We start from the raw sequence: 57671 nt of genomic DNA, 5'->3' as shown, positions 1-57671 counted from the left end.
CCGGCAACTTTGCTATCATCATAGACACAGAGATGTTTCCACCCGGCCACAAAAGCGACAGTAAGGAAACTGATGATCACCCTTTTCCCCTTTACCCCGTTGCGCGCATTACGGCGCATTGCCCTGACAGGAGCTGTTATGAGCCTATTGTTGTGCAGCAATACCTTCGCCAGTTCGTTGCCGTTGCTCGCCCCCTCCGCGTTGAAAGGGCACTGGCAGTTGACCGACATCGAAGGCAAGATCGCCGCCTGTGACGTTGAACTGAGCGATGAGCGGATCGAAAGCACCAACGCCTACCGTTTCACCGCCTCATCGCAGTGCCTGCAACCGCTGGCGCTCACCGAGTTACCGGTAGCCTGGCGCCCGACGCCGGACGGTATGACGTTGACCAACGCCGACGGCAGCAGAGTGGCGTTTCTCGCGTTGACCGCCCCCAAACGCTACGAAGTCACGAGCCACGACGGTAAACCCCGCTTTGTGCTGACACCGCGCTGATTAGGCTACCAGCAGCCCGAGCAGCGCACCGCCCGCCAGTACCCACAGCGGGTGAATGCGTTTGTTCATGCTCAGTAGCGTGGCCAGCGCGATGATCGCCGCCAACGGCCAGCTCGGCGCAGAAGCTTCGGCGATCAACACCCCGCTGGCCGCCACCAACCCGACAGTGACCGGCACCAGACCGGTCTGCACGATACGCCGCCAGGGTTTGTCCTTGAAGCGCCGCCAGGCCCCCATCACCAGTAAAGTCACGATCGATGACGGGCCGAACTTGGCGACGGAGGAAACCAGCAACCCCGCCCAGCCGGCCACGTGCCAGCCAATCAGCGGTACGATCATCATATTCGGCCCCGGCGCGGCTTGCGCCATGGCGAACAGCGCGCTGAACTCCTGTGCGCTCATCCATTGATGAACCTCCACCACCTGGCGCTGCATTTCCGGCAGGATAGTCATGCCGCCGCCGAATGCCAGCAGCGAAAGCTCGGTGAAAATAATCGCCAGCGAGATCAATACGCCCATCATGAGGGCTTCCTCCACCACAGCAACAGAATGCTCAGCGGCGCCAGCACCAGCATGGTCGGCAACAGCGGCAAACGCAGCCAGGCGATGGCGATCAGGCACAACGCGACAATCCCCAGCGCCAGCCATTTACCGCGCAGCGGCAACAGCATTTTTATCCCGGTGGACAGCAGCAAGCCGGCCGCCGCAGCCGCCAGCCCGGCAAACACGTGCTGCACATGCGCATCATTCTGGAAGCGGGCGTAAACCATCCCCAACCCGACCACAATCGCGGTCGGCGCGCTGATCAACCCCAGCAACGCACAGCAAGCGCCGCGCAGGCCGCGAAACTCCATCCCCACCGCAACCGAAAGGTTGATCACGTTGCCCCCCGGCAGAAACTGGCACAGCCCGAGCAGCTCGGTAAACTGTTCGCCACTCAGCCAGCGCCGATCCTCCACCAGCATATTGCGCGCCAGCGGCAGCACGCCGCCAAACCCTATCAGCCCCAGCATCAGAAAGCCCCAAAACAGCTCCCCATTGCCCGGTGCCGCCGCAAGCCGGGTGTTTTTTACCGCATCCGATTCAGACATTACTCGTTCCACATCGCTTATTTTTGATGCCTGGTATGATGCGCGCCGCCATGTCATGATGTCTAATGCATTTCAGAACCAACAAGGATACCTTTTAGGTATGTCTATGATCGAACTTCGCCGCTTGCGGGCGTTCGTTGCGGTAGTTGAAGAAGGCAATATTACCCGCGCCGCCGAACGGCTGTTTATTCAACAGCCGCCGTTGACCCGCCTGCTGCAGGGGCTGGAGGATGAGCTGGGGGTAACACTGTTGCAGCGTCTGCCGCGTGGCGTGCGCCCCACCGAAGCGGGCAACGTGCTGTTTAATGAGGCGCGTGCGCTGTTGGCCCGCGCCGAGCTGTTGACCGAAGCGGTGCATCGCGCAGCACGCGGTGAACAAGGGCATATCGCCATCGGCTTTACCAGTTCCGCCGCGCTGCACCCATTCGTACCTAACCTGTTGCGCCGCTATCGCGAGATCCTGCCGGGTATCACCACCCAACTGGAAGAAGCCGGCAGCGGCGAACTGCTGGATGCGCTGGTGGATGAACGGCTCGACGTGGCTTTTGTGCGCTCGCCGGCCAGCGGCATTCCAGGCCTGACCATTGAGCCGGTGCTGCGCGAAACTATGCTGGTCGCCCTGCCGGTCGGCCACCCGTGGGCAGTCGACAGCGCGCAGCCATTGCCGCTGGCGTCGTTGGCGAACGAAGCTTTTATTCTCTACCGCCGCCCTGCGGGCCAGGGCTTGTACGATGCCATTTTAGCCGCCTGCCACCGCGCCGGGTTCAGCCCACGCGTCATTCAAGAGGCCCCGCGCCTGCCCGCGACGCTCAGCCTGGTGGGGGCCGGTCTGGGGTTGTCGATCGTACCGGCCTCGATGCGGCGGTTGGGCGGCGACGGCATCGTCTACCGGGCAATCAGCGACGAAGCCCAGCTCAGTGCGCCGCTGTACCTGGCGCTGCGCAGCAACCGCTCGTCCGCCCTCATCCAGCGCTTTCGTGCGCTGGTGACGGAGGCAGTCAGCGCACAGCATTCCGGCTAATCCTGCTGGTCGGTGATACGCGTCAGGTGGATCACCAGGTACAGCAGTTCATCGTTCGACATCTCCATCTCCAGCAGATTCTTCACATAGTCGCGGATCAGCAACGCGCCGCGATAAGCATTCGGGTACTCCCTGGTCACCTGGGCAAAGATGAAGTCGTCTTTCGACGCCATCTGTTGCCCTTCGACCATCCGCTGAATAAAAAACTGCATATGCACCAGAAAACGCGCGTAATTGAGCGAATCCGTATCGATATTGATGCGAAAGTGGTACTTGATGATATTGAAAATGTCTTTCAGCATCTTCACCGACAGCAGGGTATGTTCCATGTTCTGCACGTCGGTCTGGCCGTTAACCAGATGGAACGCGATATTCCCCGCCTCTTCTTCCGGCAGAGTGATGTTAAGCCGCTGATTGATTTGCCCCAGCGCCTGCATCGCCACCGCGAACTCCTGCGGATAAAAGCGCTTCACCTCAAACAACAGCCGGTTTTGGATCGCGATGCCCTTGTGATAACGCTCAATGGCAAAGCTGATGTGGTCCGCCAGGGTGAAGAAAATCTGCTCGTTAATGCGGCCATTGAGCTGTCGGTTGGCCTCAGCGAGGATCATCTGCACAATCTCCAGGTGCTCCTCCGGCGTGTTTTCCATCAGCCGCAGGTAATCACGGCCCTTTTGGCTGTTCTGCACCACATACACTTTCTCAATAGTGGCCGGGTCGAGAACGTCACCCACTTTGCTGTTAAAGCCAATACCCTTGCCCATAACGATAGCTTCGTTGTTATCGCTGTCTGTTGATAGCACCAGGCTATTATTGAGTACCTTAATGACTTTCATCGTCGCGGCCATCACCCTTTATTTTTATTAGCGTTGCCGGCCATGAGTGGCAATCAGCCGTTGATACCAGTCAAAACTGCGCTTTTTGATGCGGCGCAGATCTTTCAGATCCTGCTCACCCCGGTTTACATAGATAAACCCGTAACGCTTGGCGTAGCCCTGATGGGTGCTGACCACGTCTATCGCCGCCCACGGGCAATACCCCATTAGTTCAACGCCGTCGTTGATCGCCAGTTGCATCTGTTCAACGTGCTGACGCATAAACTCAATGCGGTAGTCATCATTAATTGTACCATCGGCCTGTAACTCATCTGGGGCGCCTATGCCGTTTTCAGTGATTAATATCGGCAAAGCGTAGCGTTCGTAAGTTTTGCGCAGTGTCAGGCGCAACCCGACCGGGTCGATCACCCAACCGTAACGGGTTTTGCCAACGAACGGGTTCTCCGCCGCTCGGTACACTCCCGGTTCCCCCAGCATGATTTGTTGATCGCCGGCGCGGGCACTGATGTCCGAAGCATCGCCCCGACTGGCGGCGATGGTAGCGGTGGAATAGTAGTTTATCGCCACGTAATCCGGTTTGCCCTGCAACAACAACGCCGCATCGCCCGGTTCCATTTGCGGCGCCAGGTCGCGATCCCGCAAATATCGCCAGGCCAGTGCGTTATAGCGCCCATGCACCGCCACGTCGAGGAAACTCCAGCAGCGCAGCGTTTCCCAGTTGTGCGCGGCGATGGCGTCCAGCGGATGGCAGGTTTCCTGATACATCGAGGTGGTGTTAATCGCCGGGCCGATTTTGCCGGATGGGCAGCGTTGGTGGCACAACGCCATCACCCTGGCTTGCGCCACCAGCATGTGGTGGCTTTGCTGATACAGCACCTGTTTGGACGGCAACTCGCCACCCTTCGGCATGCCAATCGCGCCCGGATGCAGGATCAGGGTGTTCTGTTCATTGATGGTCAGCCAATATTTTACCCGATCGCCAAAGGCGTCAAACAGCACCGCGGCATACTCGACAAACGCATCGATAGTGGCGCGATTGGACCAGCCGCCCTGCTGTTCAAGCACGTAAGGCAAATCGAAGTGATAAAGCGTCACCACAGGTTCAATGCCGTGGCCCAGCAGCTCATCGATCAGTTGCCGGTAGAATGCCAGCCCGGCGGCGTTAACCTCACCGGTGCCGTTGGGCAGCACCCGCGTCCAGGCGACGGAAAAACGGTAGGCCTTCAGCCCCAGCTCGGCGAACAGTTTCACGTCTTCGCGGAAACGGTGATAGTGATCGCTGGCAACTTTGAAATCGGCGGTTCCTTCAGGATGATCGAGCATATCTACAATCGACGGGCTTTTACCGTCTTCATCCCAGGCTCCCTCCACCTGATAGGCGGAGGTAGAGGCTCCCCACAGGAAATCTGCGGGGAAATCGTCCAGGCGTTGATAAATCATACCGGCTCCTTGGGGGTATTGAGAGCGATGATTGTCTCGCCAAAGCCCACGCTACCCGGCTGGCGGCAGCTCAGCTGCGGGAAGGCTTCGCTGTTGATCACCAATACCGGCGTAGTAAGGTCGTAACCCAACGCGGTTATCGCCGCAATATCAAAACGCACCAGTTCATCCCCCACTTTGACCCGATCGCCAATCTGCAATTCGGAAGCAAAATGTCGGCCCGCCAGATTGACGGTATCGATGCCTATGTGCACCAACAGTTCGACGCCGTTGTCACCCTTGATGCCCACCGCATGCATCGACGGCAAAAAGGTCATCACCTCACCGTCCAGCGGCGCACGCAACACCCCTTCCTGCGGCTTTATCGCTACGCCCTGTCCCAACAACCCCTGCGAGAACACGTCGTCGTTAACCTGCTCCAGCGCCACCAGTTGGCCGGACAGCGGGCTGAAAATCTGCTGCTCATCGCCGCTGATGGAAGCCACCGCCGGTGTGGCCTCCTGCTCTTGCTCCTCAACCGGATCGTCAAAGCCGAGGATCCAGGTCAGCGCGAAGGTCACCACGATGGCAATGGCACAGGTGATCAGCGCATGGACGATATTCATCGGGTTTTCACCGATAAATGCCGGCAACGCCGCCAATCCCGGAGAGACAAAGGCATAGCGCACCAGCCCGCTCAGCCCGGCATAGATACCGGCGCAGCCGCCGCCGATCATCGCCGCAATCAGCGGTTTGCGCAGTTTCAGGGTAACGCCATACAGCGAAGGCTCGGTGATCCCCAGCAGCGCAGTGAACCCGGCGGAAGACGCCAGCTGGCGCAGATTTTTGTTTTTGGTGCGGAAAGCCACGCACAGCGTCGCCGCACCCTGCGCGATATTGGACGCCAGCATGCCCGGTCCGTTAATCATTTCGAAACCGTTTTTGCTCAACTGACCGGTGGCGATAGGTGTCATCGCCCAGGCAGTGCCGGTGATCACCAGGAAGGGCTGAAGTCCGCCCATCAGCATCGGGATCAGCCAACTGGCCTTGCCGTCGACGATGGCCGCGCCTGCTGCGACCAGATCGTTAAGGAAAATACCGAACGGCCCGACCACCACCAACGCCAGCGGCGCCGTAACCAACAGGATAATCATCGGTTTGGTGAAAAACTTGATCATCGTCGGCGACACTTTCTCCGCAAATCGCTCAATATAGGACATCAGCCACACGGTGAATATAATCGGCAGCACCGAACCGGCGTAGTCCGCCAGCCGTACCGGAATACCGACAAAATCAATCGCGGTGCCCGCCGCCAGCATCTGCGCCAAATTGGGGTGCAGCAAGGCGCCGGCGATGGTCATCGCCAGTATCGGGTTGCATTCGAACTTGATCGAAGCGCCGTAGGCCAGTAATACCGGCAGGAAGAAAAAGGCCGCATCGGCGATAGTATCCAGCAGATGGTACGTCGGGCTGGCGGCGTCTATCACGCCGGTCAGTTTGAGGATCGCCAGCAACGCCTTGATCATCCCCGCCCCGGTGATCGCCGGGATCACCGGCGTGAACGTGGTGGAGATGACACTGATGATCTGCGAAAACACCCCGCCCCTGGCCTGCTGTTTCTTCTCGCCCTGTCGGCCACTGAGATCGCCAATCTCCTTTTGCAACGTGCGGAAAGTTTGCTGCACGTTATTGCCGACCACGATCTGAAACTGGCCGCCGCGCTCCACCACGCTTATCACCCCCGGCAAGGCCTCAATGGCTTTCGCCTGCACCTTGCTGTCATCGTTAAACTCCATGCGCAGACGCGTGGCGCAGTGCGTCAGTTTGCTGACGTTAGCTTTACCGCCGACTCGCGCCAATATTTCCAGGCCCAACTGTTTGTAATCCATCTATTTTCCCCGGTAAAAAAAACAAAAAAAAGACCAAAATGAAAATGCGCCTCATCATGATGAGAGGTGCATTCCTATTTTGGTCTTGCCTGCCTGAGCAGTAACACGCCTTAATAAAAATGTCTGGCGACCACGGAGGTCGCGACGGAAGTATCGCCATAGTTGCGTTTTTTCAGCAACTGCCTTCGTCAAACTTTGCGAGCAATATCACTCTTCGCCGAAAATGCACTGCAATGTCGCCCATTGCCCCCTGGCATGCTCTTTTTTAGCGCATGACCGGCACCAGTGAACAGCGAGGGAGAAACGCCCCCTCGCCGATCGTTACTGTTTGCGTTGTTCCGCGACCTGTTTCGCCGTGACCTTACCTTGTTTTTCGCCAAACTGGCCGACCACATAGTTGGCCACCGCCGCCACTTCTTCGTCCGAATATTGGGCACCGAAGTCCGGCATCACCTCATGCTGCTCCCCGATGCTGATGCGGGTGCCTTTGAGGATCGCCTGCACCACGCTGCGGCCCTGCGGATCGTTTACCGCCGTGCTGCCGACCAACGAAGCGTATTTACTCTGGCGGCCCACGCCGTTCCACTGATGGCAGCCGCTGCAATCACCGGCAAACAATCTGCGGCCCAACGAATCCTCTTGCCCGCCCGGCAGCACCGCGCTGGAGGACAACGCGCCCTTCGGTTGCAGGTTCACCGCATTGGCGCTGTCGCCGGCGATAGGTTCTATGTTGCGCAGGTATTTCACCAACGCCTGATTATCCTCCGGCGTCAGATACTGCAGGCTGTTTTCCACCGCTTCCGCCATCGGGCCGGCGGCACTGCTGCGCCCCTCCGCATGGCCGGTCGCCAGATATTGCGACAGTTGCTGCTCGCTCCATCCGCCGATGCCGGTCTGCGCATCCGGGGTGATGTTGGCGGCAAACCAGCCCTGGACCACCTCACCGCTGAGGTTCTTGCTCTGATTAATGCCAAAGGCCAGGTTGCGCGGCGTGTGGCATTCGCTACAGTGCCCCAGCGCGGTCGCCAGGTAGGCACCGCGGTTCCACTGTTCATCCTGGTTGAGATTCGGTTCGAAGCGTTTTTCATGAAAGAACGCCAGATTCCAGAACTTCATGCCCCAGCGTTGATTGAACGGGAATGGCAGATCGTTTTGCGGGTTGGCCTGTTTCACCGGCGGCAGGCTGAACAGATAAGCCTTGATCGCCAGCACGTCGTCGCGGCTCAACGCAGTGTAAGACGTGTAAGGCATCGCCGGATACAGGTTACCCTGCGGACCGACGCCCTCACGCACCGCACGCACAAACTGCTCGTCGCTCCAGTCACCAATACCAGTTTCTTTGTCCGCGGTAATATTGGTGCCGTAAATAGTGCCGAACGGCAGTTTAAACGCGAAACCGCCGGCGAAAGGTTTGCCGCCCGGCGCGGTGTGGCAAGCCACGCAGTCGGCGGCGCGCGCCAGATATTCACCGCGCGCCAGTTTATCGGTAATGCCGGCGGGCGCGCCGGCGATGGGCGCAGCAGGCTCCGGCCCAACCGGCCGCAGCAGGGTATACAGCGCATAGCCGCCGGCTATCACCACTACCGCGACAATCAGCCATAATAGCCATCTCAGGGCGTTGCTCATGAGTTTCTCCCTTAATCCAGCGCCTTGGCGGCCTGGTGGATGGCGGCGCGAATGCGCACGTAAGTAGCGCAGCGGCAAACGTTGCCGCCCATCGCCGCGTCAATATCCGCATCGCTCGGATTTTTGCTCTGGGCCAGCAGCGCGCTGGCACTCATGATCTGGCCGGACTGGCAGTAGCCGCACTGCACCACGTCCAGATTGACCCAAGCCTCCTGAACCGCTTTACCCGCCGGCGTTTCGCCGATGGCCTCGATGGTGGTGATTTTCTTGCCGACCGCCGCCGAAACCGGCGTCATGCAGGATCGTACCGGCACGCCGTCCAGATGAACGGTACAGGCGCCGCACATGGCAATGCCGCAGCCAAATTTGGTACCGGTCAGCCCGGCTTCATCGCGCAGAAACCACAGCAGCGGCATATGGGTATCGCCCTCAAACGTCAGCGGTTGGTCGTTAACGGTTAAAGTAATCATGATGTTTTCCTTGGAAGGACGCTGGCGTCGCTGTTGGGACGGTGTAAGGGCAGGCTAAGCGAGGTACGGGGCCGCCCGAGCAGCGCCAACGCATTGCCGACCGCCGGGCCGATGGTCGGCACGCCCAGTTCGCCCACGCCGGTGGGCTTCTCGGTTGAAGGCACGATAATCACCTCAATTTCCGGCATTTCGTCAATGCGCAGCGGACGGAAATTGTTGAAGTTGGATTGTTCGACCAGGCCGTCTTTTAAAGTGATGTTGCCGTACAACGCTATGCTCAGGCCGTAACCGATACCGCCCTCAATCTGCGCGCGGATCACGTCAGGATTCACCGCCACACCGCAATCCACCGCGCACCACACCTTGTGTACACGTGGAATGCCGCCTTCGCCGATAGACACTTCGGCAATCTGCGCCACCCGGGTGTCAAACGCCTTGGCGACGCCAACGCCGCGCGCCCGGCCATCCACCACCTTCGCTCCCTGCCAGTTGGCGGCTTTCGCCACCGCTCGCAACACCCCGGCTTCGCGCGGTGCATCCCCCATCAGCGCCAGCCGCCCTTCCACCGGATCCTGCCCGGTTTCCTGCAGCAACTGATCGATAAAGCTTTCCACCGCATGGCCGGTGTGGGTGCTGGCGACCGATCTTAGCGAGGAGGTCGGCACCTTGCCCGGCACGATATGGGCATCGCAACGGAAACTTTCGAAGGTATAAGGCAGCTCGCTGGCGCCTTCGATCATCATCTGATCGACGCCGTTGACCACCAGCGCCGTCATGGCGCTGTTAAGCGTCCAGGAGTGGCCGACGACGGTGTCGGTCCAGCCCACCACCTTGCCGCCCCGGATCGCCCCGCGCAGCCGGTGCAAGATCATCGGGCGATACCAACCGTTGCGGATGTCGTCCTCACGCGTCCACACCACCTTCACGCCATGACCGGGCCCGATAGCCTTGGCGGCAGCGGCCATATCCGCCGCCAGATCCGGCCCCAGTGCTGGGTTGCCCAGATCGATGCGTCGGCCGAAACTGCCCCCCGCCAGAATGGTTTCGATTTGCACTTTTTCCGGCGGTAGCTGGAACAGATCGCACAGCTGTTTATGATCAAGAGTTTGGATCTGGCAGCCGTAGCGTGCCTTGACGCTTTCGCCGTCCCAGAACAGATAGCCGTCGAGCGGCTCCATCGGCGCATGGGCCACGTAGGGGAAGGTATATTCCGCTTCGATCACCTTGTCGGCCTTGTCGAAAACCTCGTCTGGCTTGCCGCGGCTGGTCGCCACCGCGCCGGTTTTTTGCGCCACCTGGCGGAATTCGGCAAAAATTTGCTCGGTATTGCGCCTTTCAGCCTGGGAATCGTCCCACTCTACCTGCAATTTTTCGCGGCCCTGGATTGCCGCCCAGGTATTTTTGGCGTAGACCGCTACGCCGGTGTCGGTCTGCTTCACATCCACCACGCCGGGCACCTGCAGCGCCCGGCTGGCGTCAAACGACGCCACTTTGCCGCCAAAGCGCGGCGATTTTTTCAGGGTGACGGTCAACATGTCCGGCTCATGAATGTCCTGCGTGAACTGCGCGCTGCCGTTGGTCTTCGCCAGCGAATCCACGCGGTGCAGGCCGCTCACTTTGCCGATCAAGGTAAAATTGGCCGGGTCCTTCAACGTCAATCCTGCGGGATCCGGCGGAGGCAGTTTAGCGGCCAATGCGGCGAACTCGCCGAAGCCCGCTTCGCGGCCGCTGGCGGCGTGACTGATTTTGCCTGCCTGTACGGTGATCTCCTGCGCTGAAGTTTTCCAGCTCTGAGCGGCGGCCTGAACCAGCAGCGCCCGCGCCATGGCACCCATGCGCCGCATTTGATCATAGGCGTTGGCCACCGAACTGGAACCGCCGGTCCCCTGGAAACCGAATGACAGGTTTTTGTAGACGCTGGTGTCCACCGGGGCGGCAACTACGCGCACCTGCGCCCAGTCTGCGTCCAGTTCCTCTGCGACCAGCGTCGCCATACCGGTATAGACACCCTGGCCCACTTCGGTGTGTTTGCTGATGACGGTGACGATGCCGTCTTCGCCGATCTGTACGAAGGCGTTGGCTTCAAAAGCGTTGCTTTCTGGCGCCGTGACGGGAGTGGTGCGTGCCAGTGCGCCGGTAGACGGCAGATAGGCGCCAATCACCAGCGCGCCTGCGCCGACGATAAACCGCCGCCGCGTAAGCGGAACTTGCGATATTGTCATTGCTCATAGCTCCAAAATGTCGCTCAGGATGATTCCTTGCGATGAGATCGTTTTTTTTATGTGAAATGTCGGCTGCGTCCCTGACGGGATGTAGAACAACAGAACAATAATTAGCGTAGCCTATTATTCAGCCAGCCTGATGTGAGGCGAGCATTTTCTGTTGTGGGATCGTGCTCTGTATCCCGCTGAGGCAAGAAAGCGCACCTGTGCTATAAAAAAGATCTTACCGGTACATCTATGGGCATTAAGACTATGTCGCAAAACAAGAGATTTCGTTTATATCGTCCATTACATGGGCTAAACCATACTTTTGGCGATCGGTGGTTTGCTTTGAAGGCCGAGGCTTTCGCCCGTTTCTTCGGCACCCCGACCTTTTTGATGGGGCAAACGCTGCTGGTTGGCGTCTGGATCTACCTCAACCAGGCGGGCTTCGCCAAGTTTGACCCTTACCCTTTCATCCTGCTGAACCTGGCGTTCAGCCTGCAGGCCGCTTATGCCGCGCCCTTGATCCTGCTGGCTCAAACCCGCCAGACCGAACGTGACCAGGCGCATGCGCTGGCCGACGCGCAGCACCGGGAAGATTTGGATGAGGCGATGGCGCAGCGGCAAACCCTCGTCGAACAGCAATCCGAACAGCTGCTGGTGCTGTTGAAACAAAACACCGAATTAACCACCCTGACCAAACAGATGGCCGAACGCATTGAAAATCTGGCCATCCAGTTAACCCAGCGCGAACGCCTGTAACTACCCGATCGGCGACCATCGGCTAATTCGCCAAGCGATCGAGCAGGGGCCCAAGCGCAACGCGTGAACGCTGGTGGAAGCCGCTGACGCCCTCGGCGCTCAGCAAGGCGTCCAGCACCGCGTATTCAGTGGCGTCCGCCGCCGCGGCGAACAGCGGTTCCAGCCGTTCATCCGGCAACGCGGTGCCCTGCAGACGGGTGGAGAACGCCAGAGCGATATCGCCGGAACCGTGCCCCCAGTGGCTGCCCACGCGCCCCAGCCCAGCCCCGGCGCGTTTGGCGATGCGGCTGAGTTGCCGGCTGTCCAGCACCCGGTCGCAGGCGATAATGATGATGACCGAACCGGCCTCTACCTGCGGCGGCGGGTCCGCCAATTGCGCAGCCAATGCCGGCCCGACGCGCACGCCGCTCAGCGTGAGGGACTCCAGCGTGCCAAAGTTGGCCAGCACCAACACGCCCAAGGTGGCCCCCAGACCGGGGCAATAGCGCGAAGCGGTGCCGATGCCACCTTTCAGGCCGAAACTGCTCATGCCGCGCCCGGCGCCGACGCTGCCGCGCGCGAAGCCGATCCCGTGATTGTCCAGCGCGCTGAACACGTGCTCTTCGAGCACCGGCATCGCCTGAATATCGTTGAGATAACCGTCGTTACATTCCAGTACTACGGGATTGATGGTGGCGCTGTCGCGACCGATCTGCGGGTAACGCCGGCAGCTGCGCCGCACCATGGCGTTGAATAAGGTGCCGACGGCGAAGGTGTTGCTCAGCAGGATCGGCGTTTGCAGCACCCCCAGCTCGTTGAGCTGCACCAGGCCGAGCGGTTTGGCGAAGCCGTTCAACACCGCGCTACCGCAGGGCAACGGCTGATTGAACAGGTCGCCCGGCGGCATAATGGCGGTCACGCCGGTCTGGCACTCGCCGTTGTCCAGCGTGTGATGCCCCACGCTGACGCCGCTCACGTCGCAAAGACTGTCCGTCGGCCCGGGCAAATAACGCGCCCCCGGCAGACGACGGTGGCGCCGCCAGTAGTTCAGCAGATTATCCAGGCTCTGTCGTTCAAAGACTTGGCTGTCTGTCATAGTGACCTCGTCAGGCGCAGTCCGTTTGTAAAACAGCATATCGCGCAATGCGACATCCCGTAAATTGAAAGCCGAAGCCGGCGAGAAAATATTCTTTTTCGGCTTCTGCCGGGCATGCAAAGGGTTTCAGCGCGCCCGGCCCCGCTCGGCAGCCCAATATGGCAAGCAGGCGGATATGTTAAGGCCCTAAGCCACTCTTGCAGACAGATGCCAGATCAACACAGGGCAGGTTCATGCCCCGCCATGGCACATCGGCGCACCAATTTGCATCATCGTTCCTCCGCCACCCCGCTCACCGCCCCCTTCGCGGACTGGTACGGAAATTGCTTCTCCCTGTTATGGCGACAAAGGAGAAGAACATGAAAGCAATCATCATAGGCGGCGGTATCGGTGGGTTGTGCGCCGCCATCGCATTGAAGCGCTGCGGGATCGAGGCCGAGGTTTTTGAAGCGGTTAAAGAGATCAAGCCGGTTGGCGCGGCGATTTCCATCTGGCCGAACGGCGTTAAGTGCCTCAACTATTTGGGGATGAAAGAATCCCTGCGCCGGCTCGGCGGCCCGATGCACTACATGGCCTATCAGGAATATCTGCACGGCCAGACCCTGACGCGTTTCAGCCTGGACCCGTTGATCGCCAGTGTCGGCGAACGTCCTTATCCGGTGGCCCGCGCCGAACTTCAGGCCATGCTGCTGGAGACCTACGGCCGTGACAATGTTAGCTTTGGCAAGCGCGTCAACGGCCTTGAAGAGACCCAAGACGGCGTCACCGCCTGGTTCGAGGACGGCAGCCAGGCCAGCGGCGATTTCCTGATCGCCGCCGACGGCACCCATTCGGCTATCCGCCCTTACGTGCTCGGGCATGGGGTGGATCGCCGCTATGCCGGTTACGTCAACTGGAACGGGTTGGTGGCGATTGATGAATCCATCGCGCCGGCCGATCAGTGGACCACCTTTGTCGGCGAAGGCAAGCGGGTTTCGCTGATGCCGGTCTCCGGCAACCGTTTCTACTTTTTCTTCGACGTTCCGTTGCCGACCGGGCTGGCGGAAGACCGCAGCACGGTGCGCGCCGATCTGCAGCGCTACTTCGCCGGCTGGGCCGAACCGGTGCAGAAACTGATTGCCGCGCTCGATCCTGACACCGTCAACCGCATTGAAATTCACGATATCGAGCCTTTCGAACAGTTGGTACGCGGCCGCGTAGCCTTGCTGGGCGACGCCGGACACAGCACCACGCCGGATATCGGCCAGGGCGGCTGTGCGGCGATGGAAGACGCGGTGGTGCTGGCGATTGCGCTGCAGACCAATTCGTTGGGGATTGAAGACGCGCTGCTTCGTTATCAGGAGAAACGCAGCTACCGGGTGAAGGATCTGGTGCTGAAAGCGCGCAAGCGTTGTGACGTGACGCACGGCAAAGAGATGGAGATCACCCGCAGTTGGTACGAAGAGCTGAAAACTGAAACCGGCGAGCGCATTCTCTCCGGCATGAAGGAAACCATCCTGGGCGGGCCGCTGGCCTGATCCGCCGCCCCCTCTCCGGCCAGGAGAAGGGGCAATCCTCAAAGTCCCAGCGTGCGGATGCGCCCCGCCGTCAGTTCAATGACCCTGTCCGCCGAGGCGATAGTTTCCGGGCGATGCGCGATCAGTAAAATCGGCAGGCCAAGCCGGCGCAAGGTGCGGCTGACCAACATTTCGTTGGCGACGTCCAAATGGCTGGTCGCCTCATCCAGAATCAACAGCTTCGGCTCTTTATACAGCGCCCGCGCCAGCAGCAATCGCTGTTTCTGTCCGGAAGACAAGGTCCCGCCCATTTCACTGATTAACGTCTGGTAACCCATCGGCAATTGTTCAATGTCCCTATCCAACTGCGCCAGCCTGGCGCACTCGCCAAGCTTGTCGCTGTCCATTTTCGGCGAGAAAAACGTAATGTTGTCGGCAATGGAACCGCGAAACAGCTGGTCTTCCTGCAGCACCGCACCGATATGCTGGCGAGTCCGTTGATAATCGGCGCGCCGGTGTTCAACCCCCAACGTGCGTATCACCCCGGCAGACGGCGGATATAATCCCAGTACCAGCTTGGCCAAGGTGGTTTTGCCGCTGCCGGACGCCCCCACCAACGCCACCACCTCGCCGGGCATAATATCCAGCGAGACTTGCGACAGGATCTCCCGTTCGGTCCCGGCGTATTTAAAGCTGACCTGTTCCAGGCTCAGAACCGGCAAATCGGGAGGCCAATCGCCTGCCGGGTACGCAGAGCCCTTGTTGCCGGCCTGTAACGCCGTCGCGCCTTCACGTGGGGTCAGCACGATATCGGCCAGCCGTTCGTTGTAAACGTCCAGCATTCGGTAGGCGACCACTTTGTCTATCAACCCGTTAATGCTGGCCGAAAATCGCCCCTGAAAAGACATATAGGCCACCAGCATCCCCACCGAGAACTCGCCGGCCAGCACCGAACCGGCACCCAGCCACAGCACCGCCGCCGCAACCACGCTGCCGATAACGGTCTGCATGATGCCGTACACCATCATCAGTTTGCTTTCGCGCAGTTGGGCATTGCGCCGGGCGACGTTCAGGTTGCGCCAGGCAGATTCCCGCGGCATCAGCGCGCCATTCACCCGCAGGCTTAACACGCCGCGCAGGCTTTCCAGAAAATGGCTGGACTCCTCGGTGCCGGCATTCCAGCTGTCCTGCGCCGCTTTCCGCAGCGTGCTGAACCAACACAGGCGCAGCAGGCCGTAAACGGCGGCGGCGGCCAAGGCCACCAGGGTTAATTTTGCGCTGTAGAAAAACATCATGGTCAGCGTACCCACCACCAACAGCACGTCCAAAAAGGCTTCGAGCAGCGTAGTGGTCAGGGTGTCCTGTATGGTGTCGACGGCATCGAACTTGGCGCTGATATCCCCCATGTTGCGTGCCTCGAACCAGCCGATCGGCAGGCGCAGCAGATGGTGAAACACGTTGGCGGTCCACTGCATGTTGAAGTTGACCGCCATGGTCAGCGTCGCCCACTGCCGCGCCAACTCCAGCAGCATCTGCGTACTGCCCATCAGCAACATGGCGATGACGACAAGCGTCAGCAGGTTGGCGTCCAACGCCACCAACACCTCATCAATCACCAGTTGGTTTATCAGCGGGCCGAGCAGCGCCAACACCTCCAGCGCCACGGCGAAGCAAAAGATCCTGGCCAGCGCAGGCTTCAGGCCGTGCGTTTTGCCAATCAAGGTTGTCAGGCGGATCTTTTCCCGGCGATCCTGGGTTTCAAACCGGTGGTTAGGCGTCAGTTCCATCGCGATGCCGGTAAAATGACGGTTCGCCTCTTGCAGCGTCATTTTCAGCAGGCCGCGAGCCGGATCGTGCAGTTCCAGCGTTTGCCCCCGCACCCGCCGCAGAACGGTAAAATGATTCATGTCCCAATACAAAATGCAGGGCACGGCCAGCAGGTGCAGTTCATCCAGCTCCAGCCGAATGACGCGGCCGCTTAAATTCAAGCCTTCGGCGCACGCCATCAGCTGCGAAAACGTCATGCCAAGCTGCGAGACATGACATTCCGCGCGCAGCGTTCGCATATCGACCCGGTGACCATGCCAACCGGCGATCATCGCCAGACAGGCCACCCCGCACTCCGCCAATTCGGTTTGGCGGATCAGCGGCAGACGCTTTCGCCAGCCCCAGTTAATCATCTCTGTTACGTCCATGCTTACATCCTCCCTTGCAGGCTCCATAACGGCTCCAGCAACCATTCGTACAGACGGCGGCTGTCCAGCTCAATGTCCGCGGACACCGCCATGCCGACGCGCAGCGGTTCCTGCCGGCCATAAGCCGTAATGGTGGTTTTATCCAGCGCCACGATCACACGGTAATGCCCTTCGTTTTCCTTCCAGACCAGCGGATTTTGCAACATCGCGTCGCCGGCGCTGAGGCTGGCATGCGTGATGGCGCGGGTAGAACCGTATTGCACGCCAAACTTTTCATAGGGGAACGAGGCAAAACGCAGGCCGACGCGTTGGCTGGGTTTGATAAAGCCCACCGCCTTGCTCGGGGCAAAAAGCTCTACCTGCAACTGCGCCCCGTCCGCCACCATCATCAACAAAGGATCGTTGGGTTTCACCGTCTGCCCGGCACGCGCCAGCACCACGGCGATGTGGCCATCGACCGGCGCCGTCAGCGTAGTCTCGCGCTGGGCGTTGAGCTCTATTTTTTGCTGATCGATGCTCTGCAACTGACGTTCCAGCTCCGCATCCCGCCCTTGCTGCTGTTGCTGCAAGGTTTGCAGCTCCGAGCCCGCAGCCGCCCATTCACGCTTTAACCTCAACTGAGCCTGCCGTTGGCTTTCGACTTTTTCACGCGCCGTCGACAGTTCCATTTGCTTTTGCTGGAATTCAATTTCGGACACATAGCCTTTGGCTATCAGCTTGCGGTAACGCGCCATCACCGAATGTGACAACGTTTCCTGCTGTTGAGCCAGCACCAAGGCGGAGCCTGCACTGGTCAGTTCGTCATCCAACTGTGCGATGCGTTGCCGCACGCCGGTTTGCCGCAGGGTGCTGGTCACCTGTTCTTGTTCGCGCTGGTGCTCCAGCATGCGGTATTGCTGATCCAGTGACGCAGCCACCGACGCCAGTGCGCCAACGCCCTTTCCGTTGAAATGCTCGCCGCTGAGCCGATAAAGCGGCTGGCCGGCCTTAACCTTCTCTCCTTCAGCCACCAGGCGTTCAGTGACCTGCCCGGCGTTGCGGGCAACCACTTTGATCAACCCGCTGGAGGGCATTACCACGCCTTCCAGCCGCGCTTTACGGGTATATTCGCCCAGCATCAGAAATAGCAGGATAGCCAGCACCAGCGCACCGCTGGCCCAGGCATAGGTGGTTAAACCGAGGCTGGGCGGAATAATGACTTCGCCCTCTGCCTTTGTCGCCTGCGCGGCGAAATAACCCTCTCGATACAGCTGGGGCGGACGTCCTGTCATGGGGATTACACCTTAAGGCCCGTTTATAAACCGGCGGTTATTTTCCTTTCCCCGCACTTTTCCCCATGCGGATACACCAATGTAGCGCAATATAAAGGCATTTTATTGTAGCAATCATGCCCACCGGCACGCAGAAAATAATAATACATTTCGCCAACCCATCAGGGATATCGATATTAAACCAGCCGCCAGACTGGCTCAGCCCCACAGTTCTGAATAAATCATGAGACAATGAAAAGACGAGAAATATGCCAACAAAAATCACCACGCCTTTGCTTTTCAACGATTAACCCCACCAAAAACAATATAACTCAACCACGCAGACTATATTGCATTAAAAATTACCGTTTAGGATAAAATTACCAACGGCAGGTTCCACCATTATAACTACCAGACCTTTTTTCCGATGCGTTCTGCGTCCCTTTTCCGCCGCCATTGCCGATACAGGAAGACAAGCCGCCGATTGAGCCTGAGACTAGCCCGCCCGCAATCGCACGGGCACTGCCGGCAATAGCCCCGCCAACACCGCCGCCAAATGCAGTAAGGCCTAGAGCCCATGCGCATTCAGAGCTTATTCCGGGGGATGAATTGGGCACGAAACCGTTAGCCTGTCCACCCTAGTTAGTCGATGTTCCGTTGCCGTAGCAGCCCTTTTTACTGTGGGTATCCGCGCTGCTTTCACCACCGCCGCCAATCATATCTATTTCTGATTTTGTTAATATTTCCATAAATCCCGCCAACGCCATTTATGATGTTTTTTACAAGCCACATATCTAATCCGCCTGCTAATTATATAAACACAAAAAACAACCAAGTCAACAATAAACAAAGGCATAAAAAAATAACGCCACATCAATTAAAGGTATAACTTAATTAAATCATCAAAATATTGTTTATACTTTCACTTAACATCAACAACTAAAAAACCACCCCAATTAATTAAATGAACAACCAAGATAAAAACTGAAGTCATCACGGAAAGCGATTCGACTTATGTAACTGAACGCCAAACAATCTCAATATTCAGGATTAATAACCCGATAAAGAAAAGACGGCGAAACAGCGGCGGGCGGCAATGGCGGCGCGCAAGCTGGCGCCGTTGCCGTTGCAACGGCGGGTAGCGCTCCTGCAGCGGCCATAACGCCGCTAATGGCTGCCCGGATTGGCGCGCAGCCTGGCTACCTGAGCTTCTACCTCTCGCCATGCCGGTTTTTGCCCGGCATAGCGTTGACGCAGGTAATTCACCAGATCCGCCACCTGCCGATCGGAGAAGCTGTCCTTGAAGCCCGGCATAAAGCCCAGATCGGCGGTGGCCGGTTTGGCAATACCTTGCAGGATCACTTTTATCAGGTTGTCCGGCCGATCGCTGAAAATATTGGTGTTATTGGCCAAATCGAGACTGACGCCAAACAGCTGCGGGCCACCGCTGGCGGCACTATGGCAAGCCTGGCAAGCGCCCTGGAACAGACGTTCGCCGGCCTGTCTCGCCTGCGCAGATTGCAGACTTCCGGCTAGCTGTACCTGCGGCTCCACGTTTAACGTTGTCGGGGTGCTCAGGGAGATAAGATAGCCGGCCATCGCCCGCACGTCCGACTCCGGCAGCGTAGCCAGTTCGCTGACCACCGGCCCCATCGGCCCGGCCGCCACGCCGTGTTCGGCGGAATGACCGCTGCTCAGATACCGGAATAGCTGTTCTTCGCTCCAGGGTTTTTCCGCATTGGCCAGTTGGTTCAACGCCGGCGCTTCCCAGCCGTCCACCATCGCCCCTGCCAGGAAACCGGCGCCGCCCTTTTCCGCCCCCATCAGGTTACGCGGCGAATGGCAGGCGGCGCAGTGGCCCAACCCGTTGACCAGATAAGATCCGCGATTCCACTGCGCCGTTTGCGTAGGGTCTGGCTGGTACTCGCCCTGGCGTAGAAACAGCGCATTCCAGCCGGCCATCAGCGGGCGCAGATTAAACGGGAAACGCATTTGGTTAGCCGGGTTGCTTTGCGTAACCGCCGGTTGCGACATCATGTAGGCATACAGCGCTTGCATGTCGCCGTCGGTCATTTTGCTGAACGACGTATAAGGAAACGCCGGATACAGATGGCGACCGTCGCGGCTGATGCCCTGGCGCATCGCGCGGTCGAACGCGGTAAACGACCAGTTGCCGATGCCAGTTGCCACATCCGGGGTGATATTGGTGCTGTACAGGGTACCGAACGGAGTTTCCATCGCCAGGCCTCCGGCGTTGGTAGCGCCTTCTGAGGAGGTATGGCAGACCGCGCAATCCCCGACGGCGGCCAACTGACGCCCACGTTCCAGGGTCGCGGCCGACCAGGTGCCTGCGCCCGGCGTGGCAACAGGTGCAATCGCCGTACGCCACGGCAATGCCGTAGCCGCGACGCCCAACAGGGCGCCGACAATACCGGCCGCGCCGCCGAACCACCATTTGCTGCGCCGGGGTTTGGCCGTCGGCGCAGGCTCCTGCCGGGCACTATCCGGACCGTTCAACGCCTCGCGCAGCCGATCGGAGGTGATCGGCAATTCGCGAAAGCGAATGCCGGTGGCGTCAAACACCGCGTTGGCGATGGCCGCCGCGCTGGGTACCGAAGCGGACTCACCGGCGCCCAGCGGCGGATCGTACGGTCTCGGCATCATCACCACGTCGACCTCCGGCACCTCCGGGAAGGTCAATATCGGGTAAGCGCCCCATTCCTTGCTGGAAATCGTCGATTCTTCGAAGGTGACGCGCTCTTTCAATACCCGGCTGGTCGACTGGATGACGTTGCCGTGGATCTGGTGACGCACCCCGTCCGGATTGACCATCATGCCGGCGTCGTGCCCCACCACAATGCGCGTGACCGCCACTTCGCCGCTGGCCTTGTCGATCGCCACGTCGGCGACCCAGGCCGCCCAGGCGGCGCCAAAGCCGGGAAACTTGCTGTGTATATAGCGCGCATAAGCGAAACCGCGCCCGCGCAGCACGCCGTCTTCCGCCGGTGTCTGCATCGGTTCGGTATGCGGCGTCCAGCCGGCGCGTTCAGCGGTGCTGCGCATCAGGTCGGTGGCACGCTCATCGTTGATGTAGCGCAACCGGTACTCCAGCGGATCGACGCCGGCGGCGTTAGCCAGTTCGTCGATATAAGACTCGTGCGCGAAGGTATTCGGCAACGCCGACACGCCGCGCATCCAGGAGGCGCGTACGATTGGCGCCATATCCTCAATGCTGACGCGCAGCGCCGGGTATTCATAAGGCGGCACCGAGGTGCGGTCGCCCATTTCATAAGCCACAGGCACGGGTTCAACCCTGCCGGTCAGCAGCAGCGCCAGCGTCGGCGCGCCATTTGAGGGGTAATAGGTGCGAAAGTCATAGGCGACGGGATGGCCTGCGACGTCCAGCCCGCCATCGACCTCCATCAACTGTGCAGTGCCCTTCGGTTCCCACAGGTGTTCCTGCTCGCGCGTCAATTGTACCCGCACCGGGCGGCCCACCGCCCGCGACAATAACGCCGCATCGGCGCACACGTCGTCGGCGCAGTTGCGGCCATAACAACCGGCGGCCTCCATGCGGATAATGTCAATCTGCGCTTCCGGGTATTCCAGCAGCCAGGCGAGGTCGGCGCGCAGCAGGTGCGGATTTTGAGTGCCGGACCAGACCCGCAGTTGCTGCGGCTGATAATCCGCCAGTGCGCAAGAGGGGCCGATAGAGGCATGCAACTGGTACGGCCACAGATAGGTGCGGGTGAAACGCCGATCGGCGGACGCCAGCGCCGCATCGACGTTGCCGGTGTCATGCACTACCCGCGTCGAATGCGGATTATCGCGCAGTGCCTGCGCCACGTCGGTCATCTGCGGCAGGTTGCGCCGCCAATCCTTCCAGCTCACCTGCAGCGCCTGCGCCGCCTTGATCGCCTGCTCCTCGCGCTCGGCGACGATGCCGATAAAGTCCCCGATCACCACCAGCTTGACGATGCCGGGAATAGCGGCGATCGACTGCTCATCCACCGCCAACAGGCTGGTGCCGACGAACTCACCGCTGTCATAACCGGCGTACGGCGGTCGGACCACCCGGCCATGCAGCATATTCGGCAGGCGCATGTCGTGCACATAGGTGGTTTCGCCGGTCGCCTTGGCCGGAATATCGACCCGCGCAGTGCTGGTGCCTACCAGCCGGTATTCGGCCTGCGGTTTGAGCGGCGCATCGCCGGAAATCGGTAACTCGACATGCACGCCCGCCACCAGCTCGCCATAGGTCAACGTCTGCCCTTGCGGATCGACAATAGCGCCGTCACGCAACGTCAGTTGATCTACCGTGCGGTTAAAACGCTGCGCCGCCTGTTGCAGCAGCCAGCGCCGTGCCTCGGCGGCCGCATTGCGCAGCGGCACGGCGGAAATTTGCAGCGTGGCGCTGGCGATGGTCGCCCCCTGGTTTGGCGTACTTTCGGTATCGCCCAGCACCATGCAGACCTGTTCCATCCGCAGATACAGTTCTTCGGCGACGATCTGCCCCAGCGCGGTGCGCACTCCGGTGCCGAGATCGACATGGCCGTTAAAGGCGTAGACCTCACCGCTGTCGCAAATGGCGATAAACAGCCCCTGCTCCTTGGGCTTCAGGGTAGGCGTTTGGCCTTTCGGCACCAGGCCCGGCGGCGGCTGGATCTGATCGATAACCAGTAGCGTGCCGTTACGTTGCAGTAATTCGGCTTGGCTCGGCAATGAGAAACGGGCGTCAGACATGCGGGTTTTCCTCACTGCGGCAGAGAATAATGGCGCGCTGAACCGCACGCAGGATTTCGATGTGGGTGCCGCAACGGCACAGATTGCCGGACAGCGCCTGGCGGATTTCGCCGTCGCTCGGCGAAGGGTTGCGATCCAGCAGGGCTTTGGTGGTCATGATCATGCCGTTGAGGCAATAACCGCACTGCGCGGCCTGCTCTTCAATAAAGGCGCGCTGCACCGGGTGCAGGTGATCACGATCCCCCAGCCCTTCCAGCGTGGTGATCGCCCTATCGGCCACGCCCAGCGCAGGGATCACGCAGGAACGTGCGGCAATGCCGTCAACCAGCACGGTGCAAGCGCCGCATTCGCCGAGGCCACAGCCGTATTTCGGGCCGTTTAGCGCCAGATCGTTACGCAACACCAACAGCAGCGGCGTATCCGTCATGACCTGGGTATGAATACTTTTTCCGTTCACCGACAGCAGCAGCGGGTGCTCCGTCAGCATTTTTACCGCCCCCTCCCTGGACGTCGGCACTTCAGATATCGCCATTCTCGCGTCTCCGCCTGCGTTCCGGTTATACCCGTCATCTTTCAAGCCGCAACGTTGTTACCTGCACTTGCGCACCCCAGTCACTTACCGGAGTAAGCTCCTGGGGATGAGCAAGCTGGGCGCCTGGCTGCAACTTGAAAGCTATAGGGTATGTATTGTGGGCCGTGACCTCGCCGCAGGCCACTCACCGGACAACCGCAGTTACGGGGAGCGAATTAGCCTGGCGGCTGGTCTTCCAGCATTTTATTGAGCAGGAACATCAAGGCTACACGTTCGGCCGGATTGAGCGTGCCGAAGGTTAATTCCGTGATCTTCGCCGCATGCGGCACCGTTGCCGCCAACAGCGCAGCGCCGGTGTCGGTCAACCCGACCACCACTTTGCGTCGGTCTATCGGATCCGGCATGACGGTGATCAACTCACGCGCCTTGAGGCGCTCGACGATGCCGCGAATGGTGGCCTGATCGACCGCCGTCACCTGCACCAGCTCGGTCAATGAGCTAGGCCCCATGTCGCGCACCGCGCACAGGGTAATAAACTGTACGGCGGTCAGTTGCGAATCGCCGACGTTCTGCTGGAATATCGCCACGTGACGTTGATAAACCTTGCGCAGCAGGTGCCCGACTTGTTCAGTAAAATGATAGTTTTCGGCTTTGCCGTCATCGGCGGCCGAGTCTTCGGGGGGCATCATTGCGTTACTCTCACCATCTATGGAAACTACCGAGAATAGTACAAACCCCCGCGGTTAACAGCAACGGTTAACCCTGGCGCACCCGCGATGCCTCCGGCGCGACCACTTCCCCTTCAGCCACGACCGTCTGGCCATCCAGGCTGATGTCGCAGCGACGCAGCGCAATATCCATGTGGCACGGCGTTTTTCGCGTGCCGCCGACTTCGGTATTCGGCCCGGTGGAGAACAGGAAGTTGCCGTAAAATGCGCGCGCATCCATACACATGCCGTCGTTTTTGTCGTGCAGGCCCATTGCCGTCCACTGGGCGCGCGGCTGCAGGCCCCAACCGATATGCGAGATGCCGTACACATCCGGATCCTTGAAATACTTCATGTATTCGCGCAGGTATTCCGCCTCGAAACCGCCGTGAATACGCGTCACGAAGCCTTTTTCAATCTCCAGCGTAATGCGTTCACGGGCATAGCTTTTAAACGGCAGCAGGATATCGCCGATGTCCAGCACCAGCACTCCCTCCGCCTGCTCTTCATTCGGCCAGGTAAACAGAAAACCGCTCGGCCAGTGATCCCAACGCCCCGGCTCGTCGGCATAACCGTATTCGGTCACCGTCGGGTATTGCCCCAAGGGTGCGCGAAAATCGCTGCCGGCAGCGGATGTCACCCGCATCAGCGTCGCTTTCTCCAGCACCGCCGCCGCCGCCAACACCCGCGCCTTGTCCTCTGAGGTAGGCAACATCCGTGCCAATACCTCCGGCGGCTCCACCGCCAAAAGAATGCGCGTGCCGGTTTTCAATATTTGCTCCTGCTCCGGCGAGTGCAGCAACATCATGGTGTCGACGATCAAATCGGCGGCCTCCAGCGCACGCTGCGCGGCAGGGTTGCCGGTCAGCGCCGTATCGCCGCAGTAGGCGGTCATGTCATTGCCCATAGCCCGCGGATGGTTGAACGAGGGGAGCTCCACCGCATACACCTTGGCCCCCAACCGCAGCGCGGCATCGGTGGCGGCGCGTACCGTACGCGCATCGGAATAGTGGCTTTTCAGGATGGCTACGCTCTGCGAAACATCCACTTTCGACAACGTAAGCACCTGCTCGAACAGTTGCACCAGCTGACTCTCATTGACCGCCATGGCGTATCTCCTGTTTCGCTAATGAATGACCGACGCACTCGGCGCCAGCGAGGTTATTTTGCAGAAATTAAAGTGAACACACTCTTTTAATTATCTAAGCCCAAAATTCAATGGGAAGCAAGTCGCTAACACCACCCATAAGTAAATCCTATTTCATGCCCATAACAGGCTGTGATTAACATGAGTTTACCAGCAAGTTGCTGCCCATTAGCGTGAGCGAGATCTAAATTAACACTTATGCAACTTTGCTATATTTAGCGTATACACTATAAATTACTCGTCCGGCATTGCTGCGGACAACGCCTAAAAAGACCAACAGTCAGGGGAAAAATGATGAGCAAACAACAGCGCATTGCCGTGGTCGGCGCAGGCCTGGGTGGCGCCGCCGCCGCCGGTCTGCTGCAAAAAACCGGCTTTACCGTCGATTTGTATGAGCAAAGCCCGGTGTTTTCACGCCTCGGTGCCGGTATCCATATGGGACCGAACGTACTGAAGATTTTCCGCCGCCTCGGCATCGAACAGCCGCTGGAGCAAATGGCTTCGCACCCGGATTTCTGGTTCAGCCGCGATGCCGAAAGCGGTGATTATCTGTCGCGCATTGAATTGGGGTCATTTGCCCGCAAAGAGTACGGCGCGGCATACGTTACCGTGCATCGTGGCGATTTGCAGGCGTTGCAGATGGCCGCTCTGCAACCGGGCAGCGTGCACTTTGGCAAATGCCTGAGCAAGATTGAGGATCGCGGCGACGACGTGGTGTTGAATTTCGCCGACGGCACCAGCGCCACCGCCGATATCGTGATTGGCGCCGACGGCATCAATTCACGCATTCGCGAACACTTGTTGGGCGTCGAAGCGCCAACCTACAGCGGCTGGGTGGCCCACCGTGCGCTGATCCGCGGTGAGAAACTGGCCAAATACAATTTGAGCTTCGAAGACTGCGTGAAGTGGTGGTCGGCGGATCGCCATCTGATGGTCTATTACACCACGCAAAAACGCGACGAATACTATTACGTCAGCGGCGTACCCCACCCGGCGTGGGATTTCCAGGGCAGCTTCATCGACAGCAGCCGCGAAGAAATGTACGAAACCTTCGCCGGTTATCACCCGATCGTGCAAGCGCTGATCGAGTCCAGCGAGCAGGTCACCAAATGGCCGCTGCTGAACCGCAAACCGCTGCCGCTGTGGAGCGAAGGCCGCATGGTGTTGCTCGGCGACGCCTGCCACCCCATGAAACCGCATATGGCGCAGGGTGCGGCGATGGCGATCGAAGATGCCGCCATGCTGGCGCGCTGCCTGCAGGAAACCGGCCTGACCGACTACCGCACCGCCTTCCAACTGTATGAAGCCAACCGCAAAGAGCGCGCCTCCCGCGTGCAGGCAGTGTCCAACGCCAATACTTTCCTGCGCACTCAGGAAGATCCTGCCTGGGTGTACGGCTATGACCTGTACGCGCAGGCGCTGAAATCGGAGAACGCCGCATGAGTCGCTTCCTGTATGGCGCCAACGTGCAGGCCAACGGCATTCGCCAGCACTATCTGCGCTACGGTGGCCAGGGCCCCGCGCTGATCCTGATCCCCGGCATCACCAGCCCGGCGATTACCTGGGGGTTCGTCGCCGAACGGCTGGGTGAAAGATACGACACCTACGTGCTGGACGTGCGCGGGCGCGGTCTGTCTTCCAGCGGCCCGGCGTTGGCCTATGACGCCGAAACCTGCGCGCAGGACGTCAACGTTTTCGCCACCGCGCTGAAGCTGGACAGCTATTCGCTGATCGGCCACTCCATGGGCGCGCGTTTTGCCCTGCGCGCTGCGGTGCTGCAACCGGCCGGCGTGCGCCGGTTAGTGCTGGTCGATCCACCGGTTTCCGGCCCCGGCCGCCGCGACTATCCCGGTAAATGGCCGTGGTACGTCGATTCCATCCGCCAGTCGCTATCGGGGATGGATGTCGAGCAGATGCGCGCCTACTGCCCGACCTGGAGTGAGGAGCAGCGGCAGTTGCGCGCCGAATGGCTGCACACCTGCTATGAACCGGCGATTCAACGTGCCTATGAAGATTTCCATCAGGTAGACAGCCACCGCGATTATCCCGACCTGAGCATGCCGACGCTGCTGATGGTCGCGGGCTTGGGCGGAGTGATATTGCCGGAAGACGAGGTGGAGATCCGCAGGTTACAACCGGAAATCACCCTCGCGCACGTAGCAAACGCCGGGCATATGATCCCGTGGGACGACTTTGACGGTTTCTTCCACGCCCTGGGCGATTTTCTGGATTAACTGAGGAGCATTTTCCATGACCCAAAATTACCGTATCGGCCAGATCGTACCCAGTTCCAACACCACGATGGAAACCGAAATTCCGGCGATGTTGACCGCCCGCCAGTTGATCCGCCCGGAGCGTTTTACCTTTCACTCCAGCCGCATGCGCATGAAGCATGTGAGCAAGGCGGAACTGGCGGCGATGGACGCCGAATCAGACCGCTGCGCGCTGGAGCTTTCCGACGCGCAGGTCGACGTGCTCGGCTATGCCTGCCTGGTGGCGATCATGTCTATGGGGCTGGGCTATCATCGCGAGTCCCAGGCCCGGCTGGCAAAGGTTACGCAGGACAACAACGCCGCCGCGCCGGTGATCAGCAGCGCCGGTGCGCTGGTCAGTGGCCTGAAAGTGCTCGGCGCCAAACGCATCGCGCTGGTGGCGCCCTACATGAAACCGCTGACCCAAATGGTGGTGGACTACATCGAACACGAGGGCATTGAGGTCAAGGTGTGGCGCGCGCTGGAGATCCCGGACAACCTGGCGGTGGGCCGCCATGATCCGGCCAAACTGCCGGGTATTGTCGCCGAGATGGACCTGAGCGGCGTGGATGCCATAGTGCTGTCCGCCTGCGTGCAAATGCCGTCTTTACCTGCGGTATCCACCGTTGAAGCGCAAACCGGCAAGCCGGTGCTGACCGCGGCCATCGCCACCACCTACGCCATGCTGACCGCGCTGGAGCTGGAGCCGATCGTTCCCGGCGCCGGCGCCCTGCTGTCCGGCGCCTATTAAGGAGGAAAAATGGCATCCGCAGCCGATAACTCTCTGATCGATAACTACAGCGGCGTTTGGGGCAATCGCATCGGTTTCGGCCGTCGCCCGGCGCTGCTGGTGATCGACTTTATGCAGGCTTATACCACCGAGGGCGCACCGCTGTTCGCCCCCGGTGTGGTCAGCGCAGTCGACGAAAGCATGGCGCTGCTGGCCACCGCACGCCAGGTGAGAATTCCGGTGATCCACACCAATATCCGCTATCATGCGGGGCATTTTGCCGATGGCGGCATCTGGGTGAAAAAAGCGCCGGTGATGAAAGACATGGTCGAGGGCAATCCGCTGGCGGCGTTCTGCCCCCAGGTTGCGCCGTTAGCGACCGAGGTGGTGTTGACCAAACAATACGCCAGCGCCTTTTTCGGCACTTCGCTTGCACCTATGTTGGTGGCGCTCGGCATCGATACCCTGCTGCTGGCCGGTTGTTCCACCAGCGGCTGTATCCGCGCCAGCGCGGTGGACGCCGTGCAACACGGATTTCGCACTATCGTGGTGCGCGAATGCGTGGGCGACCGCCACGCCGGCCCGCACGAAGCCAACCTGTTCGACATCGACAGCAAATACGGCGACGTAGTGAGCAAACAGGAGGCGATCGGCTATTTAACCCTGTTGTAGACCCAAAGGCTTCACCTGCACGGAAAGCAGAACAATAAAGAAGGCGCGGAAAGCGCCTCAAAAGCAAGCACACAACACACCTCCTCCGGAGGCCACTATGCACCACCTGGAGACATCATCATGGCCATTGTTGAAACCCCGTTAGCGGGGAAAGCGGGAACAGAATCGCTGCTGTACCGCAAAATCACCTGGAAGCTGATCCCGTTTCTCTGCCTGTGTTATCTGGCCGCTTACCTTGACCGCATTAACGTCGGGCTGGCCAAGCTGCAGATGGCCGATCAACTGCAACTGAGCGAAGCCGCCTTTGGGCTGGGCGCCGGGCTGTTTTTTGTCGGTTATATTCTGTTTGAGGTGCCGAGCAACCTGATCCTGCAGCGCGTCGGCGCTAAGGTGTGGATTGCCCGCATCATGATCACCTGGGGCCTGCTTTCCGCCGGCACCCTGTTCGTCACTACCCCGAATCAGTTTTACGCCATCCGTTTTTTGCTTGGCGTGGCGGAAGCCGGCTTCCTGCCCGGCGTGCTCTATTACCTGACGTTATGGTTCCCCACCTATCGTCGTGGCCGCATCATTGCGCTGTTCATGATCGGCCTGCCGCTGTCGAGCGTGGTCGGCGGCCCGCTCTCCGGCTGGATCATGGGGCATTTCGATATGCGTCACGGGCTGCATGGCTGGCAATGGCTGTTCTTGCTGGAGGGCATTCCCAGCGTGCTGCTGGGCGTGCTCACTTTCTGGGTGCTGCCCAATAATTATCGGCAGGCAAAATGGTTAACCGAGGACGAGAAAAAACGCATTGAGCAGGATCTGGCGCATGACGATGCCGAAGCCGGCCACAGCAAGCACAGCTTCCGCGACGGTTTCTTTAACCTCAAGGTGTGGATGTTGGGCGGCATTGATTTCTCGATCCTGCTCAGCGCCTATGCGATGGGGTTCTGGATGCCGACCTTTATCAAAACCGCCGGGGTCACCGACATTACCACCATCGGCATGCTGACCGCGCTGCCGAGCGTCGCCGCCCTGCTGGGCATGCTGCTGATTGGCACCAGTTCCGACCGCATGCGCGAACGCCGCTGGCACATCATAGTGCCGTTTATCGTCGGTGCGATGGCGATGGCCGGCAGCACCTTCTTCACCCATAACGTGATCGCCACGGTGCTGTTGTTCTCCATCGCCCAGGCGGCAATCATCGGCGCGGTGCCGGTGTTCTTCAGCCTGCCGGCCACTTTCTTGCGCGGCACGGCGGCGGCAACCGGCTTTGCGCTGGCCTGTTCACTGGCGAATATCGCCGGGTTGGTGAGTAATTCGCTGATGGGGTTGGCGCTGGATCTGACCGGCAAAAGCGGCGGTGCGCTGTGGGCCTTCGCCGGTTGTCTGCTGCTCAGTTCGCTGCTGGTGATCGCGCTGCCGGCCAAGGTGGTTAATCGCTGAGAGGGTTGGGCGCGGGTTTCCGCGCCCCTGTTCGTCGGACAGACATCACAATATTTTATTCGTCTTTCAGCCCGCGGTTAATCAGCATCGGCTCGATGCTGGGCTCTTTGCCGCGCCAGTCGACGTACAGTTTTTCCAGATCCTGGCTATTACCGCGCGACAGCACCCTGTCGCGGAAGCGCTGGCCGTTCTCCGCCGTCAGGCCGCCGTGCTCGGTGAACCACTGGAAGGCGTCATCCGCCAGCATTTCTGTCCACAGATAGGCGTAGTAACCGGCAGCATACCCGTTGCCCCAGATATGTTTGAAGTAGCTGGAGCGATAGCGCGGCGGCACGTAGCTGAGATCGATTTTATCCTTCAGCAGCGATTCGGCTTCGAACTTGTCCACGTCCTGTTGCGGCTGATCCGCGCTCAGCATGTGCCAGTGCATGTCCAGCAGCGCGGCAGATAGCAGCTCGGTCATGTCATAACCTTTGTTGAACTTATCGGCTTTTTTGATTTTGTCGACCAGTGCCTGCGGCATGGCTTCGCCGGTTTTGTAGTGCTTGGCGAAGTGCGCAAAGACTTTGGGATCGCTGGCCCAGTGTTCATTGAACTGTGAGGGGAACTCAACAAAGTCGCGCGCGGTATTGGTACCGGACAGGCTCGGATACTCCTGATCGGCAAACATGCCGTGCAGCGCATGGCCGAACTCGTGGAACAGGGTGATCACGTCGTCGTACGACAGCAGCGCAGGCTGGCCCGGTGCCGGTTTGGTGAAGTTGGCGACGTTGTAAATCACCGGTTTGGTGCCTTTCAGCTTCGACTGCTCGACAAAGTTGCTCATCCAGGCGCCGCCGCCCTTGTTGTCGCGCTTAAAGAAGTCGGTATAGAACAGCGCCAGCGATTTGCCGTCTTTATCGAAGACTTCATACACGCGTACGTCCGGCTGGTAGACCGGGATGTCCTTGCGCTCTTTAAAACTGATGCCGTACAGCAGGTTGGCGGCATAGAACACGCCGTTGTTCAGCACGTTATCCAGTTCGAAATAAGGTTTGATCTGCGACTCATCCAGATCGTATTTCGCCTTGCGCACCTGCTCGGCGTAGAACTGCCAGTCCCAGGCTTCAACCTTGAAATCGCCTTTTTGCTGATCAATCACCGCCTGAATGTCTTTGGCTTCACGTTCGGCACGCGCGGTGGCCGCCGGAACGATATTGCGCATAAAACTCAGCGCCGCATCCGGGGTTTTGGCCATCTGGTTTTGCAGTTTCCAGGCGGCATAGTTCGGGAAGCCCAGCAGTTTGGCCTGCTCGGCGCGCACCTTGGCCAGGCGGGCGATAGTCTGGCGAGTGTCGTTGCCGTCGCCCTTTTCCGCCCGGCTCCACGAAGCGTCAAACAGTGCCTTGCGGGTATCCCTGTCTTTCAGGCTCTGCAAATCCGGCTGCTGAGTGGTATTTTGCAACACCAGCAACCACTGTTTGTCCAGCTTGCGCTCGCCGGCCGCCTGAGTCGCCGCAGCCAGTTCGCTTTCCGACAGGCCGTCCAGCTTGCCTTTATCGGCTATCGCCAGTGCGCCGTCTTTGGTCGCCGCCAGCAGCTTGTTGGAGAACTGGGTGCTCAGCGTCGCCGCTTCCTGATTCAGCGCTTTCAGCCTGGTTTTATCGGCATCGGACAGGTTGGCCCCCGCCAGCTCGAAGTTCTTGTAAGTCACTTCCACCAGGCGACGCGATTCCGCGTCCAGCTTCAGCGCATCGCGCTGCTGATAAATCGCCTTGATGCGCGCGAACAGCTTGCTGTTAAGCATGATCGCGTCTTCAAGCGCCGCCAGTTTCGGCGAGCTTTCCTCATCCAGCTTTTGCAATGTGTCGCTGGTGTTGGCCGAGGTCATGGCGCCAAACACGTTCATCACCCGCGTCAACAGCGCACCGGCCTGCTCCAGCGCCACAAAGGTATTTTTAAAATCGGGCTTGGCCGGGTTATTGGCGATCTTCTCCACCTCTTCCAGCTTTTGCTTGATGCCGGCGTCGATAGCCGGAGCGTAGTCGCTTTCTTTGATCAGATTGAACGGCGGCGCCTGGAATGGCAGACGGCTCTGATAGAAGAACGGGTTCTCGTTCTTTTTGTTCTCGTGCTGGTTGGCTTCTCCGGTCACGTTAGCCTCCTTCGCCTGGCCGCTTGGCAACGCGCTATGGCTCGCGTGCGGGTTGGTTTCTGCTGCCTGTGCCTGCGAGGTCAGCACCATGCCGATCGCCAGCACCAATGTAGATAAACGCATCAAATCGAAACTCCTCCATGTTCACAGAATAAAGTGCAAAGGGACCCCAGTCCCCAGACCACATTCTAGCTTAGGCGCAGTTGGCAGTTTGAGCAAAAACAAGTGATTAGAATGGCGTATCCCGTTACAGGACACCGTGTTGCTGATTGCGGTCTGGACTCTATCGGCTTTACATGAAGGATTCAGTCAAACAGGTAACCACTCTGCAAGGGTTATTCGATTTCTGTGCCTACCTTTCCTCTCAACATTATCGATTTTTTGAAATCACGCCGCTCATGTACTGATTTAAATCGCGCAGATCCTGAAGCCGCCAAGAGAACGCCGGTAGCCTTACCCCATTCTCTCGCAAAGTTTTGGGAATCAAGTCTCCATTTGGACGAAGTATTATCGATGAGACAATAACGCCCGGATAATCATTGAGCCGTTCTTTGAACGCGGGGGTTGTCAGATCAGGTGTCGGCGGGTTGGTTTTATCAGCCAATGGCCCCGTGCCTTTGAGATCGGTTCCGTGGCACATAGTACATCTCTGTGAATAGATGTTTTTCCCATTGGCATTATCCGCGAAGGAGAATGATGCTTGCATTAACGATAAAGCGCCTAGCGAAGCGATGAATAACACTTTCATTTCCATGTGACCTTGTTATGTGAATCAGACCTGAATCGAGCGCAAACCCCGGCGGCGCCACTGCAACACTTCATTCTCACGATAACATTTGAAGCGAGATTGTTCATTAGCAATGTGCTCGCACCCACGAGAAGCTGACTGGCTCGCCGGCATTGCCCCACAAGCCCTCAAACCCCGGTCTTCGTTTGCGCGCAACGGCCAGGCATCTGAGGATAAACGCGGTTTATCGCGTTCGGGTGACGGCAGAGCCTCGACGGAGAATCTTGCCTTTTAAAAAAGCATATAGCTCACGGTGGTAGCCTCCTGCTTTATCTTTGCCAGCCCTATTTTGCGCTAAAAAAACCGGCATAAAATGCCGGTTTTAATAGTTTCAATATATTTACATTATTTGGCGTGACTATGAGATTTATTGATTTAGTTTATAAACCCCTGACTGCCATGGTTTTAGCTCGAGTAATGAATCATTCTTTTTCACCACGTTTTTGCTGTTGCTGTCTATAATCACTTTCTCAATGGATAAATTATCCGGTAATTTATATCTCATCATTTGCTCCTTGAAGTTAACAACAACAAGATATTTTTCCGCCCCAAGGCTGCGTGTATAGGCGTAGACCGAATCATTTGCAGGATCCAAATCGGTGTATGTACCATAGGTCAGTGCCGGGATGTCATGCCTTATCTTGATCAACTGACGATAATAGTTAAATACTGAGTCGGGTTGTGTGACTTGACTTACTGCATTGATTTCCTGGTAGTTTGGGTTGACCTTGAACCAAGGTTTTCCGCTCGTGAATCCTGCATTTTTGCTCCCATCCCATTGGAACGGCGTCCGGCTGTTATCCCTGCTCGTCAGGCGTACATTTTGCAAGAACTCGTCGGCTTTGACCTTTCCTGTCTCAACGTAGTCATGCCAAAAACCTTTCACCTCAATATCATCGAATTCATCAATAGCTTTAAACGGGTAATTGGTCATGCCCAATTCTGAACCTTGATAAATAAAAGGTGTTGCTCGTTGAGTCAGCGTCAAGGTTGCAAGCGCCTTAGCCGATGGCTCACGCCATTGTGGGCGATCATCGCCAAAGTGCGAGACAGCGCGCGGATTGTCGTGGTTATCCAAGAAGAAGGCATTCCAACCATATTCTCCTGCAGTACGGTCAACGTTATCGATGATCTGCCGGAATTGCGACAATTTCCAATCTTTTCGACGCCATCTTTGATCAGAGTCTCGATCGAGTCTGATTAAGTCAAAGGTAAATGCAATGTTCAGCTCATCACGGCGGCGATCGAAGAACTTTATCGATTGATCCAAGGGTACGCCAAAGATTTCACCGGCAGTCGCAATGTCGTAATGAGACAAGACCTCTTTATTCATTTCATTGACGTAACGATGAATATTAGGGCCCTTGGTATACTCCGCTGCAAAATTCTTCAGCTGTTGTTGGGTGAGATTTGGGAAATCCGGAATTTTTGAGTAGGTCGCTACCGTATCAAAACGTAAACCAGACACGCCTTTATCTAACCAGAAACGTAACATTGTATAAAGATCTTGACGGACTTTGGGGTTATCCCAGTTTAGGTCAGGCTGTTGTTTAGCAAAATAGTGCAGGTAGTATTGATTGGTCTTTTCATCTTTTTGCCACGCCGAGCCACCAAAGAATGAAGGGTAATTATTAGGCGCCTGCCCTTCTTTAGCATCTTTCCAGAAATAATAGCCGCGATAAGGATTATCCTTACTGCTTTTACTTTTAACAAACCATTCGTTTTGATCGCTGGTGTGGTTGATGACCACATCAATCATCAACCGCATATTCCGTTTTTTCATTTCAGAAATCAGGCGGTCAAAATCCTCCATCGTGCCATATTCTTTCATGATTTTTCGATAATCACGTATATCGTAACCATTATCCGTGTTCGGAGAATCATAATGTGGGTTGATCCAAATGGCATCAATCCCCAAGGCTTTTAGATAGTCTAATTTTTCTATGATGCCGTTAATATCCCCGATACCATCTCCGTTGGTGTCTTTAAAGGAACGCGGATATACCTGATAAAAAACAGCCTCCTTCCACCATTTAGGTATGGTTTTCGACTGTTCGATACTCTTTTCGTTAAGCAAGGGTTGTTGCGTACCGAAGGCTTGCTGGCATGAGATGCATAATGATGTGGTTAGAAAAATCGCTAGTGCAGTTTTCAATCCTTGACGGGGCATTACAATACTCTCCTGTTTCTTATTCGAAAAATAAACCTAATTCAATGTTTCCCCTGACATTTAAATATTTAACTGTTAATTTATTAATTTAATACTGATTAATTTTCAGTATCTAATAGAAGCTTTTTAATTATGTTCCCGAACAATGACTGGGTAAAGTAAATATAAGGCATTGGCATTTTTTAAGTGATATTCGTTTTAAATCAGCTGTTTTTTAGCATACTTTGCTAAACCGTGTTAGCAAGAGGGCTACGAACGCTCTAAACCACTATTAATTTGCGATAACAAAAAACATTTTCATGTTATCTTGCGGGAAATTCCGTTAATCAACGTGATGATTAGATTGGAAATTATTGCAATTGCCATACAGTAGAAATGTAGCCCCTTCGACCGCTATTTATTCCTCTTCAAATGGTAGTCCACGTGGTATTCATTGGCATTTCTGAATATCACCGAATAGTTGATATAGTCGCCGGTATCACTGTAAGAAAGCGATGTCAGGCGCAGCAGCGGCGTGCCTTCGGCAACGTGCAGTAGCGCGCCGATCGTGCTGTCTGCCAAGATCGGGCTGAAGCTTTCGTAATTCCCTGCGATATTGATATGGCATTCGTCTTCTATATACGAAAACTTTGAACCCTCCAGATGTGCGACTGAGAGGTTGCCAAATAACCTGCCAGGCATGTAACTGTCTTCCAGCACCACAGGCTTCCCTTCCACAAACCTTACGCGACGCGAATAGTAAATGCGTTCATCGGCCTTGATTCGCAGCTGGCTGGCGATGGCTGGGGGGGCTCCCATCATTCGAAACTCCAGCACCTCGCTCACCGTGGGGCGGCCCAGTTCTTTCATCAGTTCTGAAAACCCCATCAGCCCACGAGTTTCATGTTGGAGATCTTTCTGCGCGACGAAGGTTCCGCTGCCGTGACAGCGACGTACCAGCCCCCATTCAATCAGTAAATTTACCGCTTTGCGGAGTGTCATCCTCGATACAGAAAATTCGGCAGCCAGACGTTTCTCACTGGGTAAAGCATCGCCGATAGCAAAATCAGCAGAATTGATACGTATTCTCAGACGTTCAGCAAGCGTTTTGTAGATCACTTGAAGACCTCTTTATCCCTAAATGAATCCTGATAACCGCGCAACAAAAAGAGGTTACCGCACTGTAAAACCTGAAATTTATTTGGCTATTCCTCTGGCTATTTTTTCCTTGATCACTTTAATGTATACAAATCGCCATAAAAGTAGACCACTTCACCGAAGGAGAAAACATGAATGCGATCACAAAATGATTAATAGTTTTGCGACCTTTTTTTTCAAAGTCCCTACTCTTTGAATGGAAAATAAAATCAGTTAAAACGAAATAATAAAAAATCTGACCCGGAAAAATATGAGGAGTATTTATGCTCAGTCAAATTCAACGTTTTGGTGGTGCAATGTTTACACCTGTGTTGCTGTTTCCGTTTGCGGGAATGGTGGTGGGCATTGCAATCATGCTTCAGAATCCTATGTTTCTCGGGGATTCACTCACCGCACCTGGCAGTCTTTTCGCACAAATTGTTCATATTATAGAAGAAGGTGGTTGGACTGTTTTCCGCAACATGCCACTGATTTTCGCGGTCGGCCTGCCCATCGGGCTGGCGAAACATGCACAAGGTCGCGCCTGCCTGGCGGCACTGGTCAGCTTTATGACCTGGAATTATTTAATTAACGCAATGGGATTAACATGGGGCGATTATTTTGGCGTTGATTTTAACGTTGATCCCGGAGGACACAGCGGACTGACGATGATCGCCGGAATTAAAACTATCGATACCAGTATTATTGGTGCAATTATCATTTCAGGCATCGTCACCTCAATACACAATCATTTATTTGATAAACAACTTCCTGTATTCCTCGGTATTTTTCAGGGCAGCTCCTTCGTGGTCATCGTCGGATTTCTGTTGATGATCCCTTGCGCGTGGCTGACGCTGCTGGTGTGGCCGAAAGTGCAGGCCGGCATTCTCTCGATGCAACACTTTATGTTGATCTCCGGTTCTCTCGGCGTATGGGTGTATACCTTCCTGGAACGCATTCTGATCCCTACCGGATTGCATCACTTCATCTATGGCCCGTTTATCTTCGGTCCGGCAGCTGTCGAAGGCGGAATTCAGGTTTACTGGGCACAGCACTTGCAGGTATTCAGCGAGAGCACAGAGCCGCTGAAAGTCTTATTCCCGCAAGGCGGATTCGCGCTGCAAGGTAACTCGAAAGTTTTCGGATCGGTCGGTATTGCGATGGCGATCTACGCCACCGCCGCACCGGAAAATCGCGTCAAGGTGGCAGGGCTGTTGATCCCGGCGACGCTGACCGCCTTACTTGTCGGTATTACCGAACCCCTTGAGTTCACCTTTCTCTTCATCTCGCCACTGCTGTTTGCCATACATGCGTTACTCGCCGCCACAGTGGCGACGCTGATGTACATGGCAGGCGTGGTCGGCAACATGGGCGGTGGACTACTGGACCAGTTCCTGCCGCAAAACTGGATCCCGATGTATCACAATCACGCCTCGATGATGTTCACCCAGATTGCTATCGGGCTGGTATTCACCGGCATCTGGTTCCTGGTATTCCGTACGCTAATCCTGCGTCTTAACCTGAAAACACCGGGGCGTGAAGATAGCGAAATCAAACTCTACAGTAAGGCTGACTATCAGGCGCAGAAAAATCCGTCGGGCCGCACCAGCGACATCCCGGCACCCTCTTCAGCACAAGCCCAGGCGGTGGGTTATCTACATGCACTCGGCGGCAACGGCAATATTGTCAACCTCAACAACTGCGCGACGCGGCTGCGTATCACGCTCGGCGACATGACGCTGACGCAAAGTGACGACATCTTCAAAGCCTTGGGCGCACATGGCGTGGTACGGCGCGGCAACGGCATTCAGATCATCGTGGGCCTGCACGTTCCTCAGGTTAGGGACCAGATAGAAACGCTGATGAAGCAAGATGCTTTCACACCATCATCCATATCCGGGGAGAGTTCCCCGGCAAAAACATCCATTACGGAGGCAGTATGAAGAAGAAATTCTCAGTAGTCGTGGCTGGCGGCGGCAGCACATTTACACCTGGTATCGTATTGATGTTACTGGCGAATCTGGAAAGATTTCCGCTGCGTTCCATCAAGTTTTATGACAACGATGGCGCACGTCAGGAAATTGTGGCCGAAGCGTGCAAGGTGATCCTCAAAGAGCAGGCGCCGGACATTGAATTCGCCTATACCACAGATCCGAAAACGGCCTTTAGCGATGTCGATTTTGTCATGGCGCATATCCGTGTCGGTAAATATCCGATGCGCGAAAAAGACGAAAAAATTCCCCTGCGTCATGGTGTCGTAGGACAGGAAACCTGTGGACCTGGCGGTATCGCTTACGGCATGCGCTCCATCGGCGGCGTACTGGAAATCGTCGATTACATGGAGAAATATTCCCCGGACGCCTGGATGCTGAATTACTCGAATCCGGCCGCAATTGTGGCGGAAGCGACGCGCCGTTTACGCCCGAGTTCCAAGATCCTCAACATCTGCGATATGCCGATCGGCATTGAAGGACGCATGGCGCAGATTGTCGGGCTGAAATCGCGTAAAGAAATGCAGGTGCGTTATTACGGACTGAATCACTTTGGCTGGTGGACGTCGATTGAAGATTTGCAGGGTAACGATCTGATGCCCAAAATCCGCGAACATGTGGCTAAACACGGCTATGTACCGCCAACCGACGAGCCGGGTGTTGAGGCCAGTTGGAATGATACCTTCGCCAAAGCGAAAGATGTCTGGGCGTTAGATCCGTCTACGTTCCCGAACACCTACCTGAAATATTACCTGTTCCCGGACTATGTCGTGGCGCATTCCAATCCGGAACATACCCGCGCCAATGAGGTGATGGAGCACCGAGAAAAACACGTTTTCAGTTCCTGCGCTGCGATTACCAAAGCGGGGAAATCTTCCGCCGGCGAACTGGAGATTGATGAACACGCGTCTTACATCGTTGACCTGGCAACCGCCATCGCATTCAACACTCAGGCAAGAATGTTGCTGATTGTGCCGAATCAGGGCGCCATCAACAATTTTGATCCGGAAGCGATGGTTGAAATTCCGTGTCTCGTCGGTAGCAACGGGCCGGAACCGCTGACTGTCGGTAAGATCCCGTTGTTCCAGCAGGGGTTGATGAGCCAGCAGGTGGCGGTTGAAAAACTGGTGGTCGAAGCCTGGATTGAGAAGTCCTATCTGAAACTGTGGCAGGCGATAACGCTCTCGAAAACCGTGCCGAGTGCTTCCGTCGCTAAAGCCATTCTGGACGATCTGCTCGAAGCCAATAAAGACTACTGGCCAGAACTGAAGTGATTTGACGATTCTTACCTGTGGCGGCGCAACCTTCGGGGGGCGCCCACACAATGTTCAAAAACAAACCGCCGCGGTTTTAGCCCCGTTCCCCCCTCCCGTAACAAGCAATAATCTCCCCGGCCACCGCTACCGCGATCTCCGCAGGCAGTTTGCCTTTGACGTCGGGCAAGCCCAGCGGGCAACGCATGGCGGCAATAGCCTGTTCGCTGATGCCGCGTTGGCCAAGTTTGTATTCGAAGCGTTTACGCTTGGTCAGTGAACCAATAAGGCCGAAATAACCGACATCGCCACGGCGTAGAATGCGCTCCGCCAGCGCCAGATCCAGTGCGTGATCGTGGGTCATCACGATGAAATAACTGCCTGGCGGCATGGCATCGACGATCTCCAGCGGCTCATCGCAAATCTCTTGCTGTACTCCCGGCGGCATCGCCACAGGGAACTCCGCCGCACGGCCATCTACCCAACGCACCCGGCACGGCAAGGTGGCGAGAATGTTCACCAGCGCACGGCCCACATGCCCGGCGCCAAACAGCGCGATTTGCGGGCGCGGCGGGATCAAGGGCTCGAACAACACGCTGGTGGTTCCGCCGCAACACTGGCCCAGCCGCGCCGCCAGCGGGAAACGCTCCAGCCGCAGGGTCGCCTCGCCCTGTTGCAACATCTCACGCGCAATCGCCAGCGCCTGGAACTCCAGGTGGCCGCCGCCGATGGTATTGACCGCCCGTTCGGCGGTCACCAGCATTTTGGTGCCGCGGTTACGCGGCGTGGAACCCAGTTCGTCTACCAGCGTCACCAGCACGCAGGGCTCGCCGCGCCTGCGCAGTTCCGCCAGCACCTCAATCCATTCGTCCATCGCCGTTCTCCCGCGTCAACTCAGTGACAATGTCACTGGATAGCATCTGTTGTACGCCCCACAGCACCCGTTCCGGCGTGGCCGGCGCGTCGATGTTGGGCTGCAGGCGGTAATCCGCCAGGCTGGCAACCGCATCCTTGATCGCACACCAAACCGAGATCCCCAGCATAAACGGCGGCTCCCCCACCGCTTTGGAATGGAACACCGTATCCTCCGGGTTTTTGCGGTTTTCCAGCAGCGTGACGCGCAGGTCGGCGGGCACATCGCCAATCGCCGGAATTTTGTAGCTGGCCGGGCCGTTGGTCAGCAGCTTGCCCTGTTCATCCCACACCAGTTCTTCGCTGGTCAGCCAGCCCATACCCTGCACAAAGCCGCCCTCAACCTGGCCGATGTCGATAGCCGGGTTCAGCGAGTCGCCCACGTCGTGCAGAATATCGGCGCGTAGCAGTTTGTACTCGCCGGTCAAGGTGTCGATCAACACCTCCGCGCAAGCCGCGCCGTAGGCAAAGTAATAGAACGGGTGGCCGCTGGCCTTGTCGCGATCGTAGAAAATCTTCGGCGTGCGGTAATAGCCGGTGCTGGCGAGCGAAACCTGATTGAAATACGCCTGCTCGACCACCTGCTCGAAGCTGAAATAACGCTCACCCACCCTGACCTGGCCGTTGCTGAAGGCAATTTGCCCGGCGCTGACCTGGTGCTGTGTGATCAGCATGTCGATCAACCGCTGTTTAATGATTAGCGCCGCATTCTCCGCCGCCTTGCCATTCAAATCGGTACCGGATGACGCTGCCGTCGGCGAGGTATTCGGCACCTTGCCGGTATCGGTGGCGGTGATCTGAATGCGTTCAATATCCACCTGGAACACTTCGGCGACTATCTGCGCCACCTTGGTGTTCAGCCCCTGGCCCATCTCGGTGCCGCCGTGGTTGAGCTGAATGCTGCCGTCGGTGTAAACCAGCACCAGCGCACCGGCCTGGTTGAGAAAGCTGGCGGTAAAAGAGATGCCGAACTTCACCGGCGTCAGCGCCAGCCCTTTTTTCAGGATCGGGTTCTCGGCGTTGAAACGGCGGATAGCCTCGCGCCGTGCCTGATAATCCGCGCTGTGTTCCAGTTCGGCGGTCATTTCCTGCAGCAGGTTCTGCTCCACCGGCTGGTGGTAATGGGTGATGTTGCGTTGCTCCTTGCCGTAATAATTGGTCTTGCGCACCGCCAGCGGATCGAGCGCCAGATAGCGCGCAATATGGTCCATGATCTGCTCAATCGCCATCATACCCTGCGGCCCGCCAAAGCCGCGATAGGCGGTATTGGACGCGATATGGGTTTTGCAGCGGTGGCCGGTAATCAACACATCTTGCAGAAAATAGGCGTTGTCGGCGTGGAACATGGCGCGATCGACAATAGATCCGGAGAGATCGAGCGAATAGCCGCAGTTGCCGGCCAGGTCGATCTTGATTCCGTTCAGTAACCCGCCGTCGTCAAAGCCAACGTCATAGTGGATATAAAACGGGTGGCGCTTGCCGGTGATCAGCATGTCGTCATGGCGATTGAGGCGCATTTTGACCGGCCGCCCGGTCAGGTGCGCCACCACCGCACACAGGCACGCCGGGCCGGCAGCCTGGGTTTCCTTGCCGCCGAAGCCGCCGCCCATGCGGCGCATATCGAGAGTGATCTTGTGCATCGGCAAATTGAGCACCGAGGCCACCAGTTTTTGGATTTCGGTCGGGTTCTGGGTGGAGGAATACACCAGCATGCCTCCGTCCTCGGCGGGCATCACTGACGCGATCTGGGTCTCCAGATAAAAATGCTCCTGGCCACCGACGTGCAACTCGCCCTGAAGGCGGTGCAAAGCCCGCGCCAGCGCGCCGTCGGCGTCCCCGCGCCGATGATGGTGCGCTTCCTGCACCACAAAACCTTCGCGCAGCGATTGCGTCACGTCCAGCCGCGCCGGCAGATCCTGATACTCCACCTTCACCGCCTGCGCCGCCCGCCAGGCGATCTCCGGGTCTTCTGCCGCCACCACCGCGATCACCTGCCCAACGTACTCCACCGTCTCCTTCGCCAGCAGCGGATCGCCGTGGGTCAGCGGCGCAATATCCAGTTCCCCCGGCACGTCCTGCCAGGTGATCACCCGCACCACGCCGGGGAAGGCGTAACAGGCCGACAAATCCAGTTTGATGATGCGCGCATGCGCCCGCTCACTCAGCTTTGCCGCCAGATGCAGCTGGTTTGGGAACTCCAGCCGATCGTCAATGTATTGCGCCTCGCCGCTGACGTGTTTGTCGGCGCTTTCATGTTTGCGACTCCGGCCTACTCCACTGGTTAACGGCTGGCGGAAACGTTCGGCCAGCTGTTCCTGCGTCACGTCAATGCGTTTGTTATTACTCATAAGCCGTCACCTCGATCGCCAACTGCGGCGCGGTCAGCGCAATGAAATAGCGGCGCAGCAGGTTTTGCGCCACCAGCAGGCGATAACCGCTGCTGGCGCGAAAATCGCTGAGCGGCGTAAAGTCCTGCGCCAATGCCTGCACCGCACGTTCAACGGTGGCGCGCCGCCAGGGCTGCCCCACCAGTTGCTGCTCACATAGCAAGGCGCGTTTTGGCGTCGCCGCCATGCCGCCAAATGCCAACCGGGCACTGCGAATAATGCCGTGTTCTATCCCCAGGTTAAAGGCGCCGCACACCGCCGAAATATCGTCCTCCAGCCGTTTGGATACTTTCCAGGCGCGGAAATCCGCCGGAGCGGTGGCCGGGAGCACGATACTTTCGATAAACTCCCCCGGTTGCAGCGCGGTCTGGCGATATCCCAGGAAGAAATCGTTTAATGGCAACTCACGCCGCGTATCGCCGCAGCGCAGGTTCAGCATCGCATCCAGCGCCAGCAGCATGGGTGCGCCGTCGCCAATCGGCGAGGCATTGGCGATATTGCCCCCCAGGGTGCCCTGGTTGCGGATCTGCTGCGAGGCAAAACGCGCCAGCAGCTCACCGAAGGCCGGGTGATATTTTTCCAGCAGCGGATACAGGTCGCTCAGCGCCGCACCGGCACCGATCGTCAACCGTTCGTCCTGCCAACTGACTTGCTTCAACGCCTCAATCTGCCCAATGGCGATCATCAGCGGCACATCCTGGTGACGCTGGGTAACTTCCAGTGCCAGATCGGTGCCGCCGGCCAACAATCTTGCCTGCGGGTGTTGTCGGTACAGTACCGCCAGCTCGTCGATCGTTTGCGGCATCAGGCAGCGTTTGCCCGCCGCTTCCAGCGGCGTCGCTGCGCGGATGGCTTGCAGGCGCTGCAAAGTTTGCCGTTCCCCGCGATCGAAACTGTCCTCGATCTTGACGCCGCAGGCCTGTTGCGCCGCCGCCAGTATCGGCCGGTAGCCGGTGCAACGGCACAGATTGCCCGCCAGCGCCTGCTGCGCCTGTTCACGCTGATACTCCCCACCGTTCTTTTGCAGGCAGAACATCGACATCACAAATCCCGGCGTACAAAAACCGCACTGCGAACCGTGACAATCGACCATCGCCTGCTGCACGCTGTGCAATTGACCATTGTGTTTCAAATCCTCCACCGTGATCAGCTGTTTGCCGTGCAGCGAGCTGACAAACGTCAGGCAGGCATTGACGCTGCGGTAGCGCAACTGCCCGCCTTCCGGCTCGGCCAATACGACGGTGCAGGCGCCGCAGTCACCGGAGGCACAGCCTTCTTTGGTGCCGCAACGGCCCAGGTTGCGGCGCAGATAGTTCAGCACCGTGGTATTGGGATCGAGCGCGCTTTCACTTTTTAGCGTTTGATTAAGCAGGAACTGGATCATGCTGCCTCCTGGTGCGCGGCCGCGCGATAAACCACTTTGCCGTCAACGTAGGTGCGATAAACGTTGCGATCGTCCCCCAGCGTCATCAGCAAGAACAACTGGTCCGCCAGTTCGCGGCTGTTTTCATGACGCAGCTTCTGCAGCGGCGACACCGCGGGATCCAACACCACAAAATCAGCCTCTTTACCGACGTCGAAGTTACCGATTTTATCGTCCAGCGCCAACGCGCGCGCACCGCCCAAGGTAGCGTGATAGAAGGCTTCGCAGGCGGAGAGTTTATAGCGCTGCAACTGGCCGATCTTGTAAGCCTCGCCCAGCGTTTGCAGCATATTGAAGGTGGTGCCTGCGCCAACATCGGTGCCGATGCCCAGCTTCACCTGCTTCTGCCAGGCTTTTTGCAGATTGAACAGCCCGCTGCCGAGAAACAGGTTGGAGGTCGGGCAGAAAGCGATCGCCGAACCGGTCTGGCACAGGCAATCCCACTCTTGCTCTTCCAGGTGCAGACAGTGAGCGAATACGCTTTTCTCGCCGGTCAGGCCGTACTGGTGATACACATCCAGATAGCTGAGGCTCTCCGGGAACAACGCTTTCACCCAGGCCACTTCATCCAGGTTCTCGCTCAGGTGGGTGTGCAGCCAGGCATCCGGAAACTCTTCGCGCAGCCGCTGCACCTGCGCCAATAGCGCTGGGGTGCTGGTGGGGGCGAAACGCGGCGTTATCGCATAGCCCAGGCGTTGTTTGCCGTGCCAGCGCTCGATCAGTTCACGCGTTTGCCGGTAGCTTTGCTCCGGGGTTTCCAGCAGTTCATCCGGTGCGTGGCGGTCCATCATCACTTTGCCGGCGATAAGACGCATGTTCAGCGCCGCCGCCTGGCTGAACAACGCGTCAACCGACTGCGGATGTACCGTACCGAACACCAGCGCCGTGGTGGTGCCGTTGCTTAGCAGTTGTTGCAGGAAGAACGCCGACATCTTGCCGGAATGCCGTTCGCAGCAGAACTGGCTTTCGGTCGGGAAAGTGTAGTGTTTCAACCACGCCAACAGTTGATCGCCATAGGCGCCGATCATTTCGGTTTGCGGATAGTGAATATGGGTGTCGATAAACCCCGGCACGATCAGCTTGTCCCGATAATGTGTCACCTCGAAACCGGGCGGCAGCAGCGGTTCACCCTGCTGCCAACTGCCATGCCAAACAATCGCCCCTTCGTTAAGCAGCATTAATCCATCGGGAATATGCCGCAATTGCTCATTCAACTGTTGCGGACTCTCCCCGCAGGCAGCGATATCGAAAAAATTGCCACGAATAGCCGTGGTGAATTGCATGTGCATGTTGCCGTTCCTTTTCTACCGACCCACATACCGCCCCCCGTTGAGTAAACTCAATCCGATGGAATATGTCGGTCTTTTTATCGTTTGCAGATGTTGATTTAAGGATAGCAAAGGGTGTGCCACATGCTGTGGCAATTACCATATTTTCTTTAAAAACAATGCATTGAAATAATAATCATCTATTTTGAAATTCACAAAAAATAATATGGAAAATAAGCAACCGATTGCCTGTGTGTTTAAAAAAAAGGTTGCACCAATGCCGGGCATTGATGCACGTCACCTCAGACAGATGATTCTCACTCCGATGTTATCCAATCGCATTAATACTCACTTAAATCATTCAGATAAAAACAATTTCAAATGGCGATAATTTAATTTCTCAATCATTTGAATCATTAAAAATATTTACAGAATAATGTTGATCAATATCAACATGTGCGTCATTATCGTATGGCTTTATATTAATAAGCGCTATTATGGAAAGGATTCAAAGATTCTCGCAAGCCAAATAAGATAATGCCTCTCACCTAAAAAACAAACGAATTGCAATGAGCTGCGATTGAAAAACGTTATACCCATATTTTATAAGCATGATATGCACATTAACGTTCAATTTTCACACTGAACCATCACGTTGTAATCACATAAGGAAAAGTATTTATGCTTAACCCTACCGTTTTACATCAATATAAAAATAAAACCCGAGATTCCGCGTCACTGATGCCCGATATGTCAGGAAAAAATATCCTGATGGGATTCTGGCATAATTGGGCCCCCGAGCCGGGGCAAGGCTATAAGGGCGGCATGTTCACTGAAATGGCGCTGACCGATATTCCAGTGGAATACAACGTGATAGCCGTGGCCTTTATGAAAGGCAGCGGTATCCCGACGTTCAAGCCCTATCGCTATTCCGATGCGGAATTCAGGCAACAAATCAATGCATTGAATGCACAGGGCCGTGCCGTGCTCATCTCCCTTGGCGGCGCTGACGCACACATTGAGCTCTACGCCGGCCAAGAAGAAATGCTGGCCTATGAATTGATCCGGTTGGTGGAAACCTACGGTTTCGATGGGCTGGATATTGACCTTGAACAATCGGCCATCACCTTTGCAGACAACCGCACGGTTATTCCCGCCGCGTTGCGCATGGTTAAACAGCATTACGCTCTGGAAGGTAAAAACTTTATTATCAGCATGGCCCCGGAATTCCCTTACCTGCGTGACTCCGGCAGTTATCTCGCCTATCTCAAAGCACTCGAAGATATTTACGATTTTATTGCTCCGCAGTATTACAATCAGGGCGGAGATGGCGTTTGGGTCGATGAGCTAAATAAACTGGTTAAACAAGACGACGACGCCATGAAAGAGGATTTTCTTTATTACCTCACCGACAGTCTGGTTCACGGCACCCGTGGTTTCACCTCAATCCCGGCGGATAAATTTATTATCGGGCTACCCGCCAATATTGATGGTGCAGCTAATGGTTATGTTATTAACCCGCAAGACGCCATTAATGCGCTTGAACGCCTGGATAAAGCAGGCAACCCGATCCGTGGCCTGATGACCTGGTCGGTCAGTTGGGATGACGGCGTGAACAAGTCCGGGCAGCCCTATGATTGGGAATTCGTCACGCGTTACGGCTTTTTGACCGACGGCGGCAGCGGCGAGAAACCTTCTGTCCCCGCCAATCTGGTCGCCACGGCGCAAACCCAGAGCAGCATTACCCTGTCCTGGAGCGCCTCCAGCGGTGCCAACCCTATTGCACACTACTCCGTCTTCCGCGATAACCAGAAAATTGCCCAGCCAACGGCAACCCACTTCGTCGACAGCGGATTGGCAGCGGGCACCCAGTATCGTTATACCGTCAGTGCGACCGATACCGGGGGTAATTCCTCCTCAAGCAGCGCACCGCTGTTGGTCAGCACGCTGCCCGGCGCTGCACCACAATGGCGCACAGAGCAATGGTATAACCGTGGCGAGCGCGTCAGCTATGCCGGCAATACCTATTTGTGCATTCAGGAACATACCTCTAACCGATTCTGGCTCCCTTCCCTGGCCGACATGCTTTGGCAGGTCGAAACGCGTCGATAATCTTGTACGGACTTTACTCGCAGAACTATTGATATCTCATTGAATAAATGGAGAAGTAAAATGGCTAACGCACGACGTAATCAACCTCGCCATGGGCATGTGTTTTCCCCCGAATCTCGCGCCATATTCGCCTACCAAGAGGGCAAGCTGACGGATACCGATCCGAGTTCTCTGGAGGCAGGAAAATTCTTCCCCGCCACCGTAGGCGGATTGCATGACCCGATTGCGCCAACCGACGATCTCAGCAATGTCCCGGCGGCGGATGGGCAAATCGCCAGCGGCGGCTGGCCGGGCGCGCTATTCCTCGACGAACCCGGTACCCAATGGCGCAAACATGAGGTCAAAGCGGGCCAGCCCCTCACGGTGTCCTGGGCATACCATGCGCTGCATCTCACGCGCCGCTGGAACTATTTCATCACCAAGGCCGATTGGGATCCGCAACGCAAACTCGCGCGCGACCAGTTCGAATCGGAGCCATTCTATAAAGCAGAGCTGTCCGCTCAACCGCATTGGGATCACCAGGCAGCGTTAACGCCGCCGGAGCCGACAATCCATCAACTGACGCTGCCGGAGAGAAGTGGCTACCATGTGTTGCTCGCCATCTGGGAAGTCGCCAATACCGGCAATGCGTTTTATCAGGTTATCGATCTTAACTTCACCGATGCCGGCGGGAATGAGCGCCCGACCCCTCCGGGCGGCTTGCATGCCCCTCATGTGACCACAAATTCGCTTGAGTTAGCCTGGTCAGCCTCCAATGGTACGCACCCCATCGCCAGCTACTCCGTTTTTTGCAACGGTGACCTGTTGGTGAAACTTGATGCGCCGACGCTCAACTATACTCACAAAAATCTGGCCCCGGACACGAACTACACCTATTTCGTCTCCGCCACGGACAGTGAAAATAATCAATCGCTGCCGGGGAATTCGATCGTGGTTCGCACCCTCAATGAAGGCGGTGAGGACAATCCTCCTACCGCACCTGGCAATTTGCATTCGATGGGCGTCACCGCCGATACCGTGCGTTTGATGTGGTCAGCGTCGACAGGCAGCCATGCACTTAAACATTATTATGTCTATCGCAACGGCATTCAGGTGGGCACCACGTCGCCGACGCAGCATGAATATACGGACGCCGGGCTCAGCGGCGGCACCGAATACCGCTATTTTGTCGCGGCCATAGATGTGCGGGATTACCTGTCCCTGCCCAGCAATGTGTTGATCCTGAGCACCAGCGGCGGTGGCAACATTCCGGAATGGGCGCTCAACACGCGGTATGAAGTGGATGACAAGGTCCGTTATCAGGGGAAAACCTATCAATGCTTACAGGCCCACACCTCAAACGAGGGGTGGAATCCGGCGGAAACCGTCAATATTCTCTGGAAAGAAAGCAGTGCATTAGCACGGTAAGTTAGGTTCACGGCAAAGGCTCCTTTTCAGGAGCCTGAGTTTGATGACAAAGTTGTCTTTGAATCCGAGATACCCGGGCCTAGCGCACCGAGGGGCCATTATGGGACACATCCGTGTGTCCCACCCTGCGGGCCGACATGAAGTCGTTCCAATTTGCTCCCGGCAAATGGGTCGGCGGGCAAGCCGCTACGACCCCTTCGGCACGCTCTCCCTAATAACGGGCTTTGTCAGCAGTCTGAGGCTCCTTTTCAGGAGCCTTTTTTACGGCTATTTCAACAGCACTTCATAACGCGGGTTAAACTCGTCGAACAGCGGCAGCGCCGCCGCCCCCAATGCTGCGGTATCCGCGCCTGTTGTGCCCAACCGCACGCGCAGACCATCGAGGTATTTGCTGCGCACCGAGCGGTGCAAGGGCGCCAATCGTTTGATCAACTGTTCAACAATGCTTTCCGGCATCAGTCCGCCAATAATCACCGCTTCGGCATCGAACATACACTCGACGATGTTGATCGCCTGGCGCAGCGCAGGCACCGCAGAATCCAGCCAGAGGTCGATCTGCGCCTGCGGCAATGCCAGCAGATCCTGCGGCATGGCACGCATCGGATCCAGCCCGCAGCTCTCATAGGCTGCCTGCAGCGAGACGTAGCGCTCAAGGCAACCCTGGTTGCCGCAATAACAAGCCCGCCCACCCGGTTGCACAATCATGTGGCCTATTTCACCAGCATTGTGCGCATGACCGGTATAAATGCGCCCGTCAGTGAAGATCCCCGCCCCGAGGCCAGTGCCGAGATACAGATAAATAAACGAATTGAGCTGCCTGGCCACACCGTGCAGACGTTCGCCGATGGCGGCGACGGTGGCGTCATTCTCCAGCGTCACCGGCAGGCCGCTCTGCGCGTTAAGTTCAGCCACTACATCGATATTTTCCCAGCCGTTGAGGGTGGTCGGCCCAACGGAGGAGATCCCTTCCACGCCAAACGGCCCCGGCATCACCACGCCGATGCCCAGCATTTTTCCCCAAGCCATATCTGGCTGTTGGCGCATTTCTTGCACTACATCACAAATCAGTTTCAAGGTCGCGGCAGGTTGCGGCTTTTGCACCATAATCAGCCGATGGAAACGAACGCTTCCAGACAGATCAACGACAATGATCAGAAGCGACTGGTGGTCCAGATGGATGCCGATGGAATACGCACTGTCTGGATTGAGGGTCAACGGCGTTGCCGGTTGGCCTCTCCCTCCGGCACGGCGTGGCAGGTGCGAGGAGAGAATGCCGGCCTGTTCCAGCTCTGTCGCGATGTTTGAAACGGTTTGCGGCGTCAGTGAGGTCAGCCGGGCGATTTCGGCACGGGTCAATTCGCCGTGCAGACGGATTGCCTCTATCACTACGCGCCGGTTGTGTGCACGAGCATGTTCAAGGTTAGTGCCGGATGTCGTCATAACTGCCTATGCAGAAAGGGAAATCGGTGTTTGCAGTATGGTGCCCTCCATTAAAGCAATCAAATTGATTTAAGAATCTTTTTAACACCGGAGAACGCACCATGAAAAGCCCTATCCGCGCCGCTAAGGCCGCCTGTACTCTGTCTGCCCTGGCGTTTTGCATCTCAAGCGCCTTTGCCGCCCCTACGCAAATCAACGCGCTGTTTATGACCCAGGCGGCTTATAGCGAAAACGATATCCGCGCCATGACCGCCGATTTCACCCAACAGCACCCGGACATCACCGTTAACCTCGAGTTCGTCCCTTACGAAGCGCTGCACGATAAAATCATCGCGGCACGCGGCGCAGGCAGCAACGGCTACGACGTAGTGCTGTTCGACGCCATCTGGCCGGCCGAATTCGTTAAGTTCGGCCTGCTGCAGGATGTCACCTCGCGCATCAGCGCCGACGACAGCGGCAAGATTTTCGACGGCGCCATGACCACCGTCACTTATAAAGACAAGCGCTGGGGAATGCCGTGGATCCTCGATACCAAATACCTGTATTACAACAAAGCCATGCTGGCCAAGGCCGGCATCAGCGCCCCGCCGAAAACCTGGCAGGAACTGGCGCAGCAGGCAGAAATCCTGAAACAGAAAAACGTGGTCAAATATCCGCTGGTGTGGAGTTGGTCACAGGCCGAGGCGCTGGTTTGCGATTACACCACGCTGGTGTCCGCCTTCAAGGGGCAGTTCTTCCAGCAGGGGAAAATCAACTTCTCCACCCCAGGCTCATTACAGGCCGCCAGCTATATGAAAGACACGCTGGACAAGGGGCTGACCAACCCGAACTCGCGCGAATATCTGGAAGAGGACGTGCGCAAAGCCTTCTCTAACGGCGACGCCGCCTTCGCGCTCAACTGGACCTATATGTACAACATGGCCAACGATCCGAAGCAGAGCAAAGTGGCCGGCGATGTCGGCATCGTGCCGGCACCGGGATCGGTTGAGGGCCAGGTTTCCGCCGTCAACGGCTCGATGGGCCTCGGCATCGCCAAGGCCAGCGCCCACCCGGATCAGGCCTGGCAGTACATCAGCTACATGACCTCCCAACCGGTACAGGATAAGTACGCCAAACTGAGCCTGCCGATCTGGAAATCTTCCTACGACGACCCGGCGGTGCAGAAAGACCAGCAACCCTTGATCGCCGCCGCCAAACAGTCGTTGAACGTGATGTTATCGCGCCCTGAAACTGCCGATTACTCACGGCTTTCCAATGGATTGCAGCAAGATTTGCAGCAGATCCTGCAAGGCAAGGTGACGCCGCAAGCGGGCCTGGATGCGGCCACCAAAAGCGCGGCACGGCTGCGTTAAGGGATGACGATGCTCACTTTGCCCCAACGTGAGCGGCGTCAGGCATGGGTGCTGCTGGCACCCATGCTGCTGATGATGCTGCTGTTAACCGCCTGGCCGCTGGGCCGCACCCTGTGGCTGAGCTTTACCGACGCGGCGCTTGTCGGTGACGGTGTAACGCCTGCCTGGGTCGGCGTCGATAACTTTCTGTATGCCCTGACCGACCCGGATTTCCAGGCCGCGCTGTGGCGCACGCTGTATTTCACCGTGGTTTCGGTGGCGTTCGAAGGGGTGATTGGCGTGTTGGTGGCGCTGTTGCTCAACCAGCAATTCCACGGCCGCAACCTGCTGCGGGTGCTGGTGATTTTGCCCTGGGCGCTGCCCACCATCGTCAACGCGACAATGTGGCGGCTGAACTTCAACCCGGATTACGGCAGCATCAATGCGCTGCTGACCCAGCTTGGGGTCATTGACCATTACCGCAGTTGGCTGGGCGATCCCGCCTCGGCGCTGAACGCGGTGATGCTGGCGGATATCTGGAAAAACTACCCGCTGATCACCCTATTGACGCTGGCGGCACTGCAATCTATCCCGGAGGATCTGTACGAGGCGGCCCGACTGGACGGCGCTTCCGCCTGGCGGCGATTCCGTGCCATCACCCTGCCCGCCATTCTGGCCCCGCTGGCGGTGGCGCTGGTGTTACGCACCATCGACGCCTTCAAGGTGTTCGACATCATTTACGTGATGACCCGCGGCGGGCCGATGGACAGCACCAAGACCCTCAGCTTCTTCGTTTATCAGGAATCGTTCAGCTATCTGCGTGCCGGCAGCGGCGCCGCCTACGCCGTGCTGATGACCCTGCTGTGCGGTTTGCTGATCGCACTCTACATGCTGATGCTGTTCCGCCAGCGCCGAAGGAGCCTCGCCGATGAAGCGTAAAATCCGCCTGATACTGCGCTATGGCGCCGCGCTGCTATTGGCGCTGTCGATCCTCGCGCCGATGCTGTGGCTGTTTTTGATGAGCGTCAGTTCCTCCGCCGATCTGACCCGCGTGCCGCTGGAATGGCTGCCGCGCCGCTGGGACTTTTCACGCTACGGCAGCTTGCTGTCGTTGCAGGCCGGCCAGCCTGGGGTACTGTTCCTGCACGCGCTGTTCAATAGCCTGCTGGTGGCCTGCTGCGCCACGCTGATTTCGCTGCTGCTGGCGATCCCGGCGGCGTTCAGCTTCTCACGCTATCCGGGCCGCGACGGCTGGCTGTTCGCCAGTCTGGCGATTTATATGGTGCCGCCGGTCGCCTTCGTGCTGCCGCTGTACTTTATTCTGCAACAGCTGGCGCTGCTGAACACCCATATCGGCCTGGTGCTGGTCTACTGCTCGCTGATCCTGCCGTTTCTCACCTGGATGCTGAAGAATCAGTTCGACGCCCTGCCTATCGATATCGAGCAGGCGGCACGGCTGGATGGGCTGCGTCAGTGGCAGGTGCTGCTGCGCATCACCTTGCCGCTGGCGAAACCGGCGCTCGGGGCCTCGGCGCTGTTCGGCTGGTTGCTGGCCTGGGACGAATTTTTCTACGCGCTGCTGTTTACCAGCAATATTCAGGCCCAGACGCTGCCGGTGACTATCGCCGGTTTCACCGCGGGGCGCGCCACCGATGACGGATTGATCGCCGCAGTCGGCATTTTGGCCGCCATACCGCCACTCTTTATTGCCATTTGGCTGCAAAAAACGCTGGTCAGCGGGTTAACCAGCGGCGGCAGCAAGGGCTGACTTAAAAGGGAAAAAATTCACATGATGAATACCAATACCAAACCCACCCTGTACGTGGTCGGTAATATCAATGTCGACGTGATCATGAGCACCCTGCACCAGTGGCCGCAGAAAGGCACCGAGGCGATGCTGGATCACAGCGAACTGCGCCCCGGCGGCTCGGCCGGCAACTGTGCTCTGGCTTTGGCGGCGCTGGAGACGCCTTATCGGTTGGTGGCCAATCAAGGCAACGACTATTTCAGCCCCTGGCTGGCGCAGCTGTTCCCGGAAAGCTCGCTGTACTGGCCGACCTACAGCTGTGAAACCTCACTGACCTTCGGCGTGACGCACCCCGACAACGAACGCACCTTTTTCAGCAATCAAGGGCACATCACCCGCCTGAGCCAAGATGACGTGCTGCACCAGATCCCGCTGTTCGCCGGCAACGGCGACACCGTACTGTTATGCGGCACCTTCCTGTGCACCACTTTGCTGGCGGATTACCCGGCGCTGCTGCAAACGCTGCGCCAGCGCGGCTACCGCATTGCGGTGGACACCGGCTGGCCGCCGCAGGGCTGGAGCGACGCGCTGCGCGGGCAGATCGCCGACTGGTTGCCGTTCTGCGACATTCTGCTGCTGAATGAAGTGGAAACCTGCGGCATGGCAGGCCATGAAGATCTGTACACCGCCGCCCGCACCCTGAACCGCCAGCAACCGACCGACGCCGCCTGTGTGGTCAAGTGCGGGGCGGACGGCGCGCGCATGTGGTGCGGAGAACGGCTGTTGCAGGCTGCGGCGCACCCGATCAAGGTGGTCGATACCATCGGCGCCGGCGACAGTTTCAACGCCGGGTTCCTGACCGCCGGCCTGCACGGCCATTCGGCCACGGTGGCGCTGCGCTGGGGCATTCGCGCCGCCAGCCACGCCATCAGCAGTTCGCCGCGTCAATACCTGGACTGGAACACCCTGAAAACCTGCGCCGGAGAGATGATCTGATGGCAAGCGTAGAACTGGTGAAAGTCGCCAAATATTATGGCAAACAGCGGGTGCTCAATCCGCTGGATCTGATCATTCCCGACGGCAGCTTTACCGTGCTGGTCGGTCCCTCCGGCTGCGGTAAATCCACGTTGTTGCGGTTGCTGGCCGGGCTGGATACGCTATCCGATGGCGCTATCTTGCTGGATAAACAGAAAATTAACGATCTGGACCCCGCCGATCGCGATATCGCCATGGTGTTTCAGAGCTATGCGCTCTATCCGCACCTGACGGTGGCGGAAAACATGGCGTTTCACATGCAGGTCATGAAAGTCAGCAAAAGCGAACAGCAGAGCAAAGTGCAGCAGGCGGCACGCATTCTGGCGATCGATCACCTGTTGCAGCGCTATCCAAAAGAGCTGTCCGGCGGTCAGCGCCAGCGGGTGGCGATGGGTCGAGCCATGGTGCGCAATCCGAAGGTCTTTCTGTTCGATGAGCCGTTGTCAAACCTCGACGCCCAGTTGCGCATGGAGCTGCGCGCCGAGATAAAATCGCTGCATCAGCAGTTCAAAACCACCACGGTGTACGTCACCCACGACCAGATTGAGGCCATGACGCTGGCCGATCAAATCGTGGTGATGAAAGACGGCAATATCGTGCAACAGGGCCGGCCGCTGGAGATCTACGACGCGCCCGCCAACACCTTTGTGGCGCGCTTTATCGGTTCGCCGCCCATGAACCTGCTGGAGGGTATCGTCACGCCGCGCGGCGATCGCCCCGGCGTAACCTGTGGTGAGCTGTGGCTGCCGCTGCCCGATAAGTGGCGGCAGGCAATTGCGGGCAGTAACGTGATCCTCGGGCTGCGCCCGCATGATTTTCTACTGGTGGAGGTCAGCGAACAGCCGCCCGCCCAGCTTCGACTGATGGAGATCACCGGTGACGTCAGTCTGCTGCACCTGACCTGGGGCGGCTACCGACTGCATGTGCAGTTCAGCGGCCGTATCAATGCAGAAAACGGCCAGCCGCTGTGGCTGGCGCCCAACATCGACGCGATCCACCTGTTCGACGCCGCCAGCGGCCAGCGGCTAAGCGAAAGCTGAGTGTTGATTAGCCTGACTTCGGCCCGAAAAAGCCGGGCTGAAACTGGCTGTTCCCCTCTGCGAGCGCAGATCGCTACGCTCGCTAATCATCACCTGCTTAACCTCTTTTTAACCTGTGTCCGATGCGCTATGCTCGAAAACTCGTCCGGATTACATTTTTTGAAACGGGGTTTCTTGTCATGCCTGCATTCTGTCTGTGCGCCACCCGGCGCGCTTTGCCATGAGCTGGTTTTCACGCGCCGGCGCGCTACCGTTGCTGGTGGCCGGCGCCTTCTTTATGGAAAACCTCGACGGTACGGTGATTGTCACCGCCATGCCGCAGATGGCGGCCGCTTTCGGCGTGCGGGCGGTGGACATGAACATCGGTATTTCCGCTTATATCCTGACGCTGACGGTGTTTATTCCCGCCAGCGGCTGGATCGCCAACCGCTTTGGCGCGCGCAATATCTTTGCCGCCGCAGTGATGATTTTTACCCTGGCCTCGGTGCTGTGTGCCGCCAGCGTTAACCTGCCCACCTTCACCGCTGCCCGTATTCTGCAAGGCTTTGGCGGCGCGCTGATGGTGCCGGTCGGCCGGTTGGTGGTGCTGCGCAATACCGCCAAACCGGACCTGATAAAAGCTATCGCCACCATTACCTGGCCGGGGCTGGTGGCGCCAATCCTTGGCCCGCCGGTCGGCGGTTTTATTACCACCTACGCGTCATGGCACTGGATTTTTCTTCTCAACGTGCCGCTGGGCGTCGCCGCTCTGTGGCTGGCCTGGCGGTTGATCCCACAAGAAACGCCGCAGAAAGGCGTACCGTTTGACGCCATTGGCTTCATGCTGACCGGCATCGCCTGCTTCGGCCTGATGTTCGGCCTGGACCTGATCAATCACCCGCAGCTCTCCTGGCTGGTGCCGGTACTGTGCATCCTCGGCAGCCTGGCGCTGGGCGCGCTGGCGGTGCGCCACGCCAAACGCACCGCGTACCCGTTGATCGATCTGTGGGCAATGCGAATAAAAAGTTACGCCGTCACTATTTGGGGTGGTGCCTTGTTCCGCATCGCCATTGGCGCCGTGCCCTTTTTGCTGCCGCTGCTGTTCCAGATCGGCTTTGGTCTCAACGCCTTCGACGCCGGGCTGCTGGTGCTGGCGGTGTTTGCCGGTAATCTGGCGATGAAGCCTTTTACCTCTGCCGTACTCTATCGTTTCCGTTTTCGCACCACGCTGGTAGTCAATGGGCTGCTGAACGCCGCCACCATTTTTGCCTGTGCGTTGTTGACGCCGCAGACCCCGACCTGGCTGATCGTGGCGTTGCTGTTCGTCAGCGGGTTGACGCGTTCCATGCAGTTCACCGCTCTGAATACGCTGGCGTTCTCCGAAGTGCCGCAGCCGCAGATGGGCGGTGCCAATACCCTGTTCACCGTATCGCAGCAACTGGGCAGCGGCCTGGGCATCGCCATCGGTGCGCTGGCGCTGCGGTTGGCGGAAGTGCTGATACCGCAGTCGGCCGGTCGCCTGCCGCTGGTCGATTTCCAGTTGGCGTTTGGGGTTATCGGCGTTATCGCCCTGTTGGCGGTGGCAGACAGTCTGACGTTGAATCCCGATGCCGGCAGCGAAGTTCGCCGGAAAAAATCCCCTTCGTCGGCACCGGCTGGCGCTGATGAATCCGTGGCAACCAAGGCAAGGAGTTAAACGATGCAATACCGTCAGCTTGGCCATTCCGGCCTGAAAGTTTCGGCGCTGAGTCTCGGCACCATGACCTTTGGCGGCGCAGGCAAATTCGCCAAAACCGGCGATACCGGCGTTGACGAAGCCCGCAGCCAGATAGACCGCTGTATCGACGCCGGCATCAACCTGTTCGATACCGCCGACGTCTATTCCGCCGGCAAGGCGGAAGAGATCCTGGGCCAGGCGCTGGGCAAAAAACGCCAGCAGGTGCTGATCGCCAGCAAGGCGCGCTTCCCGATGGGCGCCGGCCCGAACGACGCGGGGCTGTCTCGCCATCATTTGATCCGCGCTTGCGAAGCCAGCCTGCGGCGGCTAAACACAGATTATCTCGACTTGTACCAACTGCATGAATGGGACGGCCTGACGC

Annotated in this window: 45 protein-coding genes (1 of these 45 only partly in view); 20 read left to right on the top strand and 25 right to left on the bottom strand. The window is 57.7% G+C overall.

Annotation, left to right across the window (positions count from 1 at the left end; all coding sequences use genetic code 11):
* Nucleotides 1–138: 138 nt before the first annotated feature.
* Nucleotides 139–495: a protease inhibitor Inh/omp19 family protein gene (locus SERAS12_RS11485; RefSeq protein ID WP_013812812.1), complete on the top strand. Its 357-nt coding sequence runs from the start codon at nt 139–141 to the stop codon at nt 493–495.
* Here the strand turns inward: SERAS12_RS11485 and SERAS12_RS11480 are convergent, their stop codons facing one another.
* The gene (locus SERAS12_RS11480) at nt 496–1017 is read right to left on the bottom strand and encodes a chromate transporter (protein ID WP_013812811.1); all 522 of its coding nucleotides are present in this window, start codon (nt 1015–1017) and stop codon (nt 496–498) included. It abuts the gene before it with no gap.
* Nucleotides 1014–1586 (bottom strand): chromate transporter, encoded by a 573-nt coding sequence (locus SERAS12_RS11475; protein WP_013812810.1) that lies wholly within the window; start codon nt 1584–1586, stop codon nt 1014–1016. The genes SERAS12_RS11480 and SERAS12_RS11475 overlap by 4 nt, the downstream gene beginning before the upstream one ends.
* Nucleotides 1587–1686: 100 nt before the next feature.
* Here SERAS12_RS11475 and SERAS12_RS11470 point away from each other — a divergent pair, with 100 nt between their 5' ends.
* A complete protein-coding gene (locus SERAS12_RS11470; protein ID WP_013812809.1) occupies nt 1687–2607 on the top strand; it encodes a LysR family transcriptional regulator in 921 nt (306 codons plus the stop codon).
* Here the strand turns inward: SERAS12_RS11470 and licT are convergent.
* From licT to SERAS12_RS11440, 6 genes are all read right to left on the bottom strand, one after another.
* Nucleotides 2604–3443, bottom strand: a complete 840-nt coding sequence (gene licT / locus SERAS12_RS11465; RefSeq protein ID WP_013812808.1) for a BglG family transcription antiterminator LicT — start codon at nt 3441–3443, stop codon at nt 2604–2606. The genes SERAS12_RS11470 and licT overlap by 4 nt on opposite strands.
* A 27-nt stretch (nt 3444–3470) precedes the next feature.
* Complete coding sequence (locus SERAS12_RS11460; protein WP_013812807.1) at nt 3471–4883, bottom strand: glycoside hydrolase family 1 protein; 1413 nt, start codon at nt 4881–4883, stop codon at nt 3471–3473.
* On the bottom strand, nt 4880–6751 hold the full coding sequence (locus SERAS12_RS11455; protein ID WP_013812806.1) for a beta-glucoside-specific PTS transporter subunit IIABC: 1872 nt from the start codon (nt 6749–6751) through the stop codon (nt 4880–4882). Before SERAS12_RS11455 ends, SERAS12_RS11460 begins: the two co-directional genes overlap by 4 nt.
* Before the next feature lie 321 nt (nt 6752–7072).
* A complete protein-coding gene (locus tag SERAS12_RS11450) occupies nt 7073–8377 on the bottom strand; it encodes a cytochrome c (protein WP_013812805.1) in 1305 nt (434 codons plus the stop codon).
* An 11-nt stretch (nt 8378–8388) separates the two neighbouring features.
* A complete protein-coding gene (locus tag SERAS12_RS11445) occupies nt 8389–8847 on the bottom strand; it encodes a (2Fe-2S)-binding protein (RefSeq protein ID WP_004944127.1) in 459 nt (152 codons plus the stop codon).
* Nucleotides 8844–11069 (bottom strand): molybdopterin cofactor-binding domain-containing protein, encoded by a 2226-nt coding sequence (locus SERAS12_RS11440; protein ID WP_013812804.1) that lies wholly within the window; start codon nt 11067–11069, stop codon nt 8844–8846. Before SERAS12_RS11440 ends, SERAS12_RS11445 begins: the two co-directional genes overlap by 4 nt.
* A 237-nt stretch (nt 11070–11306) precedes the next feature.
* Here SERAS12_RS11440 and SERAS12_RS11435 point away from each other — a divergent pair, with 237 nt between their 5' ends.
* On the top strand, nt 11307–11813 hold the full coding sequence (locus tag SERAS12_RS11435; RefSeq protein WP_013812803.1) for a DUF1003 domain-containing protein: 507 nt from the start codon (nt 11307–11309) through the stop codon (nt 11811–11813).
* A gap of 22 nt (nt 11814–11835) precedes the next feature.
* Here SERAS12_RS11435 and SERAS12_RS11430 read toward each other — a convergent pair whose 3' ends face one another.
* Complete coding sequence (locus tag SERAS12_RS11430) at nt 11836–12888, bottom strand: P1 family peptidase (protein ID WP_013812802.1); 1053 nt, start codon at nt 12886–12888, stop codon at nt 11836–11838.
* Between the two features lie 359 nt (nt 12889–13247).
* Between SERAS12_RS11430 and hpxO the strand changes: the two genes are divergently transcribed.
* Nucleotides 13248–14405: an FAD-dependent urate hydroxylase HpxO gene (hpxO, locus tag SERAS12_RS11425; protein ID WP_013812801.1), complete on the top strand. Its 1158-nt coding sequence runs from the start codon at nt 13248–13250 to the stop codon at nt 14403–14405.
* A gap of 38 nt (nt 14406–14443) precedes the next feature.
* Here hpxO and SERAS12_RS11420 read toward each other — a convergent pair whose 3' ends face one another.
* The 7 genes from SERAS12_RS11420 to SERAS12_RS11395 all read right to left on the bottom strand — a co-directional run bounded on the left by SERAS12_RS11420 (nt 14444) and on the right by SERAS12_RS11395 (nt 24919).
* Nucleotides 14444–16579 carry a peptidase domain-containing ABC transporter gene (locus SERAS12_RS11420; RefSeq protein ID WP_013812800.1) on the bottom strand — a complete coding sequence of 712 codons (2136 nt, stop codon included), beginning with the start codon at nt 16577–16579 and terminating at the stop codon, nt 14444–14446.
* A gap of 2 nt (nt 16580–16581) precedes the next feature.
* On the bottom strand, nt 16582–17850 hold the full coding sequence (locus tag SERAS12_RS11415; RefSeq protein ID WP_013812799.1) for an HlyD family secretion protein: 1269 nt from the start codon (nt 17848–17850) through the stop codon (nt 16582–16584).
* A 37-nt stretch (nt 17851–17887) separates the two neighbouring features.
* Nucleotides 17888–18133: a hypothetical protein gene (locus SERAS12_RS25555; RefSeq protein WP_071880448.1), complete on the bottom strand. Its 246-nt coding sequence runs from the start codon at nt 18131–18133 to the stop codon at nt 17888–17890.
* A gap of 863 nt (nt 18134–18996) precedes the next feature.
* Nucleotides 18997–22572, bottom strand: coding sequence for a molybdopterin cofactor-binding domain-containing protein (locus SERAS12_RS11410; protein ID WP_013812798.1), 3576 nt, complete (start codon nt 22570–22572; stop codon nt 18997–18999).
* Nucleotides 22565–23104 (bottom strand): (2Fe-2S)-binding protein, encoded by a 540-nt coding sequence (locus SERAS12_RS11405; protein WP_013812797.1) that lies wholly within the window; start codon nt 23102–23104, stop codon nt 22565–22567. Before SERAS12_RS11405 ends, SERAS12_RS11410 begins: the two co-directional genes overlap by 8 nt.
* 215 nt (nt 23105–23319) lie before the next feature.
* Nucleotides 23320–23793: a MarR family winged helix-turn-helix transcriptional regulator gene (locus SERAS12_RS11400; protein ID WP_013812796.1), complete on the bottom strand. Its 474-nt coding sequence runs from the start codon at nt 23791–23793 to the stop codon at nt 23320–23322.
* Between the two features lie 67 nt (nt 23794–23860).
* Complete coding sequence (locus SERAS12_RS11395; protein ID WP_013812795.1) at nt 23861–24919, bottom strand: 2,5-dihydroxypyridine 5,6-dioxygenase; 1059 nt, start codon at nt 24917–24919, stop codon at nt 23861–23863.
* Nucleotides 24920–25249: 330 nt separating this feature from the next.
* Between SERAS12_RS11395 and SERAS12_RS11390 the strand changes: the two genes are divergently transcribed.
* The 5 genes from SERAS12_RS11390 (at nt 25250) to SERAS12_RS11370 (ending at nt 30040) form a co-directional block, all read left to right on the top strand.
* Nucleotides 25250–26401 (top strand): FAD-dependent monooxygenase, encoded by a 1152-nt coding sequence (locus tag SERAS12_RS11390; RefSeq protein WP_013812794.1) that lies wholly within the window; start codon nt 25250–25252, stop codon nt 26399–26401.
* Nucleotides 26398–27192, top strand: a complete 795-nt coding sequence (locus SERAS12_RS11385; protein ID WP_013812793.1) for an alpha/beta fold hydrolase — start codon at nt 26398–26400, stop codon at nt 27190–27192. Before SERAS12_RS11390 ends, SERAS12_RS11385 begins: the two co-directional genes overlap by 4 nt.
* A gap of 16 nt (nt 27193–27208) precedes the next feature.
* A complete protein-coding gene (locus SERAS12_RS11380; protein ID WP_013812792.1) occupies nt 27209–27961 on the top strand; it encodes an Asp/Glu racemase in 753 nt (250 codons plus the stop codon).
* A 9-nt stretch (nt 27962–27970) separates the two neighbouring features.
* Nucleotides 27971–28612, top strand: coding sequence for an N-carbamoylsarcosine amidohydrolase (locus SERAS12_RS11375; protein WP_013812791.1), 642 nt, complete (start codon nt 27971–27973; stop codon nt 28610–28612).
* Between the two features lie 120 nt (nt 28613–28732).
* Nucleotides 28733–30040, top strand: a complete 1308-nt coding sequence (locus SERAS12_RS11370) for an MFS transporter (protein ID WP_013812790.1) — start codon at nt 28733–28735, stop codon at nt 30038–30040.
* Between the two features lie 55 nt (nt 30041–30095).
* On the opposite strand, the gene dcp is transcribed toward SERAS12_RS11370, so the two are convergent.
* The 4 genes from dcp to SERAS12_RS11355 form a co-directional block, all read right to left on the bottom strand.
* Nucleotides 30096–32297, bottom strand: coding sequence for a peptidyl-dipeptidase Dcp (dcp, locus tag SERAS12_RS11365; RefSeq protein ID WP_013812789.1), 2202 nt, complete (start codon nt 32295–32297; stop codon nt 30096–30098).
* Nucleotides 32298–32544: 247 nt separating this feature from the next.
* Nucleotides 32545–32928, bottom strand: coding sequence for a c-type cytochrome (locus tag SERAS12_RS25550; RefSeq protein WP_013812788.1), 384 nt, complete (start codon nt 32926–32928; stop codon nt 32545–32547).
* 400 nt (nt 32929–33328) lie between these two features.
* Nucleotides 33329–35131 carry an alpha-glucosidase gene (locus SERAS12_RS11360; RefSeq protein ID WP_013812787.1) on the bottom strand — a complete coding sequence of 601 codons (1803 nt, stop codon included), beginning with the start codon at nt 35129–35131 and terminating at the stop codon, nt 33329–33331.
* A 393-nt stretch (nt 35132–35524) separates the two neighbouring features.
* The gene (locus SERAS12_RS11355) at nt 35525–36229 is read right to left on the bottom strand and encodes a GntR family transcriptional regulator (RefSeq protein WP_013812786.1); all 705 of its coding nucleotides are present in this window, start codon (nt 36227–36229) and stop codon (nt 35525–35527) included.
* Nucleotides 36230–36531: 302 nt separating this feature from the next.
* Between SERAS12_RS11355 and SERAS12_RS11350 the strand changes: the two genes are divergently transcribed.
* Together SERAS12_RS11350 and SERAS12_RS11345 are read left to right on the top strand one after the other, a co-directional pair.
* Complete coding sequence (locus SERAS12_RS11350) at nt 36532–38190, top strand: alpha-glucoside-specific PTS transporter subunit IIBC (RefSeq protein ID WP_013812785.1); 1659 nt, start codon at nt 36532–36534, stop codon at nt 38188–38190.
* Complete coding sequence (locus SERAS12_RS11345) at nt 38187–39512, top strand: 6-phospho-alpha-glucosidase (protein ID WP_013812784.1); 1326 nt, start codon at nt 38187–38189, stop codon at nt 39510–39512. Before SERAS12_RS11350 ends, SERAS12_RS11345 begins: the two co-directional genes overlap by 4 nt.
* A gap of 76 nt (nt 39513–39588) precedes the next feature.
* Here the strand turns inward: SERAS12_RS11345 and xdhC are convergent, their stop codons facing one another.
* Genes xdhC through guaD form a run of 4 tightly spaced genes read right to left on the bottom strand, consistent with a single transcriptional unit; the run spans nt 39589 to nt 45502 of the window.
* Entirely contained in the window at nt 39589–40365 is a 777-nt protein-coding gene (xdhC, locus tag SERAS12_RS11340; protein ID WP_013812783.1) for a xanthine dehydrogenase accessory protein XdhC, read from the bottom strand.
* Nucleotides 40349–42751: a xanthine dehydrogenase molybdopterin binding subunit gene (gene xdhB, locus SERAS12_RS11335; RefSeq protein ID WP_013812782.1), complete on the bottom strand. Its 2403-nt coding sequence runs from the start codon at nt 42749–42751 to the stop codon at nt 40349–40351. The genes xdhC and xdhB overlap by 17 nt, the downstream gene beginning before the upstream one ends.
* Entirely contained in the window at nt 42744–44174 is a 1431-nt protein-coding gene (xdhA, locus tag SERAS12_RS11330) for a xanthine dehydrogenase small subunit (RefSeq protein ID WP_013812781.1), read from the bottom strand. The genes xdhB and xdhA overlap by 8 nt, the downstream gene beginning before the upstream one ends.
* The gene (guaD, locus tag SERAS12_RS11325) at nt 44171–45502 is read right to left on the bottom strand and encodes a guanine deaminase (RefSeq protein WP_013812780.1); all 1332 of its coding nucleotides are present in this window, start codon (nt 45500–45502) and stop codon (nt 44171–44173) included. Before guaD ends, xdhA begins: the two co-directional genes overlap by 4 nt.
* 660 nt (nt 45503–46162) lie before the next feature.
* On the opposite strand from guaD, the gene SERAS12_RS11320 reads away from it, so the two are divergent.
* Together SERAS12_RS11320 and SERAS12_RS11315 are read left to right on the top strand one after the other, a co-directional pair.
* A complete protein-coding gene (locus SERAS12_RS11320; protein ID WP_013812779.1) occupies nt 46163–47593 on the top strand; it encodes a fibronectin type III domain-containing protein in 1431 nt (476 codons plus the stop codon).
* Between the two features lie 60 nt (nt 47594–47653).
* Nucleotides 47654–49000, top strand: coding sequence for a lytic polysaccharide monooxygenase (locus SERAS12_RS11315; protein WP_013812778.1), 1347 nt, complete (start codon nt 47654–47656; stop codon nt 48998–49000).
* Nucleotides 49001–49267: 267 nt separating this feature from the next.
* Here the strand turns inward: SERAS12_RS11315 and SERAS12_RS11310 are convergent, their stop codons facing one another.
* Nucleotides 49268–50440: an ROK family transcriptional regulator gene (locus SERAS12_RS11310; RefSeq protein ID WP_013812776.1), complete on the bottom strand. Its 1173-nt coding sequence runs from the start codon at nt 50438–50440 to the stop codon at nt 49268–49270.
* Between the two features lie 101 nt (nt 50441–50541).
* On the opposite strand from SERAS12_RS11310, the gene SERAS12_RS11305 reads away from it, so the two are divergent.
* The 7 genes from SERAS12_RS11305 to SERAS12_RS11275 all read left to right on the top strand — a co-directional run.
* Nucleotides 50542–51792 (top strand): extracellular solute-binding protein, encoded by a 1251-nt coding sequence (locus SERAS12_RS11305; protein ID WP_013812775.1) that lies wholly within the window; start codon nt 50542–50544, stop codon nt 51790–51792.
* A gap of 9 nt (nt 51793–51801) precedes the next feature.
* Nucleotides 51802–52710 (top strand): carbohydrate ABC transporter permease, encoded by a 909-nt coding sequence (locus SERAS12_RS11300; RefSeq protein ID WP_013812774.1) that lies wholly within the window; start codon nt 51802–51804, stop codon nt 52708–52710.
* Entirely contained in the window at nt 52700–53539 is an 840-nt protein-coding gene (locus tag SERAS12_RS11295) for a carbohydrate ABC transporter permease (RefSeq protein WP_013812773.1), read from the top strand. The genes SERAS12_RS11300 and SERAS12_RS11295 overlap by 11 nt, the downstream gene beginning before the upstream one ends.
* Nucleotides 53540–53560: 21 nt before the next feature.
* On the top strand, nt 53561–54514 hold the full coding sequence (locus SERAS12_RS11290; protein WP_013812772.1) for a carbohydrate kinase family protein: 954 nt from the start codon (nt 53561–53563) through the stop codon (nt 54512–54514).
* Nucleotides 54514–55593, top strand: a complete 1080-nt coding sequence (locus SERAS12_RS11285) for an ABC transporter ATP-binding protein (protein ID WP_013812771.1) — start codon at nt 54514–54516, stop codon at nt 55591–55593. The genes SERAS12_RS11290 and SERAS12_RS11285 overlap by 1 nt, the downstream gene beginning before the upstream one ends.
* A 220-nt stretch (nt 55594–55813) precedes the next feature.
* The gene (locus SERAS12_RS11280) at nt 55814–57268 is read left to right on the top strand and encodes an MFS transporter (RefSeq protein ID WP_013812770.1); all 1455 of its coding nucleotides are present in this window, start codon (nt 55814–55816) and stop codon (nt 57266–57268) included.
* Between the two features lie 3 nt (nt 57269–57271).
* On the top strand, nt 57272–57671 hold the 5' end (the start) of the coding sequence (locus SERAS12_RS11275; protein ID WP_013812769.1) for an aldo/keto reductase. 659 nt of this gene lie beyond the right edge of the window; 400 of the gene's 1059 nt are visible here — the first part of the coding sequence; it begins with the start codon at nt 57272–57274; its stop codon lies off the right edge, out of view.

This window comes from Serratia sp. AS12, assembly GCF_000214195.1.
Classification (GTDB): domain Bacteria; phylum Pseudomonadota; class Gammaproteobacteria; order Enterobacterales; family Enterobacteriaceae; genus Serratia; species Serratia plymuthica.
Note: the sequence above shows the minus strand (reverse complement) of the source record. Positions and strands in the feature narration are given on the sequence as shown.

What these genes read in the sequence shown, in the direction of transcription:
- SERAS12_RS11485 (WP_013812812.1), top strand. Translation starts at nt 139, where the DNA reads ATGAGCCTATTGTTGTGCAGCAATACCTTCGCCAGTTCGTTGCCGTTG.
- SERAS12_RS11480 (WP_013812811.1), bottom strand. Translation starts at nt 1,017, where the DNA reads ATGATGGGCGTATTGATCTCGCTGGCGATTATTTTCACCGAGCTTTCG.
- SERAS12_RS11475 (WP_013812810.1), bottom strand. Translation starts at nt 1,586, where the DNA reads ATGTCTGAATCGGATGCGGTAAAAAACACCCGGCTTGCGGCGGCACCG.
- SERAS12_RS11470 (WP_013812809.1), top strand. Translation starts at nt 1,687, where the DNA reads ATGTCTATGATCGAACTTCGCCGCTTGCGGGCGTTCGTTGCGGTAGTT.
- licT (WP_013812808.1), bottom strand. Translation starts at nt 3,443, where the DNA reads ATGAAAGTCATTAAGGTACTCAATAATAGCCTGGTGCTATCAACAGAC.
- SERAS12_RS11460 (WP_013812807.1), bottom strand. Translation starts at nt 4,883, where the DNA reads ATGATTTATCAACGCCTGGACGATTTCCCCGCAGATTTCCTGTGGGGA.
- SERAS12_RS11455 (WP_013812806.1), bottom strand. Translation starts at nt 6,751, where the DNA reads ATGGATTACAAACAGTTGGGCCTGGAAATATTGGCGCGAGTCGGCGGT.
- SERAS12_RS11450 (WP_013812805.1), bottom strand. Translation starts at nt 8,377, where the DNA reads ATGAGCAACGCCCTGAGATGGCTATTATGGCTGATTGTCGCGGTAGTG.
- SERAS12_RS11445 (WP_004944127.1), bottom strand. Translation starts at nt 8,847, where the DNA reads ATGATTACTTTAACCGTTAACGACCAACCGCTGACGTTTGAGGGCGAT.
- SERAS12_RS11440 (WP_013812804.1), bottom strand. Translation starts at nt 11,069, where the DNA reads ATGACAATATCGCAAGTTCCGCTTACGCGGCGGCGGTTTATCGTCGGC.
- SERAS12_RS11435 (WP_013812803.1), top strand. Translation starts at nt 11,307, where the DNA reads ATGGGCATTAAGACTATGTCGCAAAACAAGAGATTTCGTTTATATCGT.
- SERAS12_RS11430 (WP_013812802.1), bottom strand. Translation starts at nt 12,888, where the DNA reads ATGACAGACAGCCAAGTCTTTGAACGACAGAGCCTGGATAATCTGCTG.
- hpxO (WP_013812801.1), top strand. Translation starts at nt 13,248, where the DNA reads ATGAAAGCAATCATCATAGGCGGCGGTATCGGTGGGTTGTGCGCCGCC.
- SERAS12_RS11420 (WP_013812800.1), bottom strand. Translation starts at nt 16,579, where the DNA reads ATGGACGTAACAGAGATGATTAACTGGGGCTGGCGAAAGCGTCTGCCG.
- SERAS12_RS11415 (WP_013812799.1), bottom strand. Translation starts at nt 17,850, where the DNA reads ATGACAGGACGTCCGCCCCAGCTGTATCGAGAGGGTTATTTCGCCGCG.
- SERAS12_RS11410 (WP_013812798.1), bottom strand. Translation starts at nt 22,572, where the DNA reads ATGTCTGACGCCCGTTTCTCATTGCCGAGCCAAGCCGAATTACTGCAA.
- SERAS12_RS11405 (WP_013812797.1), bottom strand. Translation starts at nt 23,104, where the DNA reads ATGGCGATATCTGAAGTGCCGACGTCCAGGGAGGGGGCGGTAAAAATG.
- SERAS12_RS11400 (WP_013812796.1), bottom strand. Translation starts at nt 23,793, where the DNA reads ATGATGCCCCCCGAAGACTCGGCCGCCGATGACGGCAAAGCCGAAAAC.
- SERAS12_RS11395 (WP_013812795.1), bottom strand. Translation starts at nt 24,919, where the DNA reads ATGGCGGTCAATGAGAGTCAGCTGGTGCAACTGTTCGAGCAGGTGCTT.
- SERAS12_RS11390 (WP_013812794.1), top strand. Translation starts at nt 25,250, where the DNA reads ATGATGAGCAAACAACAGCGCATTGCCGTGGTCGGCGCAGGCCTGGGT.
- SERAS12_RS11385 (WP_013812793.1), top strand. Translation starts at nt 26,398, where the DNA reads ATGAGTCGCTTCCTGTATGGCGCCAACGTGCAGGCCAACGGCATTCGC.
- SERAS12_RS11380 (WP_013812792.1), top strand. Translation starts at nt 27,209, where the DNA reads ATGACCCAAAATTACCGTATCGGCCAGATCGTACCCAGTTCCAACACC.
- SERAS12_RS11375 (WP_013812791.1), top strand. Translation starts at nt 27,971, where the DNA reads ATGGCATCCGCAGCCGATAACTCTCTGATCGATAACTACAGCGGCGTT.
- SERAS12_RS11370 (WP_013812790.1), top strand. Translation starts at nt 28,733, where the DNA reads ATGGCCATTGTTGAAACCCCGTTAGCGGGGAAAGCGGGAACAGAATCG.
- dcp (WP_013812789.1), bottom strand. Translation starts at nt 32,297, where the DNA reads ATGCGTTTATCTACATTGGTGCTGGCGATCGGCATGGTGCTGACCTCG.
- SERAS12_RS25550 (WP_013812788.1), bottom strand. Translation starts at nt 32,928, where the DNA reads ATGGAAATGAAAGTGTTATTCATCGCTTCGCTAGGCGCTTTATCGTTA.
- SERAS12_RS11360 (WP_013812787.1), bottom strand. Translation starts at nt 35,131, where the DNA reads ATGCCCCGTCAAGGATTGAAAACTGCACTAGCGATTTTTCTAACCACA.
- SERAS12_RS11350 (WP_013812785.1), top strand. Translation starts at nt 36,532, where the DNA reads ATGCTCAGTCAAATTCAACGTTTTGGTGGTGCAATGTTTACACCTGTG.
- SERAS12_RS11345 (WP_013812784.1), top strand. Translation starts at nt 38,187, where the DNA reads ATGAAGAAGAAATTCTCAGTAGTCGTGGCTGGCGGCGGCAGCACATTT.
- xdhC (WP_013812783.1), bottom strand. Translation starts at nt 40,365, where the DNA reads ATGGACGAATGGATTGAGGTGCTGGCGGAACTGCGCAGGCGCGGCGAG.
- xdhB (WP_013812782.1), bottom strand. Translation starts at nt 42,751, where the DNA reads ATGAGTAATAACAAACGCATTGACGTGACGCAGGAACAGCTGGCCGAA.
- xdhA (WP_013812781.1), bottom strand. Translation starts at nt 44,174, where the DNA reads ATGATCCAGTTCCTGCTTAATCAAACGCTAAAAAGTGAAAGCGCGCTC.
- guaD (WP_013812780.1), bottom strand. Translation starts at nt 45,502, where the DNA reads ATGCACATGCAATTCACCACGGCTATTCGTGGCAATTTTTTCGATATC.
- SERAS12_RS11320 (WP_013812779.1), top strand. Translation starts at nt 46,163, where the DNA reads ATGCTTAACCCTACCGTTTTACATCAATATAAAAATAAAACCCGAGAT.
- SERAS12_RS11315 (WP_013812778.1), top strand. Translation starts at nt 47,654, where the DNA reads ATGGCTAACGCACGACGTAATCAACCTCGCCATGGGCATGTGTTTTCC.
- SERAS12_RS11310 (WP_013812776.1), bottom strand. Translation starts at nt 50,440, where the DNA reads ATGACGACATCCGGCACTAACCTTGAACATGCTCGTGCACACAACCGG.
- SERAS12_RS11305 (WP_013812775.1), top strand. Translation starts at nt 50,542, where the DNA reads ATGAAAAGCCCTATCCGCGCCGCTAAGGCCGCCTGTACTCTGTCTGCC.
- SERAS12_RS11300 (WP_013812774.1), top strand. Translation starts at nt 51,802, where the DNA reads ATGCTCACTTTGCCCCAACGTGAGCGGCGTCAGGCATGGGTGCTGCTG.
- SERAS12_RS11295 (WP_013812773.1), top strand. Translation starts at nt 52,700, where the DNA reads ATGAAGCGTAAAATCCGCCTGATACTGCGCTATGGCGCCGCGCTGCTA.
- SERAS12_RS11290 (WP_013812772.1), top strand. Translation starts at nt 53,561, where the DNA reads ATGATGAATACCAATACCAAACCCACCCTGTACGTGGTCGGTAATATC.
- SERAS12_RS11285 (WP_013812771.1), top strand. Translation starts at nt 54,514, where the DNA reads ATGGCAAGCGTAGAACTGGTGAAAGTCGCCAAATATTATGGCAAACAG.
- SERAS12_RS11280 (WP_013812770.1), top strand. Translation starts at nt 55,814, where the DNA reads ATGAGCTGGTTTTCACGCGCCGGCGCGCTACCGTTGCTGGTGGCCGGC.